The 57,671-nt window shown below is 40.0% G+C and carries 54 protein-coding genes and 2 pseudogenes (2 of these 56 only partly in view); 20 read left to right on the top strand and 36 right to left on the bottom strand.

Annotated features, from left to right (window positions below; genetic code table 11):
• The 17 genes from FK004_RS03480 to uvrC form a co-directional block, all read right to left on the bottom strand.
• On the bottom strand, nucleotides 1-660 hold the 5' portion of the coding sequence (locus FK004_RS03480) for an efflux RND transporter periplasmic adaptor subunit (protein WP_108736002.1). The gene continues 516 nt to the left of window position 1, outside the view; only the first 660 of its 1,176 coding nucleotides appear in the window; the start codon lies at nucleotides 658-660; its stop codon lies off the left edge, out of view.
• Between the two features lie 33 nt (nucleotides 661-693).
• Nucleotides 694-1,176 carry a GbsR/MarR family transcriptional regulator gene (locus FK004_RS03485; protein ID WP_108736003.1) on the bottom strand — a complete coding sequence of 161 codons (483 nt, stop codon included), beginning with the start codon at nucleotides 1,174-1,176 and terminating at the stop codon, nucleotides 694-696.
• Nucleotides 1,177-1,299: 123 nt separating this feature from the next.
• Complete coding sequence (locus tag FK004_RS03490; protein WP_227871702.1) at nucleotides 1,300-1,668, bottom strand: septal ring lytic transglycosylase RlpA family protein; 369 nt, start codon at nucleotides 1,666-1,668, stop codon at nucleotides 1,300-1,302.
• 34 nt (nucleotides 1,669-1,702) lie between these two features.
• Entirely contained in the window at nucleotides 1,703-2,080 is a 378-nt protein-coding gene (locus FK004_RS03495; protein WP_108736005.1) for a septal ring lytic transglycosylase RlpA family protein, read from the bottom strand.
• Between the two features lie 11 nt (nucleotides 2,081-2,091).
• Nucleotides 2,092-2,916, bottom strand: a complete 825-nt coding sequence (locus FK004_RS03500; RefSeq protein ID WP_108735890.1) for an IS5 family transposase — start codon at nucleotides 2,914-2,916, stop codon at nucleotides 2,092-2,094.
• Between the two features lie 73 nt (nucleotides 2,917-2,989).
• Complete coding sequence (locus FK004_RS19545; RefSeq protein ID WP_262497664.1) at nucleotides 2,990-3,121, bottom strand: hypothetical protein; 132 nt, start codon at nucleotides 3,119-3,121, stop codon at nucleotides 2,990-2,992.
• Between the two features lie 87 nt (nucleotides 3,122-3,208).
• Nucleotides 3,209-3,646: a hypothetical protein gene (locus FK004_RS03505; protein ID WP_108736006.1), complete on the bottom strand. Its 438-nt coding sequence runs from the start codon at nucleotides 3,644-3,646 to the stop codon at nucleotides 3,209-3,211.
• Nucleotides 3,647-3,799: 153 nt separating this feature from the next.
• The gene (locus FK004_RS03510; protein WP_170108539.1) at nucleotides 3,800-6,586 is read right to left on the bottom strand and encodes a TonB-dependent receptor; all 2,787 of its coding nucleotides are present in this window, start codon (nucleotides 6,584-6,586) and stop codon (nucleotides 3,800-3,802) included.
• A 343-nt stretch (nucleotides 6,587-6,929) separates the two neighbouring features.
• Complete coding sequence (pgi, locus tag FK004_RS03515; RefSeq protein WP_108736007.1) at nucleotides 6,930-8,573, bottom strand: glucose-6-phosphate isomerase; 1,644 nt, start codon at nucleotides 8,571-8,573, stop codon at nucleotides 6,930-6,932.
• Nucleotides 8,574-8,612: 39 nt separating this feature from the next.
• Nucleotides 8,613-9,851 (bottom strand): M23 family metallopeptidase, encoded by a 1,239-nt coding sequence (locus FK004_RS03520; protein ID WP_170108574.1) that lies wholly within the window; start codon nucleotides 9,849-9,851, stop codon nucleotides 8,613-8,615.
• Between the two features lie 19 nt (nucleotides 9,852-9,870).
• Nucleotides 9,871-10,812, bottom strand: a complete 942-nt coding sequence (locus FK004_RS03525; RefSeq protein WP_108736009.1) for a tryptophan 2,3-dioxygenase family protein — start codon at nucleotides 10,810-10,812, stop codon at nucleotides 9,871-9,873.
• A 7-nt stretch (nucleotides 10,813-10,819) separates the two neighbouring features.
• The gene (locus tag FK004_RS03530; protein WP_108736010.1) at nucleotides 10,820-11,593 is read right to left on the bottom strand and encodes a DUF3108 domain-containing protein; all 774 of its coding nucleotides are present in this window, start codon (nucleotides 11,591-11,593) and stop codon (nucleotides 10,820-10,822) included.
• 295 nt (nucleotides 11,594-11,888) lie between these two features.
• The gene (gene hppD, locus FK004_RS03535; protein WP_108736011.1) at nucleotides 11,889-13,049 is read right to left on the bottom strand and encodes a 4-hydroxyphenylpyruvate dioxygenase; all 1,161 of its coding nucleotides are present in this window, start codon (nucleotides 13,047-13,049) and stop codon (nucleotides 11,889-11,891) included.
• Between the two features lie 96 nt (nucleotides 13,050-13,145).
• Nucleotides 13,146-14,303: a homogentisate 1,2-dioxygenase gene (locus FK004_RS03540; protein WP_108736012.1), complete on the bottom strand. Its 1,158-nt coding sequence runs from the start codon at nucleotides 14,301-14,303 to the stop codon at nucleotides 13,146-13,148.
• Nucleotides 14,304-14,595: 292 nt separating this feature from the next.
• Entirely contained in the window at nucleotides 14,596-16,233 is a 1,638-nt protein-coding gene (locus FK004_RS03545; protein ID WP_108736013.1) for an amino acid permease, read from the bottom strand.
• 94 nt (nucleotides 16,234-16,327) lie between these two features.
• Entirely contained in the window at nucleotides 16,328-18,529 is a 2,202-nt protein-coding gene (locus FK004_RS03550; RefSeq protein WP_108736014.1) for a patatin-like phospholipase family protein, read from the bottom strand.
• 7 nt (nucleotides 18,530-18,536) lie between these two features.
• Entirely contained in the window at nucleotides 18,537-20,330 is a 1,794-nt protein-coding gene (uvrC, locus tag FK004_RS03555; RefSeq protein ID WP_108736015.1) for an excinuclease ABC subunit UvrC, read from the bottom strand.
• Between the two features lie 144 nt (nucleotides 20,331-20,474).
• Here uvrC and FK004_RS03560 point away from each other — a divergent pair, with 144 nt between their 5' ends.
• Nucleotides 20,475-21,437, top strand: coding sequence for a succinylglutamate desuccinylase/aspartoacylase family protein (locus FK004_RS03560; RefSeq protein ID WP_227871665.1), 963 nt, complete (start codon nucleotides 20,475-20,477; stop codon nucleotides 21,435-21,437).
• An 11-nt stretch (nucleotides 21,438-21,448) separates the two neighbouring features.
• Nucleotides 21,449-22,012 (top strand): 5-formyltetrahydrofolate cyclo-ligase, encoded by a 564-nt coding sequence (locus tag FK004_RS03565; RefSeq protein WP_108736016.1) that lies wholly within the window; start codon nucleotides 21,449-21,451, stop codon nucleotides 22,010-22,012.
• A 181-nt stretch (nucleotides 22,013-22,193) separates the two neighbouring features.
• Here FK004_RS03565 and FK004_RS03570 read toward each other — a convergent pair whose 3' ends face one another.
• The 9 genes from FK004_RS03570 to FK004_RS03610 form a co-directional block, all read right to left on the bottom strand.
• On the bottom strand, nucleotides 22,194-22,799 hold the full coding sequence (locus FK004_RS03570) for a lipoprotein signal peptidase (protein ID WP_108736017.1): 606 nt from the start codon (nucleotides 22,797-22,799) through the stop codon (nucleotides 22,194-22,196).
• Between the two features lie 92 nt (nucleotides 22,800-22,891).
• Nucleotides 22,892-23,272, bottom strand: coding sequence for a TraR/DksA family transcriptional regulator (locus FK004_RS03575; protein ID WP_108736018.1), 381 nt, complete (start codon nucleotides 23,270-23,272; stop codon nucleotides 22,892-22,894).
• A 6-nt stretch (nucleotides 23,273-23,278) separates the two neighbouring features.
• The gene (gene ileS / locus FK004_RS03580) at nucleotides 23,279-26,680 is read right to left on the bottom strand and encodes an isoleucine--tRNA ligase (protein WP_108736019.1); all 3,402 of its coding nucleotides are present in this window, start codon (nucleotides 26,678-26,680) and stop codon (nucleotides 23,279-23,281) included.
• Nucleotides 26,681-26,872: 192 nt separating this feature from the next.
• Complete coding sequence (locus FK004_RS03585; RefSeq protein ID WP_108736020.1) at nucleotides 26,873-28,654, bottom strand: PI-PLC domain-containing protein; 1,782 nt, start codon at nucleotides 28,652-28,654, stop codon at nucleotides 26,873-26,875.
• 144 nt (nucleotides 28,655-28,798) lie between these two features.
• Entirely contained in the window at nucleotides 28,799-29,473 is a 675-nt protein-coding gene (locus FK004_RS03590) for a response regulator transcription factor (RefSeq protein ID WP_108736021.1), read from the bottom strand.
• Nucleotides 29,470-29,724, bottom strand: a complete 255-nt coding sequence (locus FK004_RS03595; RefSeq protein WP_108736022.1) for a sensor histidine kinase — start codon at nucleotides 29,722-29,724, stop codon at nucleotides 29,470-29,472. Before FK004_RS03595 ends, FK004_RS03590 begins: the two co-directional genes overlap by 4 nt.
• Nucleotides 29,724-30,239, bottom strand: coding sequence for a sensor histidine kinase (locus FK004_RS03600; protein WP_108736023.1), 516 nt, complete (start codon nucleotides 30,237-30,239; stop codon nucleotides 29,724-29,726). Before FK004_RS03600 ends, FK004_RS03595 begins: the two co-directional genes overlap by 1 nt.
• On the bottom strand, nucleotides 30,194-30,859 hold the full coding sequence (locus FK004_RS03605) for a hypothetical protein (protein WP_108736024.1): 666 nt from the start codon (nucleotides 30,857-30,859) through the stop codon (nucleotides 30,194-30,196). The genes FK004_RS03600 and FK004_RS03605 overlap by 46 nt, the downstream gene beginning before the upstream one ends.
• Entirely contained in the window at nucleotides 30,856-31,518 is a 663-nt protein-coding gene (locus FK004_RS03610; RefSeq protein WP_108736025.1) for a hypothetical protein, read from the bottom strand. The genes FK004_RS03605 and FK004_RS03610 overlap by 4 nt, the downstream gene beginning before the upstream one ends.
• Nucleotides 31,519-31,921: 403 nt before the next feature.
• Here FK004_RS03610 and FK004_RS03615 point away from each other — a divergent pair, with 403 nt between their 5' ends.
• From FK004_RS03615 to FK004_RS03660, 10 genes are all read left to right on the top strand, one after another.
• Complete coding sequence (locus tag FK004_RS03615; RefSeq protein WP_108736026.1) at nucleotides 31,922-32,743, top strand: hypothetical protein; 822 nt, start codon at nucleotides 31,922-31,924, stop codon at nucleotides 32,741-32,743.
• Between the two features lie 85 nt (nucleotides 32,744-32,828).
• Nucleotides 32,829-33,938, top strand: a complete 1,110-nt coding sequence (locus tag FK004_RS03620) for a serine hydrolase domain-containing protein (RefSeq protein ID WP_108736027.1) — start codon at nucleotides 32,829-32,831, stop codon at nucleotides 33,936-33,938.
• Nucleotides 33,939-33,961: 23 nt separating this feature from the next.
• Nucleotides 33,962-35,050 carry a lipase family protein gene (locus FK004_RS03625; protein WP_108736028.1) on the top strand — a complete coding sequence of 363 codons (1,089 nt, stop codon included), beginning with the start codon at nucleotides 33,962-33,964 and terminating at the stop codon, nucleotides 35,048-35,050.
• Between the two features lie 242 nt (nucleotides 35,051-35,292).
• Nucleotides 35,293-37,767 carry a tetratricopeptide repeat protein gene (locus FK004_RS03630; RefSeq protein WP_108736029.1) on the top strand — a complete coding sequence of 825 codons (2,475 nt, stop codon included), beginning with the start codon at nucleotides 35,293-35,295 and terminating at the stop codon, nucleotides 37,765-37,767.
• An 11-nt stretch (nucleotides 37,768-37,778) separates the two neighbouring features.
• The gene (locus tag FK004_RS03635; RefSeq protein ID WP_108736030.1) at nucleotides 37,779-39,563 is read left to right on the top strand and encodes an HSP90 family protein; all 1,785 of its coding nucleotides are present in this window, start codon (nucleotides 37,779-37,781) and stop codon (nucleotides 39,561-39,563) included.
• 11 nt (nucleotides 39,564-39,574) lie between these two features.
• Complete coding sequence (locus tag FK004_RS03640; RefSeq protein WP_170108540.1) at nucleotides 39,575-40,648, top strand: hypothetical protein; 1,074 nt, start codon at nucleotides 39,575-39,577, stop codon at nucleotides 40,646-40,648.
• 50 nt (nucleotides 40,649-40,698) lie between these two features.
• Complete coding sequence (locus tag FK004_RS03645) at nucleotides 40,699-41,412, top strand: DUF6882 domain-containing protein (RefSeq protein ID WP_108736031.1); 714 nt, start codon at nucleotides 40,699-40,701, stop codon at nucleotides 41,410-41,412.
• A gap of 20 nt (nucleotides 41,413-41,432) precedes the next feature.
• Nucleotides 41,433-42,044, top strand: a complete 612-nt coding sequence (locus tag FK004_RS03650; RefSeq protein WP_108736032.1) for an SMI1/KNR4 family protein — start codon at nucleotides 41,433-41,435, stop codon at nucleotides 42,042-42,044.
• Nucleotides 42,045-42,062: 18 nt separating this feature from the next.
• Entirely contained in the window at nucleotides 42,063-42,749 is a 687-nt protein-coding gene (locus tag FK004_RS03655) for an XAC2610-related protein (protein WP_108736033.1), read from the top strand.
• 134 nt (nucleotides 42,750-42,883) lie between these two features.
• Nucleotides 42,884-43,705 (top strand): hypothetical protein, encoded by an 822-nt coding sequence (locus FK004_RS03660; RefSeq protein ID WP_108736034.1) that lies wholly within the window; start codon nucleotides 42,884-42,886, stop codon nucleotides 43,703-43,705.
• Nucleotides 43,706-43,800: 95 nt separating this feature from the next.
• Here FK004_RS03660 and FK004_RS03665 read toward each other — a convergent pair whose 3' ends face one another.
• Both FK004_RS03665 and FK004_RS03670 read right to left on the bottom strand, forming a co-directional pair.
• Entirely contained in the window at nucleotides 43,801-46,179 is a 2,379-nt protein-coding gene (locus tag FK004_RS03665) for a hypothetical protein (RefSeq protein ID WP_108736035.1), read from the bottom strand.
• On the bottom strand, nucleotides 46,176-46,613 hold the full coding sequence (locus FK004_RS03670; protein WP_108736036.1) for a hypothetical protein: 438 nt from the start codon (nucleotides 46,611-46,613) through the stop codon (nucleotides 46,176-46,178). The genes FK004_RS03665 and FK004_RS03670 overlap by 4 nt, the downstream gene beginning before the upstream one ends.
• Before the next feature lie 32 nt (nucleotides 46,614-46,645).
• On the opposite strand from FK004_RS03670, the gene FK004_RS03675 reads away from it, so the two are divergent.
• Entirely contained in the window at nucleotides 46,646-46,945 is a 300-nt protein-coding gene (locus FK004_RS03675; protein WP_108736037.1) for a transposase, read from the top strand.
• Nucleotides 46,942-47,331 (top strand): IS3 family transposase, encoded by a 390-nt coding sequence (locus tag FK004_RS03680; protein WP_108736038.1) that lies wholly within the window; start codon nucleotides 46,942-46,944, stop codon nucleotides 47,329-47,331. The genes FK004_RS03675 and FK004_RS03680 overlap by 4 nt, the downstream gene beginning before the upstream one ends.
• Here FK004_RS03680 and FK004_RS03685 read toward each other — a convergent pair.
• A protein-coding gene (locus FK004_RS03685; RefSeq protein ID WP_420358875.1) for an IS3 family transposase occupies nucleotides 47,328-48,502 on the bottom strand; the annotation gives its coding sequence in 2 pieces (ribosomal slippage) (nucleotides 47,328-48,235 and nucleotides 48,235-48,502; 1,176 coding nt in all). The genes FK004_RS03680 and FK004_RS03685 overlap by 4 nt on opposite strands.
• Nucleotides 48,503-48,553: 51 nt before the next feature.
• Here FK004_RS03685 and FK004_RS03690 point away from each other — a divergent pair.
• Nucleotides 48,554-49,084, top strand: a pseudogene (locus FK004_RS03690) (IS3 family transposase); the annotation flags it as partial.
• A gap of 137 nt (nucleotides 49,085-49,221) precedes the next feature.
• Here the strand turns inward: FK004_RS03690 and FK004_RS03695 are convergent.
• The 5 genes and pseudogenes from FK004_RS03695 to FK004_RS03715 form a co-directional block, all read right to left on the bottom strand.
• Nucleotides 49,222-49,914: a hypothetical protein gene (locus tag FK004_RS03695; protein ID WP_108736040.1), complete on the bottom strand. Its 693-nt coding sequence runs from the start codon at nucleotides 49,912-49,914 to the stop codon at nucleotides 49,222-49,224.
• 127 nt (nucleotides 49,915-50,041) lie between these two features.
• Entirely contained in the window at nucleotides 50,042-50,302 is a 261-nt protein-coding gene (locus tag FK004_RS03700) for a hypothetical protein (protein ID WP_108736041.1), read from the bottom strand.
• 124 nt (nucleotides 50,303-50,426) lie between these two features.
• Entirely contained in the window at nucleotides 50,427-50,747 is a 321-nt protein-coding gene (locus tag FK004_RS03705) for a hypothetical protein (protein ID WP_108736042.1), read from the bottom strand.
• A 153-nt stretch (nucleotides 50,748-50,900) separates the two neighbouring features.
• Entirely contained in the window at nucleotides 50,901-51,392 is a 492-nt protein-coding gene (locus FK004_RS03710; protein WP_108736043.1) for a hypothetical protein, read from the bottom strand.
• Between the two features lie 10 nt (nucleotides 51,393-51,402).
• Nucleotides 51,403-52,359, bottom strand: a pseudogene (locus tag FK004_RS03715) (RHS repeat-associated core domain-containing protein); the annotation flags it as partial.
• A gap of 176 nt (nucleotides 52,360-52,535) precedes the next feature.
• On the opposite strand from FK004_RS03715, the gene FK004_RS03720 reads away from it, so the two are divergent.
• Together FK004_RS03720 and FK004_RS03725 are read left to right on the top strand one after the other, a co-directional pair.
• Nucleotides 52,536-52,874: a type II toxin-antitoxin system RelE/ParE family toxin gene (locus FK004_RS03720; RefSeq protein WP_108736045.1), complete on the top strand. Its 339-nt coding sequence runs from the start codon at nucleotides 52,536-52,538 to the stop codon at nucleotides 52,872-52,874.
• A gap of 1 nt (nucleotide 52,875) precedes the next feature.
• The gene (locus FK004_RS03725; RefSeq protein WP_108736046.1) at nucleotides 52,876-53,175 is read left to right on the top strand and encodes a helix-turn-helix domain-containing protein; all 300 of its coding nucleotides are present in this window, start codon (nucleotides 52,876-52,878) and stop codon (nucleotides 53,173-53,175) included.
• Between the two features lie 52 nt (nucleotides 53,176-53,227).
• On the opposite strand, the gene FK004_RS03730 is transcribed toward FK004_RS03725, so the two are convergent.
• Together FK004_RS03730 and FK004_RS03735 are read right to left on the bottom strand one after the other, a co-directional pair.
• Entirely contained in the window at nucleotides 53,228-53,602 is a 375-nt protein-coding gene (locus FK004_RS03730; RefSeq protein WP_108736047.1) for a hypothetical protein, read from the bottom strand.
• 43 nt (nucleotides 53,603-53,645) lie between these two features.
• Nucleotides 53,646-54,395: a tyrosine-type recombinase/integrase gene (locus FK004_RS03735; RefSeq protein WP_108736048.1), complete on the bottom strand. Its 750-nt coding sequence runs from the start codon at nucleotides 54,393-54,395 to the stop codon at nucleotides 53,646-53,648.
• Between the two features lie 241 nt (nucleotides 54,396-54,636).
• Between FK004_RS03735 and istA the strand changes: the two genes are divergently transcribed.
• The 3 genes from istA to FK004_RS03750 form a co-directional block, all read left to right on the top strand.
• Nucleotides 54,637-55,572: an IS21 family transposase gene (gene istA, locus FK004_RS03740; protein ID WP_108736049.1), complete on the top strand. Its 936-nt coding sequence runs from the start codon at nucleotides 54,637-54,639 to the stop codon at nucleotides 55,570-55,572.
• Nucleotides 55,573-55,696: 124 nt separating this feature from the next.
• On the top strand, nucleotides 55,697-56,908 hold the full coding sequence (locus FK004_RS03745; protein ID WP_108735429.1) for an IS256 family transposase: 1,212 nt from the start codon (nucleotides 55,697-55,699) through the stop codon (nucleotides 56,906-56,908).
• Nucleotides 56,909-57,299: 391 nt separating this feature from the next.
• On the top strand, nucleotides 57,300-57,671 hold the 5' portion of the coding sequence (locus FK004_RS03750) for a GNAT family N-acetyltransferase (RefSeq protein ID WP_108736050.1). It continues 72 nt past the right edge of the window; 372 of the gene's 444 nt are visible here — the first part of the coding sequence; it begins with the start codon at nucleotides 57,300-57,302; the stop codon falls past the right edge of the window.

The following is a 57,671-nucleotide window of genomic DNA, read 5'->3' on the forward strand; positions in this document are numbered from 1 at the left end:
TTTGATTTTTTCAGCCATCGTACTTCCTTTAAAGGTTTTATTGAAAACCAATAATTGTTTTTCATTCAAAGAGAAATAAGCACGGATTACTTTAGAGTCCGAAACGGTAGTCAGTGGCTGCTCAATAGTAGAGCTCACTAAGCTTCCTTCACGGTATGGCAAACTCCCTACTACTCCATTAACCGGAGAAGTGATGGTACCAAAACCGATATTCGCGGCAATACTTCCGTAAGCGCTTTTTGCCTGTGCCAGTTTGGCTTTAGCTGTTTCCAATTGTACCACACTGATGATTTTGCGATCTACCAATGGTTTCAATCGGTCTACTTCTACCTGCGCAGCAGTAACGTTAGCTTTAGCAGCATTAGCATCCTGGCTTAAGGTTTGGGTTTCCAGCTTAAAAAGAAGTTGTCCTTTTTTCACCATCTGACCTTCATCCACATAGATTTTCTGGATGAATCCAGTTACTTTTGGACGAATTTCAACATTTTGCTGGCCTTCTAAATTTGCGGTATATTCCTGGTATACTACCGCATCCTGTTGTTTTATGGTCTGAACGGGAAACGGAGCCGGACCCTGAGGGGCCTGCTGTTCTTCTTTCTTTCCACATGACGATAAGGTTAAAACTGCGACCAAGGCAGTCCAAAGGAATTTATTCTTCATTTTTAAGTATTTGAAAAGTTGATTTAATATGATTTAGTTATTTTCGATTTTATCCAGTTTCTGGATCGTATTATTCAGGAAGACTTCAAAGTCATTGACATGTTCCTTATACACTTCAAGTTTTTTCAGGCTCGTACTTTCTTCTACCGTAGTCTTACACTTACTGCGGAAGCGCACCATTCGTTCCACCATTTTCTTTTCATCCTGCACAATTTCCAGGTACGTCTGCATTCTTTTACCAAAGCTGGAAGGCCGGAAATACTTCTTGCGATCGCCATGAACGGTGTAATATTCTATCTTTCCGAGTTTTAATAGTAGGTTTAAATTGGTGGAAACAGAACTCTTACTGGCTCCGATTACTGATACTAATTCTTCAAATGTGAGTCCGGTTTTGGAACAGCTTACGATAAGTGTTCCCAGTATCCGTGACGATAATGGGGATAAATTATGATGTGTTTCAAAATGAATCCCGAACATTTCAATCAATTCCTCTTTTTCTTTTTGTAAATCTGACATCAACTAAATTTTCGGCAAAGATAATCCTTGGTTCGGCTACAACCGAACCAGGCGAACTTAAATTTCTGTTAATTTTTTTGGGGATAAATTAACGCAAAGAAAAACCGGCAATCGCCGGTCGTATTATTTTAGAATTTCAATCTGCACTTTGAGGGCGCCATGATTTTTATTATCTGCAATTTCCATAAACGCTTTTTTGGACAAATCGATTTCGCGTCCTGATGTAAAAGGGCCACGGTCGTTTACTTCTACCACTACCGACTTGTCATTGGCGAGGTTGGTCACCCGGATTTTTGTGCCAAAAGGCAATTTCCGATGTGCTGCGGTTAATTTGTTGTTGCTGAATTTTACCCCACTCGCGGTGGCCTTGCCGTTAAACTTGTCGGCATAATAAGACGCGTGGACATTTTTTTTATAGATTCCTGTTGATATTCCTTTGGAAGAGGAGCAGCTCGTCAATACAGCGGCAAAAGCCAGGACTGACAACAGCATGCCAATTATTTTTCTGATCATAGTCTCAATGGTATTATAACGCTTTAACCACCTCTATTTTTACCCGGAGCGGCCCTCGGGTACTTCCGTTGTTGATTTGCTTGAATGCCGCCTTAGAGAGGTCGATATCGCGTCCTTTCGTAAAAGGCCCCCTATCGTTTACCACTACAATTACAGTGCTGCTGTTGGCGAGGTTGGTTATTTTCAGTTTGGTGCCAAATGGAAATTTTTTATGGGCTGCAGTGAACTTCTCCCGATCGTATTTTTTGCCACTGGCAGTTCTTTTACCATGGAGCCTGTCAGCATAATAAGAAGCGTGGGCATTTTTTTTAAAAAGATGGAAAGACTGTTTTCCTGCAATAACGATACTATCGGTTTGTAAAGAATCTGCGGGGATGGTATCTTTTCTTATACTGAAGTGGTTTAAACTTTTTCCTTTTTAAATTTTTTTGATGCTATTACTATAAATGCTATATAATTGAATCCTTTCCAAGATTCAGTTGTTGTGTCATATCTATTTAAGATTGACCTAAACCCATCTAACCAGGCATTTGTGCGTTCGATTGTATATCTCTGCTTATAGAGTTGCTCATCAAAATATTCATCCCTCTCACTATGACCGTTACGTTTGTTAAAACAGATATTAGCTTGAATGTTCTTATCTGAACATGCTTTTCTTAAGTCTTTAGAGTCAAAACCTGCGTCTGCATTGAGGAACAATCCATCTACAGAAATATTGGCTTGTTCTAATGTTGCTGTAATGTCTTCAAACTGAACCTCAATATTATACAGGTCGTTGTGGTTTCCCGCAAGAGGTTCTGACATTGCTAATGGCAAGCCTTGCCTATCGGTTAGATAGAGTGAATTAGTTGTTTTTCGCTTCTTCCGACCTTGATAGTCAACCTGTTCACCGCCTCGGATAGCAGGAGTATGGCTTCCGTCCAAATCCACACTGGAAAGGTCAAGTTTTGAGTGATGACGGCTAAGGAATTTAATCCAACAAGCTTTCCAGAAACCGCAAAGACTCCACTTGCGATAGTGATAGTAAACAGATTGCCAACTTATAACCTTATTTTCAAAAAGAGCCCTAATGGGTAGCTGATGCCATTGAAGGCCCGTTTTAAGTTTGTAGAGTATAGCATTTATCACTTCTGATAATGGAACTGTTACAGGAAATCCACGACGGGCTTTAGGTATATATGCAACAATTTCCAATTCTATTGTATCTTTGTCAAGTACACTGTACATAAAGGGTTGGTTTTGATAATTGTATGTTTAGCGACACAAATATCGACAACCCTTTTTTAATTCTAAAAAAAGTTTAAATCACTTCACTGTCAATTTCGGTAATGACTTTGTGCTCTTGCCGCGTGTATTTCTTTTTCAGTGAAAAACTGCAGATCATGATTGCAAGAAGAACAATCGAAAGCAAGGCTGTAGCTCTGTATTTCATAATTCATTTCTTTGATGCGAACGTTGGATTAAGCAAATACCATACCTAAAAACAAAAAAAGCCCCTGAAAAGGGCTTTTAAATTCTGTTATAACCAGGCACTCCATGGAATTCTGCTCAGGAATAATAGTAACGCAATTCCGTAAAGCAATCCAATATTTTTAAATTTGGCATGATCGGTAGTCGCTTTTTTATGTTTAGACCATCCTATGGTAATCAGGACAATCGCAATAATATTAATCAGTGGGTGCTCGACAACGTACAGCCTCAGGCTGGAGTTTTTCATTACTGCGCCCATTCCCAACTGTTTGGCAGCTTCGAAATACGGTGCGGTAAAGTAGAGTATAATACCGAAAACCAATTGTGTATGAGCCAGGATCAATGCGAATAAAGCCAGTTTACGGTCTTTATCCCTGAACTCCTTTTTACCAGCCAGTCCGGCCAGTGCATTCACAACAGCAATGATTAGAAAAATAAGGACCAGATAAGCCCATCCTGAATGTATTTCTTTAATGATCGGGTACATAGTTTTGTATTTGTTTTACGCAAAAATATGGAAAAAAGCGATGAGCACAGACCCACATTCCTTATTCAGATTGGTTTTAAATAAAAGTTTCACAACACAAAAAAACCCTTACATCGCTGTAAGGGTTTATAGTATCAAACAAGAAACTGTTTGTTAGAAGTTGTAAGCCACAGAGAAATTCCATGTTCTTCCAAAACCAAAGTATACCTGGTTATTTGGATCAAGTCCTTTGTATAATGTTGCCTGATATGCGTTGTAAGCCGCTACATCCGGAGCACCACCTGTCATGAAGTCATTTTGTGTTTTAGCAAAAGTATTTGTTCTGGATTCAGAGATATACAATTTATTCAGCACGTTGTTCATGTTGAATCTGAAATTCAGGTTTTGCTTTTCGCTTTTTCCAACAGGAACTCTGAAAGTAACCCCTGCATCCATCAAACCATAGCTTGGAAGTTCCAATGAACCCTGGTTGTTTGGAGAAGTAAAGTTTTGTGGCGAAATCAAAGCATATAACTTATCGTTGAAACGGTAGTTAGCATCTACGCTTAAGCCTTTCACTACTTTGTAAGTTGCCCCAACAGAAGCAGTAGTTTGTGCTGCATCACCCACTTTTACACCATTCATGTACAACGATTGGTTAGCTGCTCCAATAGGATTGTTAGAAACATCATATGTGTTCACGATTGCATTTCCATCATAACTCCAGGATCCCATAGAGAACATACCGTTCAATCTCAGGTCATCTGTAATTTTAGCGGTCATTTCAAGCTCTACTCCAGTGTGTATTTCACTCAGACCTCTAAAATCAAGGTATCCTCCTGCATTATCACCACTGGTAATATTTTGTCTTAAGTTACGGTCTTTCCATGAAGTGTAATATACGTTCACATTCGCTGTAAAGAAAGAAGAACGGAAACCATATCCAGCTTCAAATCCTGTAATTTTCTCATTCGTAAGGTAAGGATTTACGATAGACGTATTGTTTGGATATACCGCGTTAAAGAATGGTTGTTTCGAATAATATCCTGCATTCACATATACGTTATGCTGCTCGTTCAGGTTATAGTTTACCCCCCCTTTTACGTTACCCCCTAAAATATTTTCATATTTAGTTTCGGACAACGGATCAGTAGAAAGGTATTTGAAATGGTCAATTCTTTTGAATCCTTCATTCGAGAGTGCACCCTGAATAAAAGCTGTTAATTTCTCAGTAGCGTATTCCAATTGGGTAAAACCACCTACCCAGTTTACTTTACCATCATTATTAAATCCTAAACGTTGCTGATATGAAGTACTCACCCATGGGTTACCACTTGGTTCTGAAGCATATTGCCCCGTTAAGTATCGGTTTGGATTGTTAACATCCGAATTATCTTTGAAAGCACCAGCACCTAAAAGGTCATTTACGTTTTGGTAGTGCATCCCTTTGTACGTACGTACATCTGCTCCAATATCAAATGTGAAGTTCTGTCCGAATTTTTTATTCAGGCTGATTACACCACCATACCAGTCATGTGAGTTCACAGAAGCAATTTTAGAAATACCGCTTCCACTGCTGTTCACCTGGCCTCCGCCAAATCCAGCATCACCAGCTCTTGCAGGAACTACTGTTCCATCAAGTAAGGTAATAGCCTGTCCTGAGTTGTAAGCATTAATTTTATTGATATCAATTTGTCCGTCTGGTGTTCTTAAATCACCTGCTGGTGTATATACGTTTTTACCACCGATAGAACCTACTGCAGAAGAACCTCCTCCACGACCCCATGATCCGTACAATACTGTTGCCAGTTTTGTAGTTTCATTGATTTGGTAATCCCAGTTTAAGGAAGCGATTGGTTTGTGGTAGTAGTTGGATTTAAAGCTATATTCCTCACCATTGTAAGTACCAAAATCCCTGTTATATCTTTTGTTTGGCTCTCCATCAGTACCTGCAGCTCTGTATTGTGCAATGGTTGGTGAAGTAAAACGTTGGTTGTGCGTTTGAGGAGCACCTGTAAAAGTCAATTGAAGGCTGTTTTTAGCATTGATTTCATAACCTAAACCAATGAAGTAGTTGTGTGCTTCAAATTTAGTTCCATCCACATATCCGTCTCCTGTTGTTCTGCTGAATAATACCGAAGCAGAAAGCCCATTATCCATTTTACCGGTAGAATATGTTGCTAAAAATTTCAGGTATTGGTCATTACCAATACTGTTAGAAAGCGTACCACCTTCTTTTTTATCAGCTGCACGGGTTACAATGTTTACTGTACCTCCTACAGATGAAATCGCCAGTTTGGAAGATCCCAAACCTCTTTGTACCTGCATGAATGTTGTAACGTCAGAGATACCTGCCCAGTTACTCCAGTAAACAGCACTGGTTTCCATATCATTAACCGGAACTCCATTCACCATGATAGCGATGTTTTTCTGGTCAAAACCACGAATGTTTATTCTTGAATCTCCAAAACCACCAGAACCTTTAGTCACATACACAGAAGGTGTGTTGTTCAGGATCTCCGGGAATTCCTGGTTACCCAGTTTTTCCTGAATTTCAGCAGCTTTGATGGTTGACATTGCTACCGGTGTTTTACGGTCTTTTGCAATATCCACAACGCCTGTTACGACTACATCATCCAATGATTCAGAATTTGAACTCAGTACGATTGTCCCTAAATTTTGTGTCTTGTTTGCAGCTACTTTAAAAGCAACTGTTTTAGTTTCATACCCTAAGAAAGTAATCACCAATTCTCCGGATTCTGTTGCACTGGTTAGTGTAAACTTTCCATCGATGTCGGTTACCACTGCAGTAGATGTTCCTTTAATTAAAACATTTGCTGAAGGAAGTGATCCACCCATCTGGCCATCTGTGATGGTTCCCGTAATTTTTCCTTGAGAAAATACCGTCGAAACGACCATAAAAAGCAGCCCTGACAGTAACCAATTTTTCATTGTTTTCATTGCGTTGTTTTGTTATTTAATATTTTCGGCAAAAATCCTATTTAAATACGAGTGCAATGTTAAGTTAGTGTTAACAAAAAGACGCCCTCAGGTTTGGTAATCCTACAAAAACAATTTCTTTAAACTATATGTTAAAAGTATTATATTTTTTACAATTAAGAAAACTTTATATAGCGATTTCATAATAAATATTCGCAAATTGTACCAAAAAAAATTTTATAGCATAGAGGTGTTTTGATGGGTTATCATAGGTAAAAACGTACATTTACTACTAAAAACACAAAACCCCAGTCCTTTTTTGATCAAAGACTGAGGTATTTTTAATATAAGAAGTATCGGATCCCTACTTTTTAGCTAAAAAATACTTTAATAAAAAAGCAGTAGAGCTATCATGATTTTTAATATGCCCGGAATTAATTTCTCCTAAAATAGACGATGCCAGTTGCTTACCCAACTCAACTCCCCACTGATCATAACTGAAAATATTCCAGATAACACCCTGAACAAATATCTTATGCTCATACATGGCCACTAAAGAACCCAGGGTTTCCGGAGTTAATTTTTCAATCAATAACGTATTCGTTGGTTTGTTTCCTGCAAAAACTTTAAAAGGAAGCAGGAAAGCTGCTGCCTCACCACTGACTTGCTGCTGATCAAACTCTGCCTGCACCTGTGCCTCGCTTTTACCATTCAATAAGGCTTCGGTCTGGGCAAAGAAATTAGACATCAGTTTGTCATGGTGATCGTTGTTTCCGTATAATGGTTTTACGAAACCAATAAAGTCCGTAGGGATTAATTTGGTCCCCTGGTGGATCAGCTGAAAGAAAGCATGTTGTGAGTTCGTTCCCGGCTCTCCCCAGATAATGATACCCGTTTGGTAGTTTACCGGTTTCCCGTCTCTACCAACACTCTTCCCATTGCTCTCCATTATACCCTGTTGCAGGTAAGGCGCCAGTTTCTGAAGGTATTGTGTATACGGGATCAATGCCTCACTTTCGGCACCAAAGAAATTATTATACCAGATACTGAGCAATGCCAATACTACCGGTATGTTTTTGTCAAAGTCAGCTGTTTTAAAATGGTCATCCATTTCATGAGCCCCTTTTAATAATTTATCAAAATTATCATAACCCACCGCAAGACTGATCGACAGCCCTACAGCACTCCAAAGCGAGAATCTTCCGCCAACCCAGTCCCACATTGGGAATACATTGTCCGCATTGATCCCAAATTCCGTTACTTTCTGAATATTGGTAGAAACTGCTACGAAATGATCCGCCACATCTTTTTGAGTTGCCGATTTTAAAAACCAGTTCCGGATCGTTTCCGAATTGGAAAGCGTTTCCTGGGTGGTGAATGTTTTGGATACAATAACGAAAAGCGTCGTTTCAGGATTAATTTTTTTAATCACTTCATTGACATGATCGCCATCTACATTCGACACAAAATGCACATTCAGGTGGTTCTTGTAAAACTGTAATGCTTCCACTACCATCGCAGGCCCTAAATCAGATCCTCCGATACCAATGTTTACAATATCCGTAAATGCTTTTCCGGTATATCCTTTACGCTGTCCTGTTACCACTTCATTGGTAAACGCCTTTATTTTATTTTTTACGTCATAAATTTCAGGAATGACATTCGTCCCCTCTACATTTACAACGGCACTTTCCGGCGCCCGTAAAGCGGTATGCAATACTGCCCTGTCTTCTGTCTGGTTAATAATATCACCTTCAAAATATTGGGCAATTGCGGCTTTCAGCCCTACTGCCTCAGCAAGCTCCAGCAAAAGTGCAATAGTGTCCTTATTGATAATATTTTTAGAGTAATCAACTAAAAAATCATTCCATTGAATGTGGAATTTTTCCGCTCTTGCAGCATCATTCTGAAACATTTCAGCCATTGATACCTTTTGCATTTCCTGGAAATGTGTTGTTAGTTTCTGCCAGGCAGCAGTTTGTGTAGGGTTAGTATTTCCTAAAGCCATTGTTTTTATTTTTTAGAGAGTTGGAGTAGTGTAAAACACTTAGCTCTTAAATTTTATAGTCGCGATACTGTCCAGTTCTTTTTTTAGTGGCGCTATTTCAGCCAGGAACCGGGGTTTATATTTTGCTGCCATTGGGATTGAATTGGGTAATTTTTGGCCCAGCGCATCCACCTGGACACCGTTTTTCCAAAATCGGTAACAGACATGAGGACCTGTAGCAAGCCCTGTGCTCCCTACTTTACCAATAACATCCCCCTGATTTACATGCTGTCCCTGGCGTACCAGAATTTTAGACATGTGGAGGTATTGGGTAGCATAGGTACCGTTATGTTTTACTTTCACAAAGTTACCATTTCCTGCCGTATACCCTGTACGCTCTACGACACCTGAGGCTGTAGTCATAATTGGCGTTCCGGTAGGAGCTGCATAATCGGTTCCAAAATGCCCTTTCCAACGCATTTGCACCGGATGGAAACGGCGTGTTGAGAATTTAGAAGAGATTCTGCTGAATTTAAGCGGTGCTTTCAGGAACATCGTCTTCAGTACTTTTCCCTCTTCATCATAATAATCTGATTTTCGGGACAAAGTATCCTGTTTGAATGGAAAGGCATAAATACGTTTTCCTTTGTATTCAAAGAAAGACGATTCCATATTCACCACACCAGCATAAATCGTGTCGTTTATGAATTTTTCGTTGAAGGTAACTGCAAATTTATCCCCTTTTTGGATTTTAAAGAAATCGACTGAATAAGCAAATATTTCAGCGAGGTTATGGGAAAGTGAAGCGTCAACTCCCGCATTGCTCAACGTTTCAGAGAGGGACCCGTTAATCTCTGCTGCAATTGTCCTGCGCCGTATGGTAATTGGTTTTTTCTTTTTGTGGGTTACAATAGAATCCCGGAAATCAACCACGTAATAATTAATATCATCGGGTTGGTAAATAAAAGCCTGAATAGTGTGGGGTGCAGTTTTGGAATTCAGTACCATATAAGGCCTTCCTGCACGAATGGTACGGAGATTAAAAGAATCCTTTACCTTTTCTGTAATTTCATACACGGTATGGCTCCCTAAATTGAGGCCCTCCAGCATCTTACTAAAAGTATCCCCTTTTTTGACGGTATCATTATGTACCTGATAATCACTTAATTTATAACCAAATTCCACCACCTCGGGCACTTTGACTACTGCTACTTTCTCTTCTCTACCTTTTTCCTCATTTTTCTTTTCACAGGAAACGAGGGTTAAAAGTAATGATAAGGTTAAAATTGCGTATTTCAATTTGTATGCTTTTCTTCTATTAAACGTTTTTTTCTTCTCCCCAGGTATCCAACTCATGTTGCGACCACAATTCAGGAAAGAAAATTCTTTTTTGGTATTTCGGATGCATGTACTTTTTCCAGTCACTGCCCCCTGTTGCTTCTCCATCTCCTTTTCCACTTCCATCAATATATTTTTTTGCTGTATTCAAATGCTGCATCACCCAGGTAATATTTACTGTGTGGTCATAATGGCGCATTGCCTGAATCAGGGCTTCATCTTTCTGGTCTTCTTCGGGAAGCCCTTTAAATTTTTGCCAAAGGTTTATCGTGTTATACTCTTCCATATAACTCAAAAACTCCTTCTTATATTTTCTTTCGAACTCTAAAAGTAAGTATGATTTTTTACCGGTGTGGTAATCCTTACCGGCAGCCTGCCAATACAAATGATCCATGGCATGCTCGTAAGAGGTCTCCCGATCAATTGATTTACGGAAACGGTAATCAATCAGGTTGATTAAGTCTGTAGAACAGAATTCAATTAATCGGTATTGTGCGCTCTGAAATCCACTGGCCGGCGTCAGTGTATTCCTAAATTTCATATACTGGTCAATTTCCATCCCATCTCCCATGATATCAAAAGAGGTGGTCAGCATATCAAAATAACGGCTGATACGCATTAATTTGTCGGTAAAATAAGCGGTTTTTGGGGCTTCAGCATGACAAATCTGCTTCATTTCCCACAGGATCATTTTAAACAGCAGTTCATTAACCTGATGGTACATGACAAAAACCATTTCATCTGGCAATGTAGTACGTTGAATCTGTAGGTTTAAGAGCGCGTCAGTTTGTATATAATCCCAGTAAGTAATCGGTTTGGACCACAACAACCCCTCGAGGTGTGTTTCAGTTTTTTGGTCTATCGATTGAAATTTATGATCGAGAAGGTCTAACTTTTCTTTGATACTTGGTGTAATATCCATTTTTTATTTAATCTGCTTTTAGGACTAAAGGCTTTTTTAATCCTTTATATTCTTCCAAATCTGCTTTTAAGGACCCAACGGCTAAACTGGCTTTGATGCGCAAGGGAACTTTGTTCTCATCATCTGAAATCCAGACGGTTAAACTCTCCTGTTCTTTAAAAACGCGCCCTGCCTGTACATAGGGCCTGAAAACGAGACTGGAAATTTTCCCAAATTTAGTCGATATTACTTCTTTTCCAATATATTTTAACTTAAACTTCGTCACTTCATCGTCAAAAAACATATCAATACTGATGGACTCCCCTACTTTCATGGTTTCAACTTTTGGATGATTCCGTAAATAATAGAAAGCAGAGACAATATCCTGTACCTCTTCGGTTACGGAAATCGTTTTTTCGGAACTGTGTTTATAATCTTTCACGAAAACGGTATTGGCATCCTGATTGAAAAAACCTTCCTGGTCTTTCCGGTAGCCACCCTCATTGATTTTTCGGACAAACTGATAGGGCTTCCCGGTCGCCTTATCGAAATAGCTTTGGTAATTATCCTCTACTTTAAAGAAAAACTTGGACATCCCGGTAGTATAGCCATTTCCGACTACATGAAAAACCTTCTTATTGTTTTTCGTCGCTTCCTTGACTTCCAAAGTAGCATATCCGGCATTTACCAGACCATAGTGGATCCTGAATTTGAAAAACTCTCCTACATTAAAAGCACCTGAAGATTGTGCCTGGACACTGCATGACAGCAGTAGTAAAAATACAATTATTGCTTTTTTCATTCTATAATAAGATTTGGGGTTTCAGTAATAAATGCAATTTCTATTCCAAAAGTATTAAAACAAAAAAACCCAATCAATTAAATGACTGAGTTTTTATGCTATTAACCAACCAAAAAACTATAAATTATGAAAATTTACCAAAAACTTCGAGTAACAACCCTCTCCGTTTTTGCGAGTGCAAAGGTATCCACATTTTAAGGATTTACAACCAAAAAAATCACTTTAACACATCATCAATAATAAACCAATAGTTTTATGGTCAATTTTTACATTATATGTAAAAATTAGAAAGTTTTTATAACGTTCCTCTTTTTTCTTGTTCGCGTTCAATAGACTCAAATAAAGCTTTAAAGTTTCCGGCTCCAAAACCTCTGGCGCCCATTCTCTGGATAATTTCAAAGAAAAGGGTTGGCCTGTCCTGAACTGGTTTGGTAAAAATCTGAAGCAGGTATCCTTCTTCATCGGCATCTACCATAATCGCCAGTTTTTCAATTTCGTTCAGGTCTTCTTTCATCATATCCATATGAGCTCCTAAACGGGATGGAATTGCTTCATAATACGATCTCGGTGGTGCAGAAAGGAATTCTACTCCACGGGATTTCAATTCAGAAACCGTTTTGATAATATCATCTGTCGCTATAGCAACGTGCTGTATACCAGGGCCGCCATAAAACTCCAAATATTCCTCAATCTGTGATTTTTTCTTTCCTTCTGCCGGTTCATTGATTGGAAACTTGATTCTTCCATTCCCATTGGACATTACCTTACTCATCAAAGCAGAATACTCCGTATTGATTTGTTTGTCATCAAAAGAAAGGAAATTCACGAACCCCATCACATCTTCATACCATTTTACCCAAGTATTCATTTCACCCCAGCCTACATTCCCCACCATGTGGTCGATGTATTTTAATCCTGTTGGAGCGGGGTTATAATCAGACTTCCATTCTTTGTAGCCCGGAAGAAACACACCATTGTAATTTTTTCTTTCTACAAAAATATGTACCGTTTCCCCATAGGTGTAGATTCCGGAACGTACTACTTCTCCAAATTCATCTTTTTCAACCGTTGGCTCCATAAAAGGCCTTGCTCCTCTTTTAGTGGTCTCTTCGAAAGCACTTCTGGCATCTTCAACCCAAAGCGCTGCTACTTTTACCCCATCACCATGTTTTTTAAGGTGCTCGTTGATTGGAGAGTCCTCATTTAATGGCGTAGTCAGTACCAAACGTATTTTATCCTGTTTCAATACATAGGAAGCCCTGTCACGTACACCCGTTTCCAAACCTGCATAAGCAAGTGACTGGTAGCCGAATGCTGTTTTATAAAAATGCGCTGCCTGTTTGGCATTACCAACATAAAACTCTACATAATCTGTTCCTAAAAGCGGCAGGAAATCCTGTGCGCCTTCAAATATTTTCTCTAATCCGTATTCTACTGATTTTACTTCTTTTGACATAATCTTATTCGTTATTGGTATTGATCCTTTAAAAATCAATACTCCATTTTTACTTTTTTTGTTTGTTTTTCGGGGTAATCAAATTCGGAATCCCTGTTACTCTACCCAGGACTTATAGTATTGTCCATCATCCAGTCCCATAGCTGCTTCAGTTACCATCAATGGACGAAATGTATCGACCATTACTGCAAGTTCTTCTGTGATTGTTTTACCGATACTACGCTCCATTGCACCTGGTGCGGGTCCGTGTGGAATCCCTTTAGGGTGCAGCGTAATGTGTCCCTGCTCAATGTTATTACGGCTCATAAAATCACCATCAACATAATAGAGCACTTCGTCACTATCTATATTACTGTGGTTATAGGGCGCCGGAATTGATTTCGGGTGGTAATCGTATAATCTTGGACAGAAAGAGCATACTACAAAAGTAGCCGTTTCAAAAGTCTGATGTACCGGTGGCGGCTGATGTACTCTTCCCGTTATCGGTTCGAAGTTATGAATACTAAAGGCGTATGGAAAATTATAACCATCCCAGCCTACTACATCAAATGGATGCGTGGCATATACCACTTCGTGAAGCATTCCTTCTTTTTTTATTTTAATCAGGAAATCTCCTTTTTCATCATGCGTTTCCAGTTCAGAAGGCAATTTAAAATCACGCTCACAAAATGGGGAATGCTCCAGGTGCTGCCCGGATTCATTTTTATATCTTTTTGGGGTATAAAATGGCGCAAAAGATTCTACATAAAACAAACGGTTTTCGGTAGTATCAAACTCAATCTGGTATATAATCCCTCTTGGAATAATCAGGTAATCCCCGTATTCAAAAGGAATACTCCCCATCATTGTACGCAACGTCCCGGAACCTTTATGAATGAAAATCATTTCATCGGCATCGGCATTTTTATAATAATAGTCGCGTAGTGACTGCTGTGGAGCAGCAAGGCCAATGGTACAGTCTTTATTGACCAGCATGGCTTTACGGCTGTCTAAAAAATCTGCTTCCGGTTTTAGTTCAAAACCTTTCAGCAATAATGATTTTATATTTTTACCAATAGCAATCTTGGGCTCAACAGAATACGAAGCCCTGATCTCTTTTACCTGAGTTGGCCGATGTACATGGTACAAAAGCGAAGAATGACCATGAAACCCCTCTGTTCCAAAAAGCTGTTCGTAGTATAATCCACCGTTTGGTTTTTCAAACTGTGTATGACACTTTTGAGGAAAACTTCCTAATTTATGATATAGTGGCATAATTTGTAATTAGATAATTCGACAATTCGATAAACGGATAAAGAAACAGTCAGAAATTCATGCATTAAAATGCCTGCCGAACTGATTTGTTTGTTATCTCATTGACATTACTCATTCTGGATTTCTCTTGATGAGAAACTTTAAATGAGACAATAATCCATTCCAAGGTGTTTTCATAGACACAAATATCGTAAAAATTTAATTTTAGCGGTTAATTGTTGTGAATTATTTACAAAAGAAAGGGATTAAAAATGCATTGCAATTTTAATCCCTTATATTTTTGAAGTTTTACTTATCGTGACTTTTTATAGCTATAGGCATAAATCATAGCATGCAATGCCGCAAAGATCAGGGAGAAGTAGAATAAGAAATTGTCTTCTAATTCCGGATCCATGTGGTGGACAAAAGCGACAACAATTAAAGCCAGTACCATCCCCAAACCGGATCCAGCTACAACTTTAAAGCTATTCAGGCTAAAGTTACCTTTATTCAGGATACTATTTTTCATTCCATAGAACAAATACAAATCAAAGCCAATCATCATCCATACGATCAGGCGGATCCAGGTATCCAATGGCAGGAATACCATCATGAATAAGCATACCAGTACACCCGCAATTGGCACAAACGGCACAAATGGTGTCCGGAAAGATCGTGGTGCATCCGGCATTTTCTTACGCATAATCAATACGCCTATACATACCAGGATAAAAGCAAATAATGTTCCGATACTTGTCATCTCTCCTACTACCCGTGCCGGAACAAAAGCAGCAAAAAGACTCACAATAATCATGAATAACAAGTTATTTTTGGCCGGAGTCCTGAATTTAGAATGCACTTCAGAGAATACTTTCGGCATCAATCCATCTTTACTCATCGAGAAGAACACACGGCTCTGCCCCATCAGCATCACGAGGATCACAGAAACATATCCTCCTAAAATCGCCAATAATATCGCATTATTCAACCATGGATAAGCTGGCGTAATCATTCCATTCACTCCCATAGGGCCCATTGCCTCTACTGCAATTGCTACCGGAGCAATTCCGTCTTTTCCGGCAAAAGCCTGGTAATTCACAACACCTGTCAGCACATGGGCAAACAGCACATACAATACGGTACAAATTCCCAGTGAGAGTAAAATTCCTATCGGCATATCCCTTTTTGGATTTTTCGCTTCCTGAGCTGCTGTAGATACGGCATCAAAACCAATATAAGCAAAGAAAACAATAGCCGCAGCCCGTATGATTCCGGAGAAACCAAATTCTCCAAAGGTTCCTGTATTTTTAGGTATATAAGGAGTATAATTTTCGGGCCTGATGTATTGCCATCCTACAGCAATAAACACCAGTACAACCGTTACTTTTAATAAAACGATTATCCCGTTTACAAAGGCAGATTCGCGGGTACCGCGCATCAACACCAACGACATTACAATTACAATTAAAACGGCAGGAAGATTGATCACCCCACCTTCAAAGGGGGAAAGCATATAGGCATCATCGATATGAATACCATAGCCCCCGAGAAATTTACCGAGATACCGGGACCAGCTAATCGATACTGTAGCTGCTGCAACAGCATATTCCAGCACTAAATCCCATCCGATAATCCAGGCTACAAATTCTCCCATAGTGGCGAAAGAATAGGTATAGGCACTACCGGCAACCGGAATCATAGAAGAGAATTCCGCATAACACAATCCTGCAAAAATACATCCAAAAGCAGCTACCATAAAAGATATGGTGATCGCCGGACCCGCATTTGTTGAAGCCGCAAGACCTGTAATTGAAAATAATCCTGCTCCGATAATGGCGCCGACGCCTAAAGCTACAAGACCTGGAGCTGTTAGTGTTTTTTTTAATCCTTTTTCAGATTCTGAAGCTTCCTCTAATAATTGCGACAGTGGTTTTCTTTTCCAAATAGACATAAATATTGCTACTTTAATTATTTTATGGCTCCAAATATAGTTTTTATAAAATAATTACCGTGAAAAAGCTAAAGAATATTCAATCGAAATTCCGTTAAAACCAGAATCCCATAGAAAACCACCAAAAATGCTGACTATTATCTGGTGACCACGAGTATTTCACCTCCAAAGGTCCAAGTAGCGTTTCGAGGCCATACCCTACTGCATAACCGGAATAGGTAGGTATGGAAAACCAATCGAGCCCATCAAAAATATCATCTCCGATATTGGCATAATTGGCATAAAAGTTCACGTGGTTTTTGCGGATAAATTCAAAATCGGCTCCGAGTGTACTTTTAATATAGCTGTTCCCGATAAGGCTTACAAAATCATATCCGTAAAACGGCTTGATATTATTAAACGGATTAAATCCGTATCCTCCTAAAACAAAATCCATATTTCCACTTCCTTCCCCAATCAGGAAACCGCCTTCACTCTGGAACCGGAATGTCAGTCTTTTGAAGATACTGGTAGCATACCCAAAATTCCCCTGCGCTATTGAAAACCGACCAAACTGATCACCATTAAATGTAGAAGAATACAGCAGCCATTTGAAATTCCCATCAAAATAAAACCCGGATTTCGGGAAATACTTATTGTCGTAGGTATCAAATTTGACGTATCCGTAAGTACTGATGTAGTTGTTGTCTTCGAATGATTTATTCCCAATATCAAATGTTTCGGTTTGTATATTCAGGTTTTTATGCTCCAGGCCGACACCGACACTAAACACCTGCCGGAATAGGGTCTGCAGATACAATTGATTGGTAAAGTCGGTGTATTTTATGGCAATTTTATTCGCGTCCGTTTCTACAGTACCATCCAATATAGAGGCCGGAACATCGGCTTTAAAACGGGTTAAACTGGAACGCACCCCTAAACTGAGGTAGAATCCATTATCGATATAATAATCAAAATTATAGCGGATATTATCCCCAAGGATCAAATCCAGTGACGTTACATCATTTTTAGTCAGGAGATTTTTTTTGGTATAATTGATCAGTGCAGCACTTTTGAATAATCCGTCATAATGAAGCCCAAATTTCAGGTAGGTGCTGGTTTTGGTTTCTTTCAGATCCAAGATTAGCTTATCGCCATTTTCGGAATCTTCAAGCCGATAATCGATCTGTTTAAAATTCTGGGTCGCATTCAGACTGCTCAATCCGGCATCCAGCTTATCAAACGTGAGGTTTTCATTGGATGTCAGTCTCATTTTTCCCAGTACATACGCCCTGGAATACCTTTTATTCCCAATAATCTCCACATCATGAATACAAATGGATTCCGGCAATACAAAACGCTCCTTTGGTTTTGGCGGTGCTTGCTGTTGCGCTACTAATTCCCGGATTTGCCTCTTAAATTTAGCGGCAGCGTCTTCCCCATTTTTCACAATTTGAGCACCCTGGTCGAATGAAACCACATTAAATCCTGTAATTGCAGGTTTAATATAAATATCGGTCGCTGCTGCTTTGGCTTTCATCCCCTGATACATTTGGAAATTCACGATCTGCATCACCACTTTCATCGCCGATCCCATGCTTTCGCGATTCAGGAGGTCTTCCTGCACGTCAACCCCAATAATAATATCGGCCCCCATAGCCCTAACTTCATCGATAGGGTAATTATTCACGACACCACCATCAATCAGATAACGCCCATCGATTTCTACAGGATTGAACAGCGACGGAAAAGCACCACTCGCTTTCATCGCCTGGGGCAAATACCCTTCCTTTAATATGACAGCCTGCCCCGTTTCAATATCAGTAGCGACACATAAAAATGGAATTGGCAGTTTCGAAAAATCATTAATATCATGTACCCTGTACGTCAGGCGGTTCAGTAAATTATACGTATTTTGGCCTTTAGAAAGTGCTAACGGAATCCCTATTTTAAATTTATTAAAGGGAAGTGTAAAGGCATATTTTTCATCATTATCTTTTTCATAAAATGATTTTACAGCACGCGGCAGGTTGTCCTGTACGATATTTTCAAAATCGGTATTCCGGAATATCGAATCCAGTTCGGAAGCGGAATACCCGGAAGCATAGAGCCCTCCAATTATCGCTCCCATACTGGTTCCTCCGATATAGCTGATTTCCAGCCCTTCATCCTCCAGTACTTTCAACACCCCAATATGCGCCAGCCCTTTTGCGCCACCACCACTCAAGACCAAACCTACTTTTAAAGGTTTTTTCTGCTCCTGAGCGAACACGGAACTGGAAATCAGCAATAAAAATAAAAGCGCTACTTTTTTCATTCCTAGTTTATTTAGGGGAATTGTAAAATTCGGTAATTTTTTTGGCTTTTGAAAGCCCTACAACTTCCGCTATTTCTTTTTCGGTGGCCGCAGCCATTCTTTTAACAGATTTAAAATGCTTCAACAGTACGATCATCGTCTTTTCCCCAATTCCCGGAATACTTTCAACCGAAGTCTGAAGCGCACTTTTACTTCTTTTATCCCGGTGGAATGTGATCCCAAACCGGTGTGCTTCATTTCGCAATTGCTGAATAATTTTCAGGGTTTCTGATTTCTTATCCAGGTATAATGGTACCGAATCGCCGGGATAGAATAATTCCTCCAGCCTTTTTGCAATACCAATGATTGCAATCTTACCTCTCAATCCCAGTTCATCTAAACTTTTCAGGGCTGACGAAAGCTGTCCTTTTCCCCCATCAATTATAATGAGCTGTGGCAAAGGCTGCTCTTCCTCCAACAGTCGTTTGTACCTCCGGTATACGACTTCTTCCATCGAAGCAAAATCATTGGGACCTTCGACCGTTTTGATATTAAAATGACGGTAATCTTTTTTACTGGGTTTTCCATCTTTAAAGACGACGCATGCCGCCACAGGATTTGTCCCTTGTATATTGGAGTTATCAAAACATTCGATATGCCTTGGCTCTACAGAAAGGCGTAAATCCTTTTGCATCTGCGCCATTATTCTTTTGGTATGCCTATCCGGATCTACAATCTGCAATTGTTTTAATTGCTCAATCCTATAAAATTTAGCATTGCGTATGGAGAGATCCAACAGTTGTTTCTTATCGCCCAACTGCGGCACAGTCACTTTTAAACCCTCTCCCAAATCCACCTCAAAAGGTACAATAATTTCCCTGGACAGCAATTTAAAACGTTCGCGAAGTTCCACAATCGCCAGTTCCAAAAGTTCCAAATCGGTTTCTTCCAGCTTTTTCTTAATTTCCATCGTATGCGACCGAATGATAGAACCATGGGAAATTTGCAGGAAATTAATATAACCCACACTTTCATCGGAAACAATGGAGAACACATCAACATTGGTAATCCGGGGATTTACAATCGTCGAACGGGACTGGTAATTCTCCAGCACTTCAATTTTATCTTTGATCTTTTGTGCTTCTTCAAATCGCATTTCAGACGCCAGCGTAGTCATCAACTTACGGAAATCCTTAAGGCTTTCTTTGAAGTTCCCTTTCAGTATTTCCCGTATGGCATCAATATTATCCTGGTATTCCGCCAAAGGCTGATAGCCCTCACAAGGCCCTTTGCAGTTTCCAATATGATATTCCAGGCATACTTTGTATTTTCCTGAATCGATATTGGGCTTATTGAGGTCGTAATTACAAGTCCGTAACGGATAGAGTTCTTTAATCAGGTCGACTAACGTATGTACCGTTTTAAAACTCGTGTAAGGCCCAAAATACTCTGAACCATCCTTGATCATATTGCGGGTAGTGAATACTCTGGAAAACGGCTCTTTTTTTATACAAATCCACGGATAGGTCTTATCGTCTTTCAACAATACATTGTATCGTGGCTGTAAGGTTTTTATAAGATTATTCTCCAGAAGCAGGGCATCGGTTTCCGTAGGGACAACGATGTGCTTGATGGTATTTATTTTACGCACAAGGACGTTTGTCTTACCAGTATCGTGTATTTTATTAAAATAGGAAGCGACTCTCTTTTTCAGGTTCTTTGCTTTTCCAACATACAGGATTTTCCCGTCTTTATCATAATACTGATAAACACCGGGCCCATCAGGAAGCGTTTGAATTTGAAGTTCTAAAGGAGTTTGCATTTTACAAAGTTAATCGGATAAATCGCAAAATCCAATTATTTAAAATCTCAAAAAAATGCTAATTTTTACCCACAGCATACAGTTGCCTCTTTTTATTTATTTTTTTGGATCGGAATAAGTACTTTTATACTTTCTATAGCCGATATGACTCATAAAAACAATCATACTATTACCATCTTAGATGAAAGTATCGCTCCGGGCGAAACCAAAACGATCAACATGGAAATTGCAAAACTGCATACCATGACGAAACTCAAAATCCCCATCATCGTTTCCCGATCTAAAATTAATGGCCCTGTCGTATTATTTTCTGCAGGATTGCATGGGGATGAAATTAACGGCACAGAAATCGTGCGCCAGCTGATCACCAAAAAAGTAAACCAGCCTAAAAAAGGGACGATCATCTGCATCCCGATCATCAACATATTCGGTTTCGTCAACCAAAGCCGTGAATTTCCGGATGGCCGCGACCTGAACCGTGTTTTTCCAGGAAGCAAAAATGGATCCCTTGCGAGTCGGTTTGCCTATTACCTGATGAAAGAAATCATTCCCAATGTGGACTATTGTGTCGATTTTCACTCGGGTGGCGCCAGTCGCTTTAATGCCGCACAAATCCGAATTGCCCCCTCCAATCCCGAGTTACGGGCTTTGGCTGATATTTTCCAGGCTCCATTTACCTTATTTTCTAAAAACATACCCAATTCCTTCCGGAACTCCTGCGACAAAGCCGGTGTCAAGATGTTACTTTTTGAAGGGGGGAAATCCCAGGATATTAATTCCTCGATTACTGTAGAAGGGGTGGAAGGCGCGAAAAGACTATTACAGCATCTGGGAATGCTCTCCGACAAATTAATCGCTTCCCAGCGTGTGACACCAACTATTCCTATTGAAAAGTCGGCCTGGATCCGCGCAAAATATTCAGGATTGTTCCACAACCATACCGAAGCGGGAAAACTGGTGGAAAAAGGAGAAGAATTAGCCCTTATAACGGATCCATTCGGTAAAGTGGAGCACAGCGTTAAAGCCCCACATCGCGGCTATATCATTAATTCAAACCATGCGTCAATTGTATACCAGGGCGATGCTATTTACCACATTTCACTTTAACGATCCTCCGAATGACAAAGAAAGAACTCCGACAGAAATACAAAACACTACGCAACAGCCTGCCCGCAGACCAAATTGAAGCACAAAGCCTCGCCATTGCCAATCAGTCAATCGCCTTACCCATCTGGAACGGCCTGTACTACCATTTATTCCTGCCTATCACCGAGAAAAAAGAAGTCGACACCGAATTCTTACTTCAGGTTTTAGCGGGAAAAGATAAGGAGATTGTAATTTCCAAAAGTGATTTCGAGCACTGCAAAATGACCCATTATCTCCTGACCGACAATACACGGATCCAGAAAAACGAGTTCCATATCCCGGAGCCTGTCGATGGGATTGAAGTTCCTGTACGTAAAATTGATGTTGTATTTGTCCCCTTGCTTGCTTTTGATACTTCCGGGAACCGTATTGGATATGGCAAAGGATTTTACGACCAGTTTCTTTCGGAATGCCGTCCGGAAACCCTTAAAATTGGCGTTTCATTTTTTGATGCTGAACCGGTGATTACTGATATTTACGAAAATGACATCCAGTTAGACTATTGCATTACCCCCAACCGGGTGTATGCGTTTTAGCGATTACAATCTGCATTCCAATACTGGCATTTGCTCATCTTCTGCCCTCAACCTTTGGTCAGCCTGACAGCTGCAGCTACTTTTGATTCATCGCACAGCTATACAATCGGCAATCCGATTCCGGAACTTTGTTTTAGAGTAATTGGGTTTCAGCAGTACTACTGTAGCTTCTTAAAATGAATTATTGCTGTGGATGGCTTGCGAAAACGCGTTTATTAAATACGATCATAATCCCGACCCCAGTAGAAACGGCCATATCGGCTACGTTAAAGATGGCATTGAAGAATGTAAACGGTTTTCCGCCCCAAACCGGAAGCCAGGAAGGCAAATTGCCCGACCAGATTGGAAAATAAAGCATATCGACCACTTTACCATGAAACCAGGTTCCGTAAGGTTGCGAAGAGAATAATGTGGCCACTTCCGACTGACTGTCATTGAAGATAACCCCGTAAAAAACGGAATCAATAATATTACCAAAAGCCCCAGCCAAAATAAGCGCAATGGCTGTAATAAAATAAGCGGAACTATTTTTTTTCACGGCATCGTAAAGCCAATAGCCAATACCTCCTACTGCCACTACCCTGAAAAGGGTCAGAAACAGCTTACCATAAGCACCGGGGATTGCAACACCCCAGGCCATTCCTTCATTTTCTATAAATAAGATTTTAAACCAGTTAAAAACAGTTACATCTTCTCCTAAAACAAAATGTGTTTTGATATATATTTTTGAGATCTGATCAATTAACAGCACAATAACTATTAAAAGGTAGGCTTTCTTTAATGACATTTTCAGTAATTTATGGCGACAAAAATAAAGAATTAAAACATAAAAAACGCCCCGATATCGGAGCGTTTCAATTATTTATACAAATAATATGATTATTTCTGTAAATTTTTTGCTTCAATACTCATTGTAGCGTGCGGAACCAGTTTCAAACGGTCTTTTCCAATTAACTTACCGGTTACTTTACATACACCGTATGTTTTATTTTCAATACGAATTAAAGCATTTTTCAAATCGCGTATGAATTTCTCCTGACGTATAGCCAACTGTGAATTTGCTTCTTTCGACATGGTCTCGCTTCCTTCTTCGAAAGCTTTAAATGTTGGGGAAGTATCGTCTGTACCGTTGTTAAGGTCATTCATATAAGCACTTTTAATCAACGCAAGGTCTGATTGTGCTTTTTCGATTTTTTTTGCAATTAATTCTTTGAACTCTGCCAGGTCAGCATCTGAGTATCGTACTTGTTCATCTATCATAATTTCTTATTTTGAAATTAATACTATTGTTTTTACTTGGTCAAATTCAATTTCCGTACCGTTTTCGATACTATCTTTAAAAATCAGTTCTTTGGTAAGTGTTTCCGACTTGATATATTCCTCGTTACTTTGTATGGCTTCTTCAATAACACCATTCCTCTGAATGTATACCGTAATCTTATCCGTTACTTCCAGACCTGAATCTTTTCGTATATTCTGTATTCTGTTAACCAGTTCTCTGGCAATACCTTCTTTCCTTAATTCTTCGGATATTGTGATGTCTAATGCTACTGTAATCGATCCTGAATTCGCAACCAGCCATCCTTCAATATCCTGGGATGAAATCTCTACATCCTGCGAAGTTAAATTAATACTTTTGTCTGAAATGACAATATCCAATGCTCCGTCCTTCTCCAATGCAGCGATCTGCTCCTGCGAAAAAGACTGTATCTCTTTGGCAATCAGCCCCATATCTTTCCCAAAACGCGGCCCTAAAGCCTTGAAATTGGGTTTAATTTGCTTCACCAATATACCGGAAGCATCATCCAGTAACTCGATTTCTTTCACATTTACTTCGGCTTTTATCAGGTCGGCAACGGCTTCAATTTCCGCACGCTGATTCTCGTCAAGTACCGGAATCATTATCTTTTGCAAAGGTTGACGCACTTTAATCATCTCCTTCTTGCGCAGTGATAATACCAATGAAGAAATGGTCTGTGCCTTCTCCATTTTGCTTTCTAATGATTTATCAACAAAGTTATGAGCATATTCAGGAAACTGAGCCAAATGTACACTGTCATATTTTTCTGACTGTGTCGCCTGAGTTAAGTCTCTGTAAAGTTTGTCCATAAAGAATGGCGCTATAGGCGCACCCAATTTGGATACGGCCAAAAGGCAGGTGTACAGGGTTTGGTAAGCCGCTATTTTATCCTGGGCATACTCGCCTTTCCAGAAACGTCTCCTACACAAACGTACATACCAGTTACTAAGATTTTCCTGAACGAAATCAGAAATCGCACGTGCTGCTTTTGTAGGCTCGTAATCGGCATAGAAACCGTCTACTTCCTTAATAAGCGTATTCAGTTCTGAAAGCATCCACCGGTCAATTTCAGGACGCTCATTCAAAGGTACCTCGGCTTCACTATAACTGAAACCATCGATATTAGCATACAAGCTAAAGAATGAATATGTATTGTATAGCGTTCCGAAAAACTTCCTGCGTACTTCAGCGATACCATCGATATCGAACTTTAAATTGTCCCACGGATTGGCATTTGAAATCATATACCAACGTGTCGCATCCGGACCGTATTCTGTCAAAGTCGTAAATGGATCAACTGCGTTCCCGAGACGTTTGGACATTTTCTGCCCGTTTTTATCCAGTACTAAACCATTCGATACTACATTCTTATATGCTACCTTATCAAACACTAAAGTCCCTATGGCATGTAAGGTATAAAACCATCCTCTCGTCTGGTCGACACCTTCTGCAATAAAATCGGCTGGAAATGCTTTATTTTCATCGATCAGTTCTTTGTTTTCAAAAGGATAATGCCATTGCGCATAGGGCATGGCACCTGAGTCAAACCATACATCGATCAGGTCACTTTCGCGTTTCATCGGCTGGCCGGAAGGAGAAACCAAAATGATTTTGTCGACTACATTTTTATGCAGGTCTACCAAATCATAGTTTTGCTCTTCCATATTCCCTATTTCAAACCCTTTAAAAGGATTCTCTGCCTGGATACCGGCTGCTATCGATTTTTCTATTGCAGTGTACAGCTCCGCTACAGAACCAATCAGGATTTCTTCCGATTTATCTTCTGTCCTCCAGATCGGCAAAGGAATTCCCCAATAGCGGGAACGGGAAAGATTCCAGTCATTTGCATTTTTAAGCCAGTTCCCAAAACGGCCTTCCCCGGTAGCTTTCGGCTTCCAGTTGATGGTTTCATTCAGGTCGAACATACGTTCTTTGATCTCGGTTACCCGGATGAACCAGGAATCGAGGGGATAATATAAAATAGGCTTGTCAGTTCTCCAGCAATGTGGATAACTGTGTACGTATTTCTCTACCTTAAAGGCTTTATTTTCTTCTTTCAGGCGTATTGCGATTTCTACATCTACGGATTTTTCCGGTGCTTCGCCCTCATTATAATATTCATTTTTTACATATTTCCCGGCAAAATCCTCCATGTGACTGGTAAACTTACCCTGCAGGTCTACTAAAGGCACTAAATTGCCATTTTCATCCTGAACCAACATTGGCGGTACCTCAGGATTTGCTTCTTTCGCTACTTTGGCATCATCTGCACCAAATGTAGGCGCGGTATGTACGATTCCGGTACCATCTTCTGTGGTTACAAAATCACCTGAAATAACGCGAAACGCATTTTCAGGAGTTTGGTAAGGCAATACATACGGCAATAATTGCTCATAGCGAATGCCTACCAAATCGGTTCCTTTGGCTTCTGCCAGGTAACGGAACGGTATTTTTTTATCGCCTTCTTTAAAATTTGTAAAATCAGCCTCCTCGGTGCTTTCAAAGAAATTCTTACCGAATTGCTTGCCCACCAGGTTTTTGGCTAATACTACATTTACAGGCAGGAAAGTATATTGATTGAATGTTGCTATCAGCACATAATCGATCTTTGGCCCTACTGTAAGTGCTGTATTGGAAGGCAATGTCCACGGTGTAGTGGTCCACGCCATAAAATCTACTGCTCCAAATCCCTGAAAAACGGCAGGCAGTGTTTCAGGTAAGGTCCTGAATTGCGCTACGATCGTTGTATCGGTCACATCGCGATAACTTCCCGGCTGATTTACCTCATGAGAGCTGAGTCCTGTTCCTGCTTTTGGGGAATAGGGCTGGATGGTATAGCCTTTGTATAGCAGATTTTTATCGTAGATCTGTTTCAGCAGCCACCATACGCTTTCCATATATTTGGACTTATAGGTTACATACGGATCTTCCATATCTACCCAATAGCCCATTTTTTCGGTAAGGTCATTCCAAACATCGGTATAACGCATCACTGTTTTTTTACAGGCTTCATTATATTCTTCAATGCTGATTTTCTTCCCGATATCTTCTTTTGTAATACCAAGTTCTTTTTCTGTTCCAAGCTCTACCGGCAGTCCGTGTGTATCCCACCCGGCTTTACGTTTTACCTGAAATCCTTTTTGAGTTTTATAGCGACAAAAAATATCCTTAATCGATCGTGCCATCACGTGGTGAATTCCCGGTAAACCATTTGCCGAAGGCGGCCCTTCAAAAAACACATACGGTTCAGCACCTTCACGGGAGGTTACACTTTGCTGGAATATCTTTTCTTCTTTCCAGAAATCAAGCACTTCATTAGCCACATTTGGCAGGTCAAGTCCTTTGTATTCAGTAAATTTTGCACTCATTTTTGTCCTATTCTAAAATCGATTTGCGAAAGTAATGATTTTTTTTATTACTTAGCCGTTTCCCGATTGATAGTTATGGCTTCAGTGCCTATAGCCTGCCAAAGTTCCAAGTTCTGTTTAACAACAAACATTTTTTTTTTAAAACCAGTGATTTCCAGATCGATCCTTTTCAAAAGTGTAATATCCGAACTTTTACACCTGCCGTTCTTTGTCCGGGAGTGGTATGTTATGCGTTGCATTATAGCACTTTGTAAGCCATGCGGCAATAAAGGCTGGCCGTGCATACTCCAAATAATCCAGATAGAGCAGGTTTGCAAAATAGCCGGCCTCATTTTTTTGTTGATAGGATAATACATTGCCTAAATTACGATCGGCGTCGCTCGCATACATCCAGACTGCAGTGGGCGGTGTTAAAGTCCAGGAAAGCAAAAACAAGTCGCAGGGAACCTTAGGATCATGCGAACACTGCCCTTTAAATGCTGCTAATTTTTCCAACTGATCGTCTTTCATCTTTTCATAGCTCATCGTATTGGAATAGTCATCAAAAACCGTCAGGTGTGCTTTAGCCACATCTCTTGCATCCCAATCGCGGTAGACCCAAAAACCGGGCTCCGGGTCATTAATGGCCCAATCACCATCCACCACTACAATAATCCTGCTGCCCCATTCCAGGTACTGCCCCATTGTCAGATCGGCCAAACGGGTATTTTCAGGCAGGTGCGCAAACAGCCATGGCCCTAAATAATGGTGAATTTTCTTTTTCATTACGGTATAGCTGTCCGAACTAAAATCCTTAAAATGAGAAAATTTCAGGATAATAAGCTCTGTATGCCCTTCATTAAAAAAACGCTGTATATTCTGGAGTATTTCTTCCAATGGCGGCCCGACAATAATACCATGGCAGATGTACAGATTTCCATTGGGACGAAGATCAAAATAGCGGGCACCCGCATTCAGCTGTCCATAAAAATCAAGATCCTGCGTTTGCCCCAATGTGCTAATCCCCGAGGTATACATTCCTGCATCGTGTGTTGCTGGCAGTACCATTTTTCGCAATGCTACATTTTGAATAACTGGCAGCATATCGCGTATTAGATTGGCGGTATCCATCAGTCTTGAAGTGGAATACCACAATCCAAAACCGGTACCCCGATGTACCTGAACTGCAATCGTACCATCGGAAGACATTCCAACTACCGGAGTGGAGCCGGAATCATAATTTGTTGCAGGACTCCAAACGATCTTATTCCCTTTAACGACACCCGTAAGTTGCCATAAGCCTGTAAGCCCCTCCGATTCATGTATGGCCACCACCTTGCCGTTTCCGGTTACTGCTATACCCGGATGTGTTCCATCCTGATATTCGGTACTATTCCCCCAGACGATATCCTCCCCTTTGATCTGCCCAACGCGGTAAAATAATTTATCCCGCCATTCTGATTTATGTACTTCGATCACTAATCCGCTATTGGTGATACTTACCACCGGCATTACCCCGGAATCATATTTTCTGGATTTGCCCCAGGAAACGGCATTACCGTCCAGTTTTCCAACCCGGTAATACAATGTATCGAAATTTTGAGATTTGTGTACGGCCACTATAACTCCGTTATCATTTAGGGCTACATGAGGCTGCAGCCCACTATCGTATTTTTCCTCTGTACCCCAGGCAATGGTTTCTCCCCGGACAGCACCGACTTTATAGTAGAGTGAATTGGTAACCAAATTACTGGTTTCATGAACTTCAATTAGGGTATTGGCGTTATTCAGTGCGACAGATGGATTGTAGCCACTTGAATACCGTGTGCTTTTTCCCCAGGCCACAGTAGCTCCATGTATTGTACCAATATGATACCATAGGTCTGAAGCAACCTGAGACTTATGAACTTCTATCGCAGTATGAGTGTTGGTAGCCACCGCAGCAGATTGCCCGCTGTCGTATTGTAATGCAAGCCCGAATTGAATACTTTCCATAGTTCCCCCTTATTAAAATGATTTCATGTACTGCAAAACAAAAAACAAAGTCTTGCTTACTCAAAATTCAGAATAATACCTTTAGAAACAACGGTAGAAAATACCTGCTTTTACATCATCTTTTTATGGATTTCAGAAAAAGGATTAGATCAGCGGAAGGTCTTCCATCCGGATAATATTGTTTTGGATGGCATAAATAACCAGCCCGGCAATATTTTTGGCTCCTGTTTTTACAAAGAGATTGTTCTTATGGCCTTCTACAGTACGCTGTGTAATAAAAAGTGACTCTCCAATTTCTTTGGCCGTTTTCTGTTTGGTGATAAGCCGCAATATTTCTATTTCCCGCTCGGACAGTACATTGCCATAATTAAAGACTGGTTTTTGGGGTTTATTTGAAATCTGGGTGCGGATCATTTCCAATTGGTCTTCTTTGAAGTAAAAACCATTCTCTGCGACTATCCTGATAATTTCGACCAGCTCGATAGGAGAGATCCCTTTGGGAAGAAAAGCGGCCACACCTGTTTTAAACATAAATCCCATAAAGGAATTTTTATAATGGGAAGAAACCACAATTACTTTAATGGAAGGATAATGGGCTTTTAATTCCAGTGTCACTTCTACGCCGTCTAATTTTTTCATTTTTAGATCCAGCAGCAGTACATCCGGTAATTTTGGAATTCGGGGAAGCAAATCCATGAGATCTTCACCACTTTCAGCGGTGAATAAAACAGAAATATCTTCCTTTGCATTCAAATAATCCTGTAACAGACTGACGATAAGCGTATCATCATCGACGATACCTATGGAAATTGTATTCATGTGCTTTGAATTTTAGATTGTTGAAATAAAAACAATGCGGTAGTTCCTTTATCCTTTCGGGATTTGAATCGATAGAACCCCTCTAAATATTGCATTCGCAACTGTATATTCTGCATTCCCAAGCCTTTGGCCTCTTTTTCCGAATCAAAACCACAACCGTTATCGTGCACCAGCAGGATTAGCCAAAGATCTGTCTGCCGTAATTGTATGCTGATATGTGTTGCACCGGCGTGTTTGGATATATTGGTCATCAGCTCCTGAAAATGCGTGTGAGCTGGATTTTACTACGTACCGGAAAATCAACTTCTGACCGGATATCCTGGCGAAAGGCAATGGTCGTGTTTTTCTCCCAGGGAGCAATCAGCCCATAAATGAGCTCATGGAAGCTGGTATGTTCCAGCATGGGTGGACTCAGGTCATGGGAAATCCTTCTGGCTTCCTCGATACAGTCATTTAGTAACCGATCGGTTTCACTCTGGTCGTGCACCAGCTGATTCCTGATCCGAAGTACGGTCAGTTTACCAATTAAGGTATCATGCAAATCTGCTGCAAAACGCCGCCGCTCATTTTCCTGTACTATAATATTCGTTTCCTGCAGTTTTTTCTGATGGTCCAACTGCATCTTTGATTCTTTCAACTGATTTTCTACCATTCGCTTAAAACCCGTGTAAACGAGCCTTATAATCGAAAATACGAGTAAAAAAATCAATAAAATTACAATTACAATCCACGGTGCAATTGTTTGTGGGTCCTGCCATTTTTCCATATTGCACGGGTTAGAAACACATAAAACAACAGTGTCAGTATCAGGTTCGCAAACCAAAAATAAAATTTAAGTATCGAAGTTTCATTAATAAGGTAGTTAATCGGCAGGAAGAAAATCAAATTCAAAGAAAAAAAACCCAGTATAACCGAATTAAGGAGAAAAAGATCCCATTCCGTCTGTGTCTGGGAATTGATTTTTTCGAAGAAGTAGGCTATCGAAAAGCATACTATCAGAAAGGTGTCGACCACTTTGGAATACGATTGAAAATCTGCGACATGCAACATCTTAAGGCTCCAGATTTCCCAAAGCATAAAGAGTACCGCAATACCAATCCCTATTAAAAATACCTTCTTATTCTTTTTGAGCAGATTATAATACAATATGGAGAACACGCCAAGTTCCAATAGTGCAAAAATCAATATAAAAATCAAATTATTGCCGTATACATGTCCATAGATACGGCTTATAATATCTGTACTTAAAGCGATAAGCAAATAATACATAATGACTTTATGGCTCAAGTCCAGTGACCGGTAGCAATACACCCCAGTCACTACACCAACAAACAGAACTATAGGAGATACAAAAGTAAACAGATCCAACAGTTCGTAAAACGTCATACTTTCTCAGCCAGTTTCAAAAGGTTAAAATGTTCCGGCTCTAAGTCAAAAGGTTTGAATGGCGGAACAGGACGTACTGTATCGTAATAAACGACCTCTTGTACCTTGGTAAAATCAATTCCGGAAACGATCACTAAGTCTGCTGAATAGGCTGATTTATTCTCATCACTGGGCTTCAAGGCGAAATGACTTTGGTATACGTACTGTTCTTCTTCGGTTGAATTTTTCAGATATTCTGTAGGAATCGCAAAAGCCTTATAAATACCGTCTTTGGTATCAATGGTATCTTTTGCCCAGGTAGGAAAATCTTTATCCCAGGCCTGTATACGGCGCATGGCTTCTTCTTTGGAAATTTCGTGTCCGTTACCCAGGAGGGATTTGACATTGCATACGGTAATATGCTTTTCGATGACTTTGCGCTCTTCCCCGAATTTGTCACAATTGGACGGAATCAGGAAGAATTTCAATTCCCCTTTGCAAATGCCAGGGTACGCATGCAGGTAATCTGACTTCTCTTCTTTTTCTGTATCGTCTTTGTATTCGAAGTCGAAATACGTTCCCTGAGCCAGAAAACTCTCTATTTTTTTTAAATCTTTACAATCTGAATTCCAGTTTTTAATACTTTCCAGAATGGTGTCAAAATCGAATTGCTGTTCCATAATATTGGGGATAATTGGTAGGTTACTTTGTTTAACGTATACTAAAGACCTCTTGACCTCAATATACACGACAAACTTAATTTTTTAGCATCAAAGAAACAAGGATCTATTACAAAATATCAGTTTATTAACCCTAATTAATCCTTTTATTAGCAAATTTTATCCAAAAAAAATTGAAATTATACAATTTAAAAACATTTTATGATTTTTTACTGATTTTGATAACTCTACTAATCAGCCTATCTTTGCTGTATTCGCTATAGCTACAGCACTGTAGTCCCCCATAGCAGCATTCATTTTCTACCACCTCCCCCGTGATTTAAAATTAATAGCACAATAACAAACCTGGCAACTGTACAGCATAACACAGGATTACCTAAACAATTATTAAAATATCTAAAACATGAACATCACCAATCAATTGGGCCAACTACACAGCAAACATAGTCCTTCTAAAGTATTTTTAATTTTTGGCATCTTTGCCAGTATGCTTTTTATCGGGATTGCTATTTTTATTTATTTTGGAGCCATCCTACCTGTTTTAGAAGGAACGATGCATTTTTCCGGAGACATTACTGTTTTATACTGGTGTATCCTGTTTTTAGTAGTCGTTGGTTTCGGCATTCTGGCATTGGCACTTTTCCGTAATAAAGGAAAAACGTTTTACCTCTATGATTTAGGAATTGTCACAGTAGATCAAGGGCAGCAAACCTCATTATTGTATGAAAATATGCAGGACGTATATCTTTTTACCTCCGGAAAAAGCATAATTGCAAACAATATTGCGTTCCGTAGCGGCAATACCAGTCAATGGGGAGCTATCAGTGCCAAATATAATAATGTCTCCAAAGCTATTGACACTATTACCGGACAACATACCGAATTGTATGCCTCTAAAATGATTCAGGAATTAAAAAACGGCAAATCTGTTACCTTTCATTATATTGATTACACTACTGCTATTGGCCGATGGATATTTAGCATGGGAACCAATGATTTCCTCAAAGTAACACCAAAAAGCATTCAGCTCACAACCGAAAGTATCATCGTGGATTCGAAAAAAACAGCGATTAAAGACCTCAGCCACTTTTCGGACAACAACTGGACCAATGAGATCAAATTGCTCACCCATAGCAATGAAATAGTACTCCGCACTTCCCGAAATGGTATTTTTAGCAGTGATAGCTTTACAGTAGTAATGGATTTTCTGATTAATCAAAAATAGTACAATTTAATTCCATCTAATTAGTTTTAAAAGAGGCTAGCGTACTGTAATTGACTATTTTTGAGATACTAATCACTATATCTTTATGAAAACAGCAACGGTACTCCTTTTGTCATTGAGCTTTTTTATACATTCTGGTCTTCAGGCACAACAAAAACAAACTACATCCAACCGTCAGGCGGATGCTTTTATTGTCGGAAAAATGAAAAGCCTAAAGATTCCAGGATTGGCATTTGCAGTAATCAAAGATGGAAAGCAGGTATACAGTGCCACTTATGGGATGGGAAACTTGGAATGGCAGACAAAAGTAACACCACAGACCAACTTCCAAATTGCATCCTGTACCAAACTTTTAACCTCAACATTGGTATTAAAAACCCTCTATAATGGCAAACTGAATCTTGAGGATCCGGTAAGCAAATATGTTGATTCGATCCCCTTTTACTGGAAGGAATTAAAGATAAAGCACCTGTTGAGCCATTCCAGTGGCATCCGGAATTTTGAGGGTGACACTTATGCCTCAGAAACTACAGTTTTAAAAGCCATAAAAGAAGCCGCACCAGAATATGCGCCCGGAACAGACCAGCACTATGCACAGTTTGACTTTATGCTGATGGGGTACATCCTTGAAAAAATATACCACAAACCGTTTGTTCAAATTCTGAAAGATGAGGTAACAACCCCGCTTGGAATGAAAAATGGCGGATATGACATGGAATTAAAGGTAGGAACCTTTATGCGAACAGATCTTATTCCACAAAAAGTCACTACCTATTATGACCTGGAAGGAAAAACACAGGCCTATAAGTTTCTTTATCCTCAGTTTACCTATACCGCAGGCGGATACTTTGCCTCTTTAGACAACATGTCCCAATGGGCTATTGGTCTCGATCAGGGTACGTTATTTCCTAAAGATTTCGGGAACCAATATATTTATGAACGGGACAGTATCGGAAGTCGTATTTCTGAATTTTCGAAAGTAGGCTGGGCTTTGGAAAATGAAAATGGAATACTGTATGGCGGTCATAGTGGCGGCCCAGGACTTGGTGATATCCTGCGTTTTCCAGAGGAAGGATATACTTTTATTGTACTTTCCAATGACGGTGAATTGCTACCCGATTTTGCCAGAGCTATTGCTCCCTTGTATATTAAAGCATTATCCCCAAAAACCGAAATTCGTAAATTTGAACGTTAGTCCTTCTTAAATAAAATCTACTTATGAAAAAACTATGGTTCCTTATCTGCCTGCTTTCAGTTACTGTACACAGTACCGCACAGCAATTAAAACCCGGTTTCGACAAAGCAGAGTACATTGAATTATTAAAAGTCACTGCAAAACATACCAATCCCGATCATTTTAAAGATGTGCCATATCCCGAACATTTCACACTGGCTTACCGCTCCCCAATTGTAGGGCTGGAAAATACCTGGGAATTGTGGACCAATCCTGAACATGTTGCGGCTATCAGTATCCGTGGCACTACAGAAAATACACTGAGCTGGCTTGCGAACGTATATGCGGCTATGGTCCCTGCAAAAGGCGAATTAAAATTAGGGCCTAATGATACTTTTCCCTACGAGCTTGCCGAAAATCCGGAAGCCGCAGTCCACGTAGGCTGGCTCCTGTCTACTGCTTATCTCAGTAAAACGATGGTTCCCAAAATCGATTCCTGCTATAAAGCCGGGATCCGGGATATCCTTATTGTGGGACACAGTCAGGGCGGTGGCATTTCCTATCTTATGACCGCTTACCTCTATAACCTCCAGAAACAAAAACGCCTGCCGGCTGACATTCGTTTTAAAACCTATTGTAGTGCAGGGCCAAAACCGGGGAATCTGTACTTTGCTTACGATTATGAAGCCCGGACACAAGCCGGATGGGCCTATAATGTGGTAAATGCCAGCGACTGGGTACCCGAAGTCCCTTTTACCGTTCAGACCACCGACGACTTTAATGCAATCAATCCTTTCGCTTCCGCAAAAACGATGATCCGGAAGCAGAAGTTCCCCAAGAACCTGGTATTAAAACACATCTACAATCAAATGGATAAACCTTCCCGAAAGGCACAGCGGAAATACCAAAAGTACTTAGGAACCATGATGGCAAAGCTAATCCGGAAGAATATCCCCGATTTTGAACCACCTGCTTATTATCCCAGCAACAACTATGTCCGTACCGGGAATACAATAGTACTTCAGGGTGGTGCGGATTATATTAAGCTGTATCCTTACGATAAAGAGAAAATATTCCAACATCATTTCCCGGCACCTTACCTCTATCTGGCCCAGCAACTGCCGAATGAATAGCAGCATAATTTTTATCACTTCATACCCCGCTTTCATTACAGAAGCAGGGTTTTTTATTTTTTTTAACTTTTACAGGTGCTATTTTAATAAAATTATAATAAATGACGAGGGTAAAACTGTTATTTTTGGTTGGCTTAGTACAGTACGATTTTCTTCAGAATAGCTTTTCCCGATGATATGGGAATTCTTTTTTTGGGACAATCTGTACCAGGCCCTAACCTTAATTATTTTAAACCCCTCTAATGAATCTTAACAAAACCTACACGTCGATACTGCAGGGATTACAGCAGTTCGAAGTAACAGCGGCCCAGGAATTGCCAACGCTAACCCGGGAACAACTTAAAGAACGTACCGGATGGCTCAGAGGCCTGGTGCTTTTGGATCTTGCAGCGACACAGTTGCCGGAAAATAAAGAAACGGTATATGATTTTTACCTCAAATTAATTACAGAAAATCTCGACTTCAAAGCCAGTGTCTATTTGGATGATGAAGATTATGATTTTTATTTCAGGACCATTATGGAGGTGTTGCACAAGCTGGCGCCCCACTTCCCTGAGGTGTATACGCAAATTGCCTTTCAATACCGCGAAGCGCGAAGAAACTACCGCGATGCCGAAAAAACAGCTGAATACCTTGATAAAGCCATTGCCCACAATATCCCAATGGCAATAGCAGTAAAGGGATATTTCCTCTATTACGGTATTTTACTGGAAGAAGACCAAAAAACCGGACTGGAACTACTGAACAGTTCAGATCATTTTTGGAATCAATTGTACCGAGGGTATATTGCTTTAGGCGATGGTGAAAGGGACAGCATTCCCGCACTTATTGCAACATTAAAATCGTTAGCCGATGCACAGAGCTACAAAAGCGTGCTTTTGTTTGAAGCGCATTATTACGATGTTACAGAAGATTTAGCCGCAGCAACAGCTGCTTATAAAAAAATAACCGACGAATATGAAACCGGTTATTCCTTATTCCGCCTGGGCACTATAAAATTTGCCGAAAGCGGAGATGAAGCCTCAAGGGCCGAAGCTTTTAGTCTCTGGCAGCAGGCCTTTGAAATGGGAACCATTGATGGTGCCGTCCACCTTGGTTACCATCAGTTACCGGAATCTGGTGAAGCAAAAGCTTTTGAACCTGCCATACACTGGCTCCAGCTTGCTTATCTGTACAACAATGCTTATGCTGCACACAGGCTCGCCCTGATTTACCTGTATGCTCCCGAAATGATTGACATTGAAAAAGGGATGCATTATCTGGACGAAGCTATACTGAATGAATCTGCTGATGCCCTGCTCGATAAAGCAGAAATGCTATTGGAAGGCGCACTCATTACACAGGATGAAGCGCAGGCTTTTGTACTTTTCCAAAAAGCTGCCGACAAAAAAATACCGTATGCACTGAACCGAATGGGCTATTTTTATGACAGTGGCATCTTCACCGGTGAAGCACCAAATCCTGTAAAAGCACTGGCCCTGTATGAAGCAGCAGCCGAACAGAATTTCCCCGGAGGGATTAATAATGCCGGAAGGATCTACCGTTATGGCGATCCGGAACTGCAGGACATGAAAAAGGCACAGGAATTCTTTGAAAGAGGCGTTGCTGCCAATGCCCCCTATTCCATGATCGAACTCGCTATCATGCATGAGGACGACACACTGGAACGCGATTACCAAAAAGCTTTTGATCTCTACCACCAGGCCGCTACACTCGATTATCCGTATGCCATACAGGCAGTGGGTAATTATCTCGAAAATGGTTTTCACAACCAGAATCCTGATCTGGAAGCGGCATTCGAATGGTTTAAAAAAGGAGCCGAACTGGAAGATGCTAATTGCCAATATGAAACCGGACGCTGTTACCGCTATGGCGTGGGAGTAGCCGAAAATCCCGATGAAGCCATTGCCTATTACACCAAAAGTGCCGAAGCTGGAAATCCAAAAGCTATGGTCGAACTGGGGCTGTGCCATGAATATGAATATGGTGTTGCTTTTGATGCCCATAAAGCCATGGAGTATATGCAGCAGGCCGCCGATTTGGGTTATTATTTCGGGGAATACAAACTGGGCTATTATTACATGCACGGACTGGTAGAACAGGATACCCAAAAAGGATTGGAATGGCTTGAAAAAGCAGCCACAGCCGGTTATCCGTATGCGATGTTGGAAATTGGCGATTACTATGTCTACGATTATGATGGCATCGACCAGTCGGAAAAAGCATTCGACTATTACCAACGTGCCTATGAGCTGGATGTAATCCACCAGGGTATGGGACTCTGTTACGAATACGGTATTGGCGTGGAAGCCAATATGGGAGAAGCCTTTAAATATTACCAAATGGCTGCAGATCGCGATTATGTGATTGCCATGTACCATACCGGGCGTTGCTACCTGGAAGGCGAAGGTGTAAAAGCCAATGATGCCGAAGCATTCCGATGGTTTTATGATGCTGCACAAAGAAACAACCTCGCTTCCCAATATTACGCCGGATCTTTATTGCTAAAAGGAAAAGGAGTAGCTATGAATAAGGAAGAAGGACTGGACCTGCTGCAGAAAGCTGCAGAAGAATATGCTCCGGCACAATTTGACCTGGGGAATTGCTACCTTATGGGAGATGGTGTTGAGGAAGATGAAGATACCGCCATGTACTGGTTTGAGCAGGCCGCTGAAAATGGACATGAAAAAGCAATGAAACTGACTGGAAAAAAATAGACCAAAATAATATGGAAGAAAATCAAAACTACCTTTTTCAGGTGAACCTGAAAGGTATGATCTCCCTTTTATCCGAACATTTATACAGCAATCCTAACACCTTTGTGCGCGAATTGCTTCAAAACGGTGTGGATGCCATCACCGCATTGCGTACTATTGATGAAAACCACAAAGGAAACATCCGCATTCATTTGCCGGACAGCCATCGGGCGGAACTGGTATTTGAGGATAATGGCATTGGCCTTAAGGAAGAAGAAATCCATAAATTCCTGTCTGTAATCGGGGAAAGTTCCAAACGGGATGCCCTCGAAGCCAAGGATTATATCGGAAAATTCGGAATTGGGCTACTCTCCTGTTTTGTGGTCAGCGATGAAATTATCGTGGAATCCCGGTCTGCCTTTAGCGATACTGCCGTACGATGGACCGGAAAAGCAGATGGTACGTATTACATCACGCCGATAACCGAAGAACGCCCTATCGGTTCCAAGGTGATCCTGCTGCCCAAAGAGGCTTTTCGCCACTTGTTCCAATATGATGTTTTTCGCAAGAACCTCGACTACTATGGCGAGGCGTTACCCATGCCGATCCACCTCTACCACGAAGCAACTGCCGACTGGATCAATGAAGGTGGAACTCCATGGATGGATCCGAATACCCCCAAAGAAACCCTTTTGGCCTATGGCCGTAAAGCGTTCAACACGACTTTTCTGGATGCTTTCCCGATTACGTCTGAAGCTGGAGAAATCAGTGGTGTGGCGTATATCGTTCCTTATAAAACACAATTTTCGGGCAAGCAATCCCATAAAATGTACCTGAAACATATGTTTTTGAGTGATGATGATTGTGGGCTTTTACCGAAATGGGCTTTCTTCATCCGTTGCATCCTGAATACCAATACGCTTGATGCCACGGCGTCACGCGAGGCATTGGTTTATAATGAATCCCTGAAGCAGGCCAAAAAGCAAATCGGGCAGTCCATCAAAGATTACCTCAAGACCATTGGGCAAAGTGATCCCGATGTCTACCACAAACTCATCGCCACGCATTACCTGCACCTGAAAGCGATTGCAGCAGAAGACAATGAATTACTGCGGGTATTTATCGATGACCTGCCTTTTGAAACCAATAAAGGCATCCGCAGCTTCCGCAATATCCGGGAAGCAGGAACTACATTCTATTACACTCCCAATATTGATGACTTTAAGCAGGTGCGCCGCATTGCAGGCTCGCATGGTATATTGGTTATTAATGCCGCCTATACCTTTGAAGAAGAACTGCTCCGCAAAATCCGCCACCTGGAACCGGAGCTTACCATCGAGACAATTTCACCGGGTAGCCTGCTGAGTACTTTCCGTACCGTAGATGTGAGTGCCGACCCGGAATTGGCCGATTTTGAGAACCGTGCTGCTGCAGTACTAAAACAACTCGGATGTACCTGTAACCTGAAACGTTTTACACCCGAAGATACCGCTGCAATCTATGTGGCACCACAGGAAAACAGCGCACTCAAAAACAATAAATCGCCCAATACAGCCAATCCGCTGTCCGCCACATTAGGCGCTTTTGGAAACCAGAAAAAATCACGTCCCGTGTTGTGCTTTAATGCCGACAATAAACTGATCGAACGGATGATTGGGATCAAAGACCCTTATGTTTTTCCATCTATCATCCACATTTTATACGTTCAGGCTTTGTTGCTCGGAAAGTACCCGGTAAACGATACCGAAATGAACCTGTTCAATGAAGCCCTCCATAACCTGGTCATTATGGGAATGGAAAATTTTATCAATCTTTAAGCTTAAACCCCATGCGATATACTTTAGAAATACAAAAATTAATCAACCGTGCTGACCAGGAAAACATACATCCTAAAGATGCGGTCAAACTATTATTAGAAGCCATTGCGATTGCCGATGCCAACGATGATGTTGAATTTGGGTACGAATTGCGGGACGAATTGCTCAATAAAGGCTGGGGCATGGTGCAACGCGACGAATTTGTATCTGCTTTCAGCTGGATGCTGGACACCTATGATGAAGATCCCGAAAACTATGCCGCCGATGAATTGCTGTGGAAATACAAATGGATCATCAATGAGCTGTTTTCCAATCCGGACGTAACCCTGGAGCAGATTGGCAATGTACTCGAAGACTTCAAGCGCCGCTTGAAAGAACAGGGCTATGGACTGCGCTCGTACTACAGCAAGCAGCTGCACGAAGCACTGGCACAGGCAGACCAGGAAAAAATCAGGAAATACATCGATTTGGTCAATGCCCATCCTATTGATGAACTCAGCGATTGCAGGGCTTGCGAAATGGATAGCGAAGTGAGCCACCTCATCGAAGAAGGCAATTTTGCTGCCGCTTATGAAAAAGCATTACCCCTTTTGCAAAAACAATACACCTGTGCGCATGTCCCTATTGTTACCTTTTGCCAGTTGTGTTATATGGCGATCAAAAATAACGAGCACGAAAAAGCCGCGGAACTCTTTGCACAGGCCGAAGAAAACCTGCAGGACCGTACCTATGACTCCATGTTAATTACTGCTATCGGATTCCTGATCGTTTATCTTTTCCATACCGATACCGATAAAGGCTGGCATTATTTTGAAAAATATGTACCATGGGCGATGGATTCCAAGAAAAGCCGTGAATTTTTCTTTGCCCTTTATATGACCGAAGCCCTGCAAAAGGAAGATCCAAAAAAGACTGTAACACTGACACTACCGGTAGAGCATCCGCTGTTTACTGCAGATAACCGATATACGGTGCTAAGCCTTCTCGATTTTTACCGTGATAAAGCTACCGAACGCAGCCTTCAGTTTGACCAACGCAACGGAAATACCAATTTTACCACCCAATTGAAAAAAGTGCTTGTCTAAAGCACTTTTTTGCCTCACTAACTTATTTATAGCCCTTAAAACCTGATCATATGGGAATTTTTAAATCATTATTCGGCAAATCAAGCCCCGCTGATTACAACATTACCGGACTTCCTTATGCTACCGAGCAGGAACTGCTCGAGGCTTTTGGAGGCATTGGCTTAGACAAACAACGTGACTTACACGAGCTTATTGGCGAAAGCAACTGGAATATCGATATTCCCAAAGGAGAAATTACATTTGGATCGGTCACATTACCGGTACAGGTATTGGGTTCTTTTTCCCGATCATCAGAAACCTGGCTATGGGGTTGGGCCAATACACAAACTGACATTCCGCCCAAACACCTTGTACAGGCTAAAGCCCTGCAGGATTTTGGCACCCAAAAAAAGATCGATCTCCTGGATATGCCGCAATACAAGGCAGAAATCAATGACCTGCACCGTATCGGGATGATTGCGTCCGGAATTTTTGACTCCGGAGCTTACTACTTAGCCGATTATGGAGAAGGGGTATTGCTGGTCACTTTGGAATTCGATACCAAAACGCTGGACAGTGCGGCGGAACAGCTCCGCATCCTTAGTGTTTTTCCACAGCTTATTTCGCTGTTTGATCTCAATCACCGTACTGCATTACAAAGCTACCTCGAACATAAAGGATATAGCCTTACAGCAGATGAAGCATCGGTAACCGCTACAAAAAACGGACAGCAGATCACCGCTGCATTTGATTCCCAATCCAGAATGACACAACTTAACGGATAATCCTAGACACTAAAAAAACCATGACTTTAGCAAACGCCCTACAACTCATTCCGTCTTTTTGGGATCCCGAAGAGCCGTTTCCTTTTGGAAAAAACGATCACAGTAACCATATCCAAAGGCTTCAAGAAGAATTTAAGGATGACCTTCCCGATAGCCTCCTGGAATACATCCGTACTGCAGTGCCCGATGAAGATGTTGACTTTACCAATGTTGGTAGCACGATTACGCTTTATGGTATTGACCGTTTGAAGTACCTACAACCCGGATACAATTATGACGAAAAGAGCCAATCGCCTATTGAAAGCGACTGGAAAGCCAGTTTTTTCGTTATTGGTGATGAAGATGGCGACCCGATCCTGATCGACCTGCAAGAACCCGAAGACGGGATACTGGTACTGGAACACGGGGCGGGCAGTTGGGAATATGGCGAAAGCCGGGCAGCTACTATCGGGCAATTCCTGCTTTGTAGTGCCGCACAACACCAAATGCTGATGGCCGATGAAGATCCTATCGTAGATGATGAAGATGGCTTCTGCCTGCATCCGGAAGTAGCGAACTGGTATTTCCCAAAAATGAAGGAATGGGCTGGGCATTATTATCCCGAATGGTGTTCTGTTTTTGACAATAGCTAACCGAAAATCCCCTCCTTAATGAACAAATTCCTACCCGCATTAGCCCTGATTATATCCGGTAGTTTAGCCCATGCGCAACAGCAGTTTAGCCTTAGTGGTGGCTCTGCCAATTATGATGCTGTGATTACTGTGGAAAATTGCACAGATGGCACCTGTGAAGGCAAAGGAACGATTGTCCTTACCGACAAACAAACAGGCAAACTATTTCAGGCATTGACGTCCGAAGATTTGTATTTCTTCCTGAACAATGACCAGCAGCCCAGCGTAAATATCATACAGCTGTATAATGAGCAAAGCCCTTTAATCTTTCAGGATTTTAATTTTGACGGCACCGAAGACCTTGCCGTACGCAATGGGAATAATAGCAGTTATGGCGGACCCTCTTATGATGTTTATGTATATAATAAAACCCGGAAACAGCTGGTAATTAGCGATGAGCTGACGGCCTTAGCCTATGAAAATCTGGGCATGTTTTATGCCGATCCCAAAACGAAACGCATCACCACTTTTTCCAAAAGCGGATGCTGCTGGCACATGACCTCCCAATATGAAGTCGTCCCTAACAAAGGCTTAGTATTGGTCTCCGAATTGGAAGAAGATGCACAAGGTGGCGAAAAGGTGATTGTGACCACCCGCAAATGGGTCAAAAAGAAATGGGTCAGCAAAAGCAAAAGTTACCCGATCAAAACATATTACAAAGAGTAAGGTGTTTTTCCTCTAAAAGACAAATGTCGTATCCTGACATTCTTTTGTCCTTTTCAGTAGCCTATCGTAAAATCCGGAATGTATTTTTACACTTCTCATAAACCAAACAGTCTACCCTTTTACATCTTTACAGCATGGAAAAACCAACTATTGCCTATGACATTGCGTTTAGCGCAAACAATACCAACACCGGGGAAGGCTGGTGTTGTGGTGCTCCGACCGGAATTAGCACTACACAATGGCCAAGAGGGCGAAGCAACGGAGAGCCCATGGCACATATCTGGACGCTATTGGTACCCGAACAATACCGTACCAAAGGGAGTGAGTATATGGCCATAAGCCTTTTCCATGCGGATGACCATGTATCGGATACTATTGAAGATGTGGCCGCTCTATTTGAGTCCGAAACCTTTAAAGAACCTGCAACGGCGATTCCTTTTTGGAAGGCTTTACTCGATTATACCCAAAACAAACATCCACAGGAACAGTACTTTGAAGACCTCATCGGTGGTGGCTGGGCATTGATCTGGCTGACAGAAGCTGAATTCAGGAGTACTTCCACTGCGGTACCGGATCCTGCAATAGGGATTTATCCGGGATACGAGACTTTTGATGGCACCAATGCCTACAAACAAAATTCCCCTGCAAAATACATTACACTTGTCGAAAGAACCAATGATCCAAATGTTGGAAAGAACATCACCGAATTTCCGGATGAAGAAGAGGAAAATGCCTATGTTCCTTTGTTTACCACAAAAGCCGGAGCACTGGACCTGGACGATCGGTTTTTTGGAAAAAGCCATTTCGGCGGCACGAGTTCACCCTCACAAGGCGAACCCGACTTCAGCCCTTTTTATTTTGAATTTGATGAGGTCTTTGGCAATGCCAACCTGGGCGGTGATGGCGTAGCGCAAATTGACCTGCTCCATGACAAGTTCGACTGGTCCTGCGGATAAATCAACTGTATCATCTAAAATCAAAAAGCCCGAATGTTTTCTAAGAAAATATTCGGGCTTTTTATAGTACTGAAATACGATTAAAACAGATTCCTTTAGATTTCTCCTCGGGTATAATAATCAAAGTATTTACATTTAGAAAGGGCTTCTTTGTAAAACTTCGTCTGGCTGTATTCGTCATTCAATACATCAAAATAGTGAAACAGTTTATTATCCCGTTCCCGGATCATATTATACCACGTTTTGTAATCCGTTCCAAAATAGGCATCACGCTCACAGGAAGCAATCATGAAAGTCGCTCTGGCACGGAAATCAGTATTGGCACTATAGGCCACCGCTTTTTTGAAATACTGTAACGTACGGGCACTGTTGTCAACAATCATTCGGGTATAACCGAAATAAGTGTAGTTGTACCGTTCTTTTACGGCTTCAGGGGTCGTATTCTTGGTCCAGGAGGCATATAAATCCGATTGCCAGTAATTGGTCGTTTCATAAAACGGCAGGTTACGGTAATAGCCCACTGCACCTATATTTTGGTAATAATTCCCCAACAGGTAATTGGCACGCGCACCGGTTTCCGTTTTCTCCTTGGCCAGTGCTTCCAGTTGCAGCAACACTTCCACTAACTTTTTCTTGTTCATTTTTGCCGGGATAAAAGCAAAAGCCTTGTCCAGCACCACCGTATCGCTAAAAACCGTTTTTGCAGGCAAATCAAATCGCATGTTGATCCGGTTACTAAACAACAAACGGGAGATATTACTGTACCCATTAAAATCGAGGCTCAAATACTGGGTTTTCACATATTGTGCTGTGCCGGAATCATAGTTGTATTGGTAATGAACCGCCTCATAATCGTCCGGTACTTTTTTAAACCAGGCCAGTGCTTCTTTGTAATTGGCCAAACGCCAGTAATAGGTCCCTTTCAAATCGTATAATGCTGCCAGGATTTCCTTTGGGGTGGAAATGTCTTTGGCATCGGTAACAAAGATAAAAGGCTCTTTATTTTCATACGCCCGAATCAGGTCATTCACTATTTTACTATTCGGATTGGCATACAGGTCCGGAATCGTATTGTGTACCCGGAATGCTTTGGCATCCTGTCCGTTCATCTTATACAGGTGGCCTACCACTTCATAAATATAATCTTTGTCTTCAGTATGCGCTTTCAGGTAATCGTGTATTTTTTGTTCTTCTGCCGAACCGAGGGTTTTCAAATCAGCCAGGAAAGCATTAAAGCGTGTTCTTCCAATTTGTTTCAGCAATCCCGCATCGGTGGTTTTTACCTGATCCAATAGGGCATTTACTTTGGGGATATCCCGTCGCAGGAAAGCCAACTGCGCACTATATACCTGCCAGAATGCTTTGCGCTTTAAGGTTCTCTGTGTCAGCAATCCGGCTGCTACATTTTCAGCTTTCGCCAGTTCATTCAGGAGCGCCGGAGAAGGATTCATAAAAGAAGTGTCATTCCCTTCCTGCCCATAATACCAAACCGGGGTTTGTATCGCACGTTCCACCTTATTCAGGTAGCGTATCGCAAGGAGTTCCGCATAGCGTGAATTTGGATCTACGGCTATGATATTGGCAACTTCGGCCATTTCATCGTTAAAGGCATTATATCCTCGCATTGCATAAAGTGCTGCCTTGTCACTATCTTTTTTACAATAGGCCAGCGCACCTTCCCAATCGTGTTCATTTTGCAATTTAACGCTCAAATAAGCACTCTTTTTTTTATCTGTAGTGCTATGGTGAAAAACACGGCTAAACCAGTAGGAAGCCTCTGCATTACGCCCCAGGTTCGTTAGTGCGCCTGCCTTTTGCTCCAAAGCATAATAATACAATATATCCTCCAGACCAACGGCAGCGACATATTTGTCAAAGAAAGACAACGCCTGTTCATTTTCTCCATAATAATGTGCCAAACGCACCAATTGGTAGCCATAGCGCAATTGTAACTCTTTATAGCCTGCCTTTTTATAACCCTTTATGCCTTCTGCCACTAATTTTTGATAGGTCGCCGCATCGGGTTTTTCACCACGGTGTCCCTCCCATTCATATCCCTGTGCCGTCGCATACGGTTCCAGTGTTTTCGCATAGTTGAGGTACTCTATAGTTGCTTTCGCCTTTTTCGTGGTCGGATTATACTGGATCAGGGCTGCGGGAAGTACTTTGTATATTAAGTCATTCCATTGGTCATCTGAATAAGCAGACAGCTGTTTGTCATCCGAACCGAATTTTTTCCAGGCAGCAATATTCTCATCACCTGTTGTAATCTTATCGCCATACTGCTCCCCAAAGAAACTATTGCTGTACGTGAGCAGGAAAGGAGACAGGGTTTTATCCCCAATCAGCAATTGGTCATAAAGGTTATAATAGGTCGATTCAGAATCCCAGTCGCCACCGCCACAGGCATTCATAAAAGTTTCTACAGGAATACAAAAAACAAAGAAAAGCAGGTAATAGCGTATTGAAATCATGAGGCAAAGGTATTTAGCAATTGTTGTATTATATCGGCAGGGTATCGTTGTTGGAGGTCGTAATCCAAATGGTAAAAAATAATTTCAGTCGATTCCTGGTTGAGTTGTGCTTTTAGCGTTTGGGCAGCTTCCTGCAGTGTTGCCTGTTCTACTTCTTCCACTTTAATCATAAAACCGGCATTCAGCCACATTCCTTTCAGGTAATGCGGCTTGAGGACCCGGTAGAAATTCTGCTCCTCAGGCTCATACAAGTCCGGGTTATTCTGCAATTCCGCATTGCGCACGCCATTGATCAGTTTGATTTTCCCAAACGGATTCTGGACAATTGCCCAGCTGAATAATGGCAACGCGATATCGAGTGGTTTGGGATAGTCTTTCATCGTTCCGATATATTTTGCCGCTTCGGTATTTGGACATGCTAACTTAGCCTGCATTGAAAGTTAAGAAATAATCTTAATTTTAATCTATGAAACAAGTCCGCAAAATTTACGACAAGGCTTTTAAGGAAAAAGCCGTTGAATTGAGTTATGATAGAACAAATGTATCAGAACTTGCCAGGGAGTTAGGAATAACAGCCCCCCAGCTTTATAAATGGCGTAAAGAACTCCAGGAATTTGGAGAAGGAAGTTTTCCTGGAAAAGGAAATTTAAAACTAACTCCCGAGCAAGAAAAAATCCATGAACTGGAGAAAAAACTCAAAGATGCAGAGTTAGAACGTGACATATTAAAAAAAGCAATCGGCATTTTTTCCAAGAACGGTCGATGATTTATAGTTTCATTAAAAACAATGAACAGCTATTCCCGATTGAAAAAATGTGCAGAGTTCTACAAGTAAGCAATGGAAGTTATTACCGATGGAAAAAACAAATAAATACTGCAAGACAGCAACTAAAAAGCGCCATAAAAAAACAGATAGCATTGATTTATTTTCAAACCAAGCAACGATACGGGAGTCCTAGAATAACATTAGAACTTCGAAGCATTGGTTATAAAATTTCAAGAGTTACAGTTGCAAAGTATATGAAAGAACTTGGCTTGCGAAGTAAATTAAGCAAGAAGTTTAAAGTAACAACCAACTCTAGTCACAATTATTTAGTTGTCGAAAATGTATTAAACAGTGGATATGCAAACAAAAATTGCACAGTAAGTTAAGCTACATTTTTGTAATTAATTTGATTGTTGAATTCTTCAATAGTTGCATAATTTAAAGCAGAATGCCTTCTTTTTCTGTTGTACCAAATTTCAATGTATTCAAAGATTTCCAGTTTCATTTGTTCTTTAGAAATGAGTTTGTTGCCATAAATCAATTCCGTTTTCAAAGATTTGAAGAAACTTTCGGCTACAGCATTATCCCAGCAATTTCCTTTACGGCTCATACTGCGAGTTATTTTTTTATAGGAATCAAGAACATTTACAAACTTTTTACTGGCATATTGGACACCTCTGTCGGAATGAAAAATCAAACCATTTTTAAGATCTCGGTTTTTAATTGCCATTTTCCAAGCTCCAAGTGTCGTTTGCTCAGTGCTCATTGCGTTGCTCAAACTCCAGCCTATAATTTTTCTGTCGTATAAATCCATAATAGTGGTCAGGTATACAAATCCCTCTTTAGTTTGGATGTATGTAATATCTGAAACCCAAACCTTTGATGGCATTTTTACAGTAAACTCTCTGTTTAATACATTTTCGACAACTAAATAATTGTGACTAGAGTTGGTTGTTACTTTAAACTTCTTGCTTAATTTACTTCGCAAGCCAAGTTCTTTCATATACTTTGCAACTGTAACTCTTGAAATTTTATAACCAATGCTTCGAAGTTCTAATGTTATTCTAGGACTCCCGTATCGTTGCTTGGTTTGAAAATAAATCAATGCTATCTGTTTTTTTATGGCGCTTTTTAGTTGCTGTCTTGCAGTATTTATTTGTTTTTTCCATCGGTAATAACTTCCATTGCTTACTTGTAGAACTCTGCACATTTTTTCAATCGGGAATAGCTGTTCATTGTTTTTAATGAAACTATAAATCATCGACCGTTCTTGGAAAAAATGCCGATTGCTTTTTTTAATATGTCACGTTCTAACTCTGCATCTTTGAGTTTTTTCTCCAGTTCATGGATTTTTTCTTGCTCGGGAGTTAGTTTTAAATTTCCTTTTCCAGGAAAACTTCCTTCTCCAAATTCCTGGAGTTCTTTACGCCATTTATAAAGCTGGGGGGCTGTTATTCCTAACTCCCTGGCAAGTTCTGATACATTTGTTCTATCATAACTCAATTCAACGGCTTTTTCCTTAAAAGCCTTGTCGTAAATTTTGCGGACTTGTTTCATAGATTAAAATTAAGATTATTTCTTAACTTTCAATGCAGGCTAAGTTAGCATGTCCACAGAGAGTTTACTGTAAAAATGCCATCAAAGGTTTGGGTTTCAGATATTACATACATCCAAACTAAAGAGGGATTTGTATACCTGACCACTATTATGGATTTATACGACAGAAAAATTATAGGCTGGAGTTTGAGCAACGCAATGAGCACTGAGCAAACGACACTTGGAGCTTGGAAAATGGCAATTAAAAACCGAGATCTTAAAAATGGTTTGATTTTTCATTCCGACAGAGGTGTCCAATATGCCAGTAAAAAGTTTGTAAATGTTCTTGATTCCTATAAAAAAATAACTCGCAGTATGAGCCGTAAAGGAAATTGCTGGGATAATGCTGTAGCCGAAAGTTTCTTCAAATCTTTGAAAACGGAATTGATTTATGGCAACAAACTCATTTCTAAAGAACAAATGAAACTGGAAATCTTTGAATACATTGAAATTTGGTACAACAGAAAAAGAAGGCATTCTGCTTTAAATTATGCAACTATTGAAGAATTCAACAATCAAATTAATTACAAAAATGTAGCTTAACTTACTGTGCAATTTTTGTTTGCATATCCACCAATCACTTTGGGTTCAACAGAAACTCCTATTTGATAATACTTCATATCTTTTATGGATTGTTATTGAGACATGACACATAAATGATTATATGTTCCTATTCGTTCCTAACAGAAATCAAGCGTTATACTATTTTTATATTTGGGTTCAAGTTCCGAAATCCCGAAATCCAGTAATGTATCAATTAGTTTTTCCGAATAGAAAGGAGCTACTGTAGGCCTTATCCTTATAACATCCAAATTTGAATATGATTTCGGAATCGAAATTTTTTTAAATTTTATAAGAGGGAACTCTTTCATTGAATCGAAATATTCATCTAAATTTTTAATATTATGAAATTTCATATTATTCAATAATTCATGTCCCGTAAAAAGAAGAGACTTCTCAAAATTGATTTCTTCCAAAAGTATAGTCTTAAAAAAAAGAAGAAAATATTTCTCAAAAACATTTTCTATTTTAACTTCAAAAAGGCTTAAGTCGGGTGTTTTAAACAATTTTAAAATATCTATATATTTCTGACTATGTATTGAATACAAAAAGGAAATATTAGGAGTATATCTCATAATATCAGTGACCTTTGCCTTCTTTAACATTGTAGCATAAATTTCCGGAATCTCAATTTTTTGAATCTCTGCTTGGTTTTTCCAAAAAGCATCATTGTTATATTCGAAAAAACTTAAAAATTCTTTAAAATGCTCATCTAATTCCATTGCATTCTTGTTAATTTCAACTTGATGGATACCGTTTTTGACACCGATAATTTTGGGCTCCGCAGAGATTCCTATTTGGTAATATTTCATATCTTTAATTAAATTTCCGTCAATAAATCTTTTAGATATAAAACATGATATCTAAAAACAAGAAGAACCGATATCTATTTTAATTCCTACTTTTTATTACTATTAAACTAATTTGTTTATGCATCATTTATAGCATAATAGAACAGCCTTTTGCAATCTCATCATTTCTGAGCTTATAATTAAGACTTTGAATCCAATCTATTATAAATTCTTTTGCCAAAAAAACTTCTATCAAATAATGATATTTTCGCCGATTATTTTCTTTTATTTCTCCATCTTCTGCATAAGAAAGCAAGACATTGGAATCAAACTTTTCGATGTCTTCTTGGAAAATTATATAATCATCTTCTATCGAATCAATAGTACTAACTACATTAACTAATTTCATATTTAAAGATTTTAATTATTTACCCCATATTGCAAATCCTCCCTTACCGCCTCTGGATATAGAGTTTGCAAATAAGAACTGCCTATTGTATGCTGACTTTTAGGTACTAATTTTATCCATTCTTTTATTTTTGTTCTTTTAACCTTGCTTTTGTCTCGACTACTTTTTGTTTTAATTCTTCTGCTGTAACAAATCCTTTCCACAATTTAAAATCTTCTTTATATTCTGTAAATCGCTGGGATATATCACTTAAGTTAGAAAAGATAACATATTCAATATCTGTAAACGTACTTACGTCCATTTCATTAACAAATAAATTGTGGTACTCATTACAGAAAGTTGACTCATCAATTTTCTCCAATAAATATTGGTCAATAATCCAATCTAATTTGCCTTTATTCATTGCTTTAACTTTAGAATTTTTATGAATTTCCGGTCTTTTCATCGAAGCGGAAAGGAATAGTTATTTTTAAATTTATATTCTTGTTAAGTTAGTCAACTTGCTATTTTGAAAAATGTTTAGGATAAAAATCATCCTATTTTTGAGCACATGCTTCCAAATGCTCTAAAAAATAAGATCCTGGGAATCCCTTTGATTTTAACCATTGTATTTTATCACTATCGTTAAGTATTTTTTTGCCAAAGTTACTGCTGTAGCATCATTTGAGGAAAGTCGATAAGCCCATTCGAAAAGAATATTCTCAGGTTCATTTTCATAAGCTTTTTTTTGCATTTTAAAGGCTAAGCTTTCATCATTAGATTTTATATCATCATCTAATCCAAAATACCATTCAGAAATGTGAAGTATTTTGCCAATAAAGAATAAATATTCTGTGTTTTCTTTGAATTTAAAAAAAGATTGATTAAAATATTTTTTTAATAGTTCAGCCATATAATCATGTTCTAAAGCTGTATAGTCCTCTTCAACTAAAACATTATGTAATAAATAAATAGTTCTAATATAGGCTTCAACATCATCAGGATTATTTTTAATAGCATTTTGTACTAAATCAATAACGGGCTTCCAATCACGCTCTGCATGTTGACCAAATTGTTTTTCAACATTCTCAAATTGTTCTTTCCAATTCATAAGTAATATTTTAAGGTATAAACATTGTTCCTAATCTGGGAACGCCATTAACGACATTCCCTCTTAAATATACAGTTTGTCCACTTACAATAACGGGAACATCTTTAAATAAACCATTAGCTGGTAATTTTCCATTTGCAGAATTCAATACTGCTCTAACTGTATTTTCCTGTCCTCCTAACTGATTTACTAAAGATCCTAAATTATGTTTTGCAGGGAACAAATGTTCTAATTTATTTTGGTCTTTCATTACGATTGATACTGCATCATCAATTGTACTTTTAGTAAATTGTGTTAAAAGTTTAGCCTCAGCCTTAACCGCATATTTAGTACTCACTGCAGCCCAACCTAAAAAAGGTACCATCGAAGCTGTACTAATAGCAGCATTTACTTTATCGCCTCTGGCAGCATAAATAATAGCATTAAGCCCATCAGCAAATTCACCAATACCAGGAGCTAATCCAACTCCTTCAAGGATTTTCTGGAAACTCTCCAATTGTCGTTCTCTACCCTGTTCCCAAATATAATTATAAAAAGGGCTATTTCTATAAACATGGGTTCGAATCACATCCCCTGCTATAGAACTACCACCCGGACGAATAGTTACTGAAATTTCCGGTAAATTAACCACTTCCGTCAAATCCGTATACATTCCGCCCTGAATATCCACCATTCCGGTATATGATTGATTCACAAAAGAACCATATCCGTTATTCGTCCATATTGTATTTTTATTATCTGGACTATTATTCCAAAGCCCATTCATAAACGGATTTCCCCCCGCAATCAAACCCGTAGGGTCACTAAAAGATACTGGGTTGTTATTCCCAAACTGATAAGGGGTCATTGACATTCCCAGTTCTGATAAGGCGTCCATACTGTTAAATCGCCCTATGGCATTATCATATTGGCGGTAATCCATCGCCGTCATGTTCAACCCCAGCTCCGTCTGCAACTCCTGACCATTATACTTGTACTGATAAGCTTTTAAACCCTACCTCACACAGGCATGAGCGGTCAATTTAAAAACTACATGTTTCAAAGAACTTTTCTACGTTACGAAAATAGTTCTAATTGTTAAATATTCTCGATAATAAGTAAAATATATTTGCAGAATGTTAACTTTTAAAATAACTTTGCAATATGGCACGGAAGATAATTTTTCACGAAAACTATTTTATTGAGTTCTATCAGAAGCAGGATGAAAAGGTAAAAGTAAAAATCCAATATGTTCTCGAACTCATTAAACAGGTAGATAGGGTACCCGATAAATTCTTGAAGCATCTAACGGGAACGGACGGTCTTTATGAAGTAAGGGTGGAATACCAGTCTAATATCTACAGGATATTTTGCTGTTTTGATGAAGGGAAATTGGTGGTTCTCTTTAACGGTTTCCAGAAGAAAGACCAGAAGACGCCAAAGGGAGAATTGGAAAAGGCACTAAAATTGATGACCGAATATTTTGACCAAAAAGGATTATAAGATGAAAAAGCACGAAAAAATAAAATCATTTGACCAGCTAATTGAAGCGGAACATGGCAGGCTCGGAACTGAAAGCAGAAATCAGTATGAGGAAGGCTCCCAAATGTTCATTATCAGCGAAATGTTAAAAGAAGCTCGCAAGGAAGCCAAACTGACACAGGAGCAACTGGCGGAAAAGACTGGGACTAAAAAAAGCTACATTTCAAAATTGGAAAACGGCAAGGGCAACATCCAGCTTTCCACCTTAATCCGAATTTTTGAAATTGGTCTCAACAAAAGAATCGGATTGACCTTCCTGTAGAAAATCAAAGCCTATTTTTTTCCTGATAGGCTTTTTACTTGGCTATCTTTTTTTATTTGCCCCTAAGCAATAAATTAAACTTTTCAGAATCGTATTTATTAAATATCGACTTTATAAGTTCCTTTACATTTGTGGCAGCAGATTCTAGGAACAGTCCGTTTTTTAAAGCTATTTCACAGCCGCTATACGTATAGTAAAGGGCAATGCATATCGGGTCGCAAAATACCATTTTACCTGTCGCAACTCCATCTTTTAAAACAGGCAGTTTTTCTTCAACGGTGGAAAACCTTGATTCTAAAGTCAGCATCAGCTGAATCTCATTATCATTTAATTTCAATTTGTCCCTTAATGCAGCAACGTTAATCTGATTGACACCAAAGGCATCTGCTTTCACAAAATGTGAGTAATGTAATTTTTGTTGTTTCATATATACTTAATTTTAAATTGTTACTATTTGCTTTTGCCGAAATTCAGATAGGAAAGAAACGATTGATAAGCTCCCGTTGCTTCAAATTATCCATTTTTCGGTACTTTTCGGTAGTGCTTGGCCATTTGTGTCCAGCAAGTTCCTGAACGCTTTCCAAGGGCAGTTTCTTCTCGTTCATCCAATTTGAAATCACGCTCATTCGGATACTTCTAGGGTTCAGCTTTCTGTCGGGAAATAACGGATTCAATACCTCGATGACTGCAAAGATGCCTTCGACGGAAATGGGCTGGCCCAGCTTATTCAGCAGTAGCTTATTGCTCTTCCTTGCAACCCGTTTCATCATTTCGCCCCTTGTCTGGTTGATGTACCTGTCGAAAAGCAGAATCTGGGTTGAATCCAATTTCAGGGTTCGCCTGTTGAGCTTGCTTGAACCCTTGACATAAACCGTCCCGTTGTCCAAATCAATGTTGTCGGTATCGAGCCGTGTGAGTTCATCGCTGGTTAGCCCCTGATAGATGAGCAGTGATATCAGTACCTTGTTTCGGTTCTCCAGATGCCTGTACCTGTTTTCCCGATGCAACAGCAATTCCAATTCCTTACTGGAAAACAAATCCTGTAACTGGATGCTTTGGCCACTTCCTTTCTTCACGGTCAGGGTCTGGCAGGGATGGTCATTGCGTTCCCCGATAAAGATGAGGTAGTCGTAATACTTCTTGATTGCAGCCATTATCCTGATGCTGGTCTGGATATTTTTCGGATAGCTCTGGCGCACATCGGCAAGAAAGTTTACCATATTCTGGTACTTGTATTTCTTTGCCTTCGGATGGGTCTTGATGAAATTATTGATGGTGTACTGGAAAAACCGGTCAATTTGACCACCTAATTCCGGAGTAAATTGACCACCCGTTCCGGAGCAAACTGACCACCTAATTCCGGAGCAAATTGACCACCAAGTTTTGTGGTGAATTAAGTATTAAAAACTATTGATTTTTTCATGTTGTTAGAACCATACATTCGTTAAAAATTTACGGATTATGGCAAACAAAATAACAGACATGAGTAAAATTAGAAAAGTAATTAAATTCTATTGTAATGGAAAGAGTAAGTTATTTATAAGTAGCTACTTATCCCTTTCAAGAAATACGGTAAAGAAATATATTTCTTTATTTGAAGTTCTCGAATTAAGCTTTGAATTAATCGACCAAAAAACCGATGCAGAGCTGGAACTTTTATTCTCCCAGACTAGTGTAGAGGCCATTAGCCCGAGATTACAGACACTTTATGATTTTTTTCCTAAAATGGAACGTGAACTAAAAAAAGTTGGCGTTACCGTACAGCATATGTGGGAACAATATATTGCTGTAAATCCTGATGGTTATCGAACTTCACAATTTCATTATCATTACAATATATGGGGCAAACGAGTTAATCCGGTCATGCATATGAACCATAAGGCTGGTGATAAAATGTATGTTGATTATGCCGGAAAGACACTCTCAATTATTGATATAGATACTGGAGAAGTCAAAGAAGTACAATTTTTTGTAGCAATATTGGGCGCTAGCCAATACACGTATGCTGAAGCTTCCATGAGCCAGCAAAAGGAAAACTTTGTTGACTCGGTAGAAAATGCCATGCGCTTTTTTGAAGGCACTCCTGCCGCCATTGTTCCAGATAATTTAAAATCTGCCGTAATAAAAAGCAGTCGTTTTGAACCGACAATCAATGAAACCCTGGCTGATTTAGCAGAACATTACGAAACCACAATTTTACCTGCCAGAGCTTACAGGCCCAGAGACAAGTCACTAGTTGAAGGAGCTGTTAAGATATTATATCGAAGGATTTATGTAACCATAAAAGAAACTAAGTTCTTTTCTCTGGAAGAATTAAACCAGCAGATCTGGGATTTACTTGACTCTCACAATAACAGAAAACTGACAGGACGCCCTTATTCCAGGAGTAGTCGTTAGATTGTGTAAACGTAGAAATTGATTTTAATTTGATTTGAGATTTTAAGGCTTAGCCAAAAAACAACAGATCATTAAGTATAGAATTTAAAAGAACTACATTTAAATAATTTAAAAAGAGCGGATTATGATCGAAGATGGTAAATTACCCAAAGATTTTGCAAAGCAATTTAAAAACAAAGAAGACTTCCATACTTTTTTTCAAGACCTGTATAAACAAGGCATTGAACAGCTACTCCAGGGAGAATTGGATGCTCATCTGGGATATGAGAAGCATAATATTGACGGATACAATACAGGCAATAGCCGTAATGGTTCTTTCTCAAAGAATATAAAATCAGAGACTTTGGGCAATATGGTCCTGGCTATTCCCCGGGATAGAAATGGTGAATTCGAGCCTCAGGTCATCGGAAAAGGCCAATCGATGAGTGAAAAGATTGAAGATGCTATTTTAGGAATGTACAGTCGTGGAATGACCCGTAGTGATATTGTAGAACAAGTTAAAGAAGTTTATGGGATATCAGTAAGTGAGTCCACGATTTCGACCATCTCTGATAGAATACTGGCTGATGTTGATTTATGGACTAAAAGGGCTTTAGAACCACAGTATCTGATTGTTTGGATGGATGCTGTGCATATGAAAGTAAGAACAGATGGGAAATATGAAAACCATGCAATTTACATTGTAATCGGACTAAAAACAGATGGTAAGAAAGAAGTATTAGGAATGTGGCTAAATAAAGAAGAGTCGGCTTCATTTTGGATGACTGTACTCTCTGACATAAAATCTCGTGGAGTAAAGGATATTCTCATTGCCTGTACAGATAACCTTACCGGATTTACAAAAGCTATCAGAGGTGTTTTTCCAAATACAGAATCCCAGCTTTGCATTGTTCATCAAATAAGGAATAGCCTTAAGTTTGTAGTAGTTAAGGATAGAAAAGCATTTTGCAGTGCAATGAAAGAAGTATATACTGCAATAAATCAGGAAGAAGCCGTTTTAGCTCTGGCTGAATTTAAAAAAAACTGGGAAGCAAAATATAAATATGCCGTTTGCTCCTGGGAAAAGAATTGGGAAAATCTCATGCCTTTTTTGGCCTATCCTGCTGAAATCAGGAAAATAATGTACACCACAAATACAATAGAAAACTTAAACAGGGGAATTAGAAAATATACCAAAACAAAAGTGCAGTTCCCAGATGAAAAAAGCGTCAAGAAATCAGTCTATTTAGCAATACAAAATTGTGAAAAAAGCTGGATAAATGCAATACCAAGCTGGGGATTAATCATGAATCAGTTCTTGGTCATATTTGGAGAAAGGTGTAATATTAAACACTAAGAACTGTTTACACAAAATTTCGACCAGTCTCTCGCGACCACACCCAAGTGTGCTCCCGACACGTTCATTCGAGGTCGCGACCACACCAAACCGTGCTCCCGACCACGCCCAAGTGTGCACCGGACACGTTCATTCGAGGTCACGACCACACCAAAGTGTGCACGCGATACGTCCAAGGTGTGGTCGCGACACGTCCCAAGTGTGGTCGCGACACGTCACAGGTGTGGTCGCGACACGTCCGGGGACGCCAAAATATACGTCGGGGGACGTGTCGTAATAACGACGAAAATGAGTACAATGGGTACAGAATGGGCTTGCAGACCATACTATACAAAGCCCGGTAAAAAGATTTGGTAAATTTGAATATAATTTCAGTACAATCCCCCTTATTATGACACAAACCGCTATAACAATCCGGTTGGGTAAAGCAGAAGATACTGAAGCATTGATAGGGCTTGACACCACCATTCCGTACGATAAGCAACGGCCTGGCCAGATCCGGAAATGGATCGAAGCCAATACTTGTTATGTCATGCAAACAAAAGGCAGCATTATAGCCTATGGCGTTTTGCACTACCATTTCTTTGGGAATGCTTTTATCGAAATGCTCATGGTAGCTCAGAAATACCGACGAATGCATTTGGGGTCACAGCTGATCTCCTGTTTGAAACAAAACTGTACGCAACCCAAGCTTTTCACCAGTACCAATCAGTCCAATATTCCCATGCAAAATCTATTGGCACAATCCGGATTTAAAGCCAGT

This window comes from Flavobacterium kingsejongi, assembly GCF_003076475.1.
Lineage (GTDB): Bacteria > Bacteroidota > Bacteroidia > Flavobacteriales > Flavobacteriaceae > Flavobacterium > Flavobacterium kingsejongi.

What these genes read in the sequence shown, in the direction of transcription:
- FK004_RS03485 (WP_108736003.1), bottom strand. Translation starts at nt 1,176, where the DNA reads ATGTCAGATTTACAAAAAGAAAAAGAGGAATTGATTGAAATGTTCGGG.
- FK004_RS03490 (WP_227871702.1), bottom strand. Translation starts at nt 1,668, where the DNA reads ATGCTGTTGTCAGTCCTGGCTTTTGCCGCTGTATTGACGAGCTGCTCC.
- FK004_RS03500 (WP_108735890.1), bottom strand. Translation starts at nt 2,916, where the DNA reads ATGTACAGTGTACTTGACAAAGATACAATAGAATTGGAAATTGTTGCA.
- FK004_RS19545 (WP_262497664.1), bottom strand. Translation starts at nt 3,121, where the DNA reads ATGAAATACAGAGCTACAGCCTTGCTTTCGATTGTTCTTCTTGCAATC.
- FK004_RS03505 (WP_108736006.1), bottom strand. Translation starts at nt 3,646, where the DNA reads ATGTACCCGATCATTAAAGAAATACATTCAGGATGGGCTTATCTGGTC.
- FK004_RS03510 (WP_170108539.1), bottom strand. Translation starts at nt 6,586, where the DNA reads ATGAAAACAATGAAAAATTGGTTACTGTCAGGGCTGCTTTTTATGGTC.
- pgi (WP_108736007.1), bottom strand. Translation starts at nt 8,573, where the DNA reads ATGGCTTTAGGAAATACTAACCCTACACAAACTGCTGCCTGGCAGAAA.
- FK004_RS03525 (WP_108736009.1), bottom strand. Translation starts at nt 10,812, where the DNA reads ATGGATATTACACCAAGTATCAAAGAAAAGTTAGACCTTCTCGATCAT.
- FK004_RS03530 (WP_108736010.1), bottom strand. Translation starts at nt 11,593, where the DNA reads ATGAAAAAAGCAATAATTGTATTTTTACTACTGCTGTCATGCAGTGTC.
- hppD (WP_108736011.1), bottom strand. Translation starts at nt 13,049, where the DNA reads ATGTCAAAAGAAGTAAAATCAGTAGAATACGGATTAGAGAAAATATTT.
- FK004_RS03540 (WP_108736012.1), bottom strand. Translation starts at nt 14,303, where the DNA reads ATGCCACTATATCATAAATTAGGAAGTTTTCCTCAAAAGTGTCATACA.
- FK004_RS03545 (WP_108736013.1), bottom strand. Translation starts at nt 16,233, where the DNA reads ATGTCTATTTGGAAAAGAAAACCACTGTCGCAATTATTAGAGGAAGCT.
- FK004_RS03550 (WP_108736014.1), bottom strand. Translation starts at nt 18,529, where the DNA reads ATGAAAAAAGTAGCGCTTTTATTTTTATTGCTGATTTCCAGTTCCGTG.
- uvrC (WP_108736015.1), bottom strand. Translation starts at nt 20,330, where the DNA reads ATGCAAACTCCTTTAGAACTTCAAATTCAAACGCTTCCTGATGGGCCC.
- FK004_RS03560 (WP_227871665.1), top strand. Translation starts at nt 20,475, where the DNA reads ATGACTCATAAAAACAATCATACTATTACCATCTTAGATGAAAGTATC.
- FK004_RS03565 (WP_108736016.1), top strand. Translation starts at nt 21,449, where the DNA reads ATGACAAAGAAAGAACTCCGACAGAAATACAAAACACTACGCAACAGC.
- FK004_RS03570 (WP_108736017.1), bottom strand. Translation starts at nt 22,799, where the DNA reads ATGTCATTAAAGAAAGCCTACCTTTTAATAGTTATTGTGCTGTTAATT.
- FK004_RS03575 (WP_108736018.1), bottom strand. Translation starts at nt 23,272, where the DNA reads ATGATAGATGAACAAGTACGATACTCAGATGCTGACCTGGCAGAGTTC.
- ileS (WP_108736019.1), bottom strand. Translation starts at nt 26,680, where the DNA reads ATGAGTGCAAAATTTACTGAATACAAAGGACTTGACCTGCCAAATGTG.
- FK004_RS03585 (WP_108736020.1), bottom strand. Translation starts at nt 28,654, where the DNA reads ATGGAAAGTATTCAATTCGGGCTTGCATTACAATACGACAGCGGGCAA.
- FK004_RS03590 (WP_108736021.1), bottom strand. Translation starts at nt 29,473, where the DNA reads ATGAATACAATTTCCATAGGTATCGTCGATGATGATACGCTTATCGTC.
- FK004_RS03595 (WP_108736022.1), bottom strand. Translation starts at nt 29,724, where the DNA reads ATGACCAATATATCCAAACACGCCGGTGCAACACATATCAGCATACAA.
- FK004_RS03600 (WP_108736023.1), bottom strand. Translation starts at nt 30,239, where the DNA reads ATGGAAAAATGGCAGGACCCACAAACAATTGCACCGTGGATTGTAATT.
- FK004_RS03605 (WP_108736024.1), bottom strand. Translation starts at nt 30,859, where the DNA reads ATGACGTTTTACGAACTGTTGGATCTGTTTACTTTTGTATCTCCTATA.
- FK004_RS03610 (WP_108736025.1), bottom strand. Translation starts at nt 31,518, where the DNA reads ATGGAACAGCAATTCGATTTTGACACCATTCTGGAAAGTATTAAAAAC.
- FK004_RS03615 (WP_108736026.1), top strand. Translation starts at nt 31,922, where the DNA reads ATGAACATCACCAATCAATTGGGCCAACTACACAGCAAACATAGTCCT.
- FK004_RS03620 (WP_108736027.1), top strand. Translation starts at nt 32,829, where the DNA reads ATGAAAACAGCAACGGTACTCCTTTTGTCATTGAGCTTTTTTATACAT.
- FK004_RS03625 (WP_108736028.1), top strand. Translation starts at nt 33,962, where the DNA reads ATGAAAAAACTATGGTTCCTTATCTGCCTGCTTTCAGTTACTGTACAC.
- FK004_RS03630 (WP_108736029.1), top strand. Translation starts at nt 35,293, where the DNA reads ATGAATCTTAACAAAACCTACACGTCGATACTGCAGGGATTACAGCAG.
- FK004_RS03635 (WP_108736030.1), top strand. Translation starts at nt 37,779, where the DNA reads ATGGAAGAAAATCAAAACTACCTTTTTCAGGTGAACCTGAAAGGTATG.
- FK004_RS03640 (WP_170108540.1), top strand. Translation starts at nt 39,575, where the DNA reads ATGCGATATACTTTAGAAATACAAAAATTAATCAACCGTGCTGACCAG.
- FK004_RS03645 (WP_108736031.1), top strand. Translation starts at nt 40,699, where the DNA reads ATGGGAATTTTTAAATCATTATTCGGCAAATCAAGCCCCGCTGATTAC.
- FK004_RS03650 (WP_108736032.1), top strand. Translation starts at nt 41,433, where the DNA reads ATGACTTTAGCAAACGCCCTACAACTCATTCCGTCTTTTTGGGATCCC.
- FK004_RS03655 (WP_108736033.1), top strand. Translation starts at nt 42,063, where the DNA reads ATGAACAAATTCCTACCCGCATTAGCCCTGATTATATCCGGTAGTTTA.
- FK004_RS03660 (WP_108736034.1), top strand. Translation starts at nt 42,884, where the DNA reads ATGGAAAAACCAACTATTGCCTATGACATTGCGTTTAGCGCAAACAAT.
- FK004_RS03665 (WP_108736035.1), bottom strand. Translation starts at nt 46,179, where the DNA reads ATGATTTCAATACGCTATTACCTGCTTTTCTTTGTTTTTTGTATTCCT.
- FK004_RS03670 (WP_108736036.1), bottom strand. Translation starts at nt 46,613, where the DNA reads ATGCAGGCTAAGTTAGCATGTCCAAATACCGAAGCGGCAAAATATATC.
- FK004_RS03675 (WP_108736037.1), top strand. Translation starts at nt 46,646, where the DNA reads ATGAAACAAGTCCGCAAAATTTACGACAAGGCTTTTAAGGAAAAAGCC.
- FK004_RS03680 (WP_108736038.1), top strand. Translation starts at nt 46,942, where the DNA reads ATGATTTATAGTTTCATTAAAAACAATGAACAGCTATTCCCGATTGAA.
- FK004_RS03695 (WP_108736040.1), bottom strand. Translation starts at nt 49,914, where the DNA reads ATGAAATATTACCAAATAGGAATCTCTGCGGAGCCCAAAATTATCGGT.
- FK004_RS03700 (WP_108736041.1), bottom strand. Translation starts at nt 50,302, where the DNA reads ATGAAATTAGTTAATGTAGTTAGTACTATTGATTCGATAGAAGATGAT.
- FK004_RS03705 (WP_108736042.1), bottom strand. Translation starts at nt 50,747, where the DNA reads ATGAAAAGACCGGAAATTCATAAAAATTCTAAAGTTAAAGCAATGAAT.
- FK004_RS03710 (WP_108736043.1), bottom strand. Translation starts at nt 51,392, where the DNA reads ATGAATTGGAAAGAACAATTTGAGAATGTTGAAAAACAATTTGGTCAA.
- FK004_RS03720 (WP_108736045.1), top strand. Translation starts at nt 52,536, where the DNA reads ATGGCACGGAAGATAATTTTTCACGAAAACTATTTTATTGAGTTCTAT.
- FK004_RS03725 (WP_108736046.1), top strand. Translation starts at nt 52,876, where the DNA reads ATGAAAAAGCACGAAAAAATAAAATCATTTGACCAGCTAATTGAAGCG.
- FK004_RS03730 (WP_108736047.1), bottom strand. Translation starts at nt 53,602, where the DNA reads ATGAAACAACAAAAATTACATTACTCACATTTTGTGAAAGCAGATGCC.
- FK004_RS03735 (WP_108736048.1), bottom strand. Translation starts at nt 54,395, where the DNA reads ATGGTAAACTTTCTTGCCGATGTGCGCCAGAGCTATCCGAAAAATATC.
- istA (WP_108736049.1), top strand. Translation starts at nt 54,637, where the DNA reads ATGGCAAACAAAATAACAGACATGAGTAAAATTAGAAAAGTAATTAAA.
- FK004_RS03745 (WP_108735429.1), top strand. Translation starts at nt 55,697, where the DNA reads ATGATCGAAGATGGTAAATTACCCAAAGATTTTGCAAAGCAATTTAAA.